The organism is Pseudoalteromonas peptidolytica (assembly GCF_012641745.1).
GTDB classification, from domain to species: domain Bacteria; phylum Pseudomonadota; class Gammaproteobacteria; order Enterobacterales; family Alteromonadaceae; genus Pseudoalteromonas; species Pseudoalteromonas peptidolytica.
Genome location: NZ_WEHZ01000008.1, coordinates 115344 through 163285, shown reverse-complemented (window position 1 = coordinate 163285; position 47942 = coordinate 115344). Strand labels below are relative to the sequence as shown.

Genomic DNA, 47942 nt, shown 5'->3' with positions numbered 1-47942 from the left:
AGTTTCATGCTCATTGAATTCTGATTTTGATACCTTTCGGTATCGAATTGACTGTGCTGAATAAACTATGTTTATTCTGTTGGTCACTCAGTTCAATTGAGACTCTAAATTTGTTTGCGTCATCTAGCGAACTAGACTCTGCTGTTAGAACTCAATCTGTACGAGTGCCCACACAGATGATTGCTTCATATTGTTAAAGAACAGCTCCGGTTACCCGGCACGATGACTTATCATCGCTGCGCCGTTAGCGCTGAGGGTTGTGCATTCTAAGCACTTCCCATTTATTGTCAACACTTAATTTTGATTTTCTTTCGAAGCATTCAAACTCAAGTTTTATTTGACTCCCGACTCGTTGGCTCGTTGCTTTTCAGCGCCGCTCCCCGTGTCGGTGGATGCGCATTATAGGGAGATCCGATTTAAGTGCAACCCTTTTTTTAAAGATAATTGCGAAAAAACGTTTGTTCGAGCAAAAATAAAGCGAAACGTCTATTTTTGATACTTCAGCATGCTATATCGTCCATTTTTTATTCTGCTTTTATTTCTATTTGGGTGTTCTAGCCGTTATAAATTCACACAGATCGCTAGGATATTGAAAATACACCATCTAAAAATTCACTTGAGCTCTAGCACTAAGAATAAGCGTACAAAAGATAAGCAAACAGGCTTATATTTAATCAACCAATTGATATATATAGCTTTTTCACTGTACATAAATGAAAAATTGGTAATCATGCACGGAAATTTGACCACAAAACAGGTATAAACATGCAAAAACTATCTATAGCTTTATTTACTTTGTTATTCTAGCACTACCGTACTTGCCGACGACACTAGTCCTTTTTCTTTTTCAGCAACAGCTGGAGTAAGCTTAGGTGGTGATACTATAGGCACCTTAGTGTACGAAGATAATAGTGATGACACTGTTAAAGCTGGCGATGGCATATTCATTGGTGGTGGCATTCATTATCAAGCGAATAAAGATTTTGATATTAAGCTAAACGCACTTTATCACTTCGATGCAGCTGAAGCGAAAAACGGTGATTTAACTTTTAGCCGGTGGGCGTTTGAAGCCATCCCATATTACAACCTAAATGACAATGTGAAGCTAGGTGCAGGGATCGGTTTTGATACCTCTGTTGAATTGGACAGTAATTTTACTCTTGATGCTAAATTCAATAACACCACGAAGCTCATTTTTTCCGGTTTATATGCTTTCAACTATTCGCAAATTAGTCTCGAGTTGAGATACGAAGTCGCGGAATATGAAGTAAGCTCTGTAGGTAACCTCTCAATTCCAAGTAATATCGCAAATACTCATCAACTCGACGGCAATCGATTTGCAGCACTAGTTCATTGGAACTTTTAATGCTCAATTCACTTGATCAAGCGATATATTTTGGGACAAGAGGATCTTATCAATAATTTAGCACGCCCTATTATCGCTAAGATATCTATGTACATATAGGCGAGGTAGGCACCTTGCTTTTTGGCTGCTTTACATAACCTGAGCTTGCGAAAATAAGCTTCTTGAAAAGAAAAAAGCCGAGCGATGCTCGGCTTTTTTATGTCTTTAATAAGACTAATTACTCTGCAGACTGTGCGTCTTCTTGAACTTCTTCAGTCGCTGGGCGATCTAGTAGTTCAATGTAAGCCATTGGCGCGTTGTCACCAGTACGGAAGCCACACTTAAGAATACGAGTGTAACCACCTGGACGATCCGCGAAACGAGGACCAATCTCAGTGAACAATTTACCAACTACTTCTTTATCACGCGTGCGAGCAAACGCTAAACGACGGTTTGCTACGCTGTCAGTCTTAGCCAGTGTGATTAAAGGTTCAATTACACGGCGCAGCTCTTTTGCTTTAGGCAAAGTAGTTTTGATGATTTCGTGCTTCACCAAAGAACCAGCCATGTTGCTAAACATCGCTTTGCGATGGCTGCTGTTACGGTTTAATTGACGACCACTCTTACGATGGCGCATGACCCTATCCTTCTAACTAAACTAATATAGTAACTTAGATTACTCAGCCAGACTTGCAGGTGGCCAGTTTTCTAGGCGCATACCTAGAGATAGACCACGTGAAGCTAGCACGTCTTTAATTTCAGTTAGAGACTTCTTACCAAGATTTGGTGTTTTCAGAAGCTCAACTTCAGTACGCTGTACTAAGTCACCGATATATTGAATTTGCTCGGCTTTCAGACAGTTTGCAGAACGTACAGTTAGCTCTAAGTCATCAACAGGACGAAGTAGAATCGGATCAAACTCCGGCTTCTCTTCTTTTTCTTCTGGCTCAGAAACATCACGTAAATCTACGAATGCATCTAATTGCTCAGCAAGGATAGTTGACGCACGGCGGATCGCTTCTTCAGGATCTAAAGTGCCGTTCGTTTCCATATCGATGATTAGTTTATCTAAGTCTGTACGCTGCTCAACACGAGCTGACTCAACCGAGTACGCAATACGCTCAACCGGGCTGAATGATGCATCTAGCAACAAACGGCCGATTGGGCGCTCATCGTCATCAGAGGATAAACGACTAGACGCCGGTACATAACCGCGACCACGCTCAACACGGATGCGCATGCTGATTTCGCTATTGTCAGCAGTTAAGTGACAAATAACATGCTCAGGGTTGGCGATAGTCACATCTCCGTCGTGCTGGATATCAGCCGCAGTCACAGGGCCTACACCAGACTTAGTCAGGGTAAGGAAAACTTCATCTTTACCTTCTAGAGATACCGCTAGACCTTTAAGGTTTAACAGAATTTCAATGATGTCTTCTTGTACGCCTTCTTTCGCGCTGTACTCGTGCAATACGCCGTCAATTTCAACTTCTGTCACAGCACAACCAGGCATAGATGAAAGAAGTATACGACGTAGAGCGTTACCTAGTGTGTGGCCGAAACCACGCTCTAGAGGCTCTAAAACTACTTTAGAACGCGTTGAGCTTACAGCGTCGATATCGACTAATCTTGGTTTTAGGAATTCGGTTACAGAACCCTGCATTTTATCCTCTCTTAACTCTTAACTTTACTTCGAGTAAAGTTCGACGATTAGTTGTTCGTTAATGTCCGCAGACAGATCAGAACGCTCTGGTAGGCGCTTGAAAGTACCTTCCATTTTCTTACCGTCAACTTCAATCCAAGTTGGCTTTTCACGTTGCTCAGCCAACTCTAGAGCAGCGATGATACGCGCTTGCTTTTTAGACTTCTCACGAATTACTACTACATCTTCAGGAGTAACTACGAAAGAAGGGATATTAACAACACGACCATTAACCATAATCGCTTTGTGGCTTACTAGCTGACGTGCTTCAGCACGTGTGCTTGCAAAACCCATGCGATATACAACATTGTCTAGACGTTGCTCTAGAAGCTGTAACAAGTTTTCACCTGTGTTACCTTTAAGGCGAGCAGCTTCTTTGTAGTAGTTACGGAATTGCTTTTCTAGTACACCGTAGATACGACGAACTTTTTGCTTTTCACGTAGCTGTAAACCGTAATCAGATAGACGACCTTTACGTGCGCCGTGCTGACCAGGTGCTGTTTCTAGTTTACACTTAGAGTCAATTGCTCTTACGCCGCTTTTAAGGAACAGGTCAGTACCTTCACGACGACTTAGCTTGAGCTTAGGGCCCAAATATCTTGCCATGTTCTTTCTCCTAACCTATTGTTATACGCGACGTTTCTTCGGTGGACGACAACCATTGTGTGGAATTGGCGTCACGTCAGTGATGTTAGTGATACGGAAACCAGCAGCATTCAATGCACGAACAGCAGACTCACGGCCTGGACCTGGACCTTTAATGAATACTTCTAGGTTCTTAAGACCGTACTCTTGTGCAGCAACACCTGCACGCTCCGCAGCAACCTGTGCAGCGAATGGAGTAGACTTACGAGAACCACGGAAACCTGAACCACCCGCAGTCGCCCAAGAAAGAGCATTACCTTGACGGTCAGTGATGGTCACAATAGTGTTGTTGAAAGACGCATGAACGTGAGCCATGCCATCAACAACTTGCTTTTTGACCTTTTTACGACGAATTGGTGCTTTTGCCATAACTTACCCCACCTTATTTCTTGATAGGCTTGCGAGGACCCTTACGAGTACGCGCGTTAGTCTTAGTACGCTGACCACGTAGTGGTAGCGAACGACGGTGACGTAAGCCACGGAAACAACCAAGATCCATAAGACGCTTGATGTTTAGTGTAACTTCACGACGAAGATCACCTTCAACAGTGTACTTGCCAACTTCTTCACGAAGGATGTCAAGAGTTTCGTCATTTAACTCGCCGATTTTAGTAGTTTCAGCGATACCTGTCGCAGCTAAGATCGCCTTAGCGCGAGTTTTACCTACACCATAGATGCTTGTTAAACCGATAACAGCATGCTTATGATCAGGAACGTTAATGCCTGCGATACGGGCCACTAACATATCTCCTATAAATAAACTTGATTATCATCTTGCTGGAAAGCCCGTATAGGATACCCAACCGACATTCAAGTTTTACCAAAGAAACAGGCTAAGTAGAGCTACTCAGCCTGCACGACTTAATTTGCTTAGCCTTGCCTTTGCTTGTGCTTTGGCTCACTGCAGATCACACGTACAACACCTGCACGCTTGATTACTTTGCAGTTACGGCAAATTTTCTTAACGGAAGCACGTACTTTCATTACTCAACTCCGTAAACTGACCTTAACGGCCGTAGCCTTTAAGGTTCGCTTTTTTCAGCACAGAATCATATTGATGAGACATCATATGAGTCTGTACTTGTGCCATAAAGTCCATGATGACAACAACGATAATCAAAATTGATGTACCGCCGAAGTAGAATGGCGTTTGCCATGCCATAGTCATAAACTCGGGCACCAGACAGATAAAGGTTATATACAAAGCACCTGCCAATGTCAGGCGTGTCATCACTTTATCAATGTATTTAGACGTCTGCTCACCTGGACGAATGCCTGGAATAAAAGCGCCAGATTTTTTCAGGTTATCTGCTGTCTCACGCGGGTTAAATACCAACGCAGTGTAGAAGAAGCAGAAGAAGATAATAGCCGCAGCTAATACCATCGCATACAGTGGTTGACCTGGAGTCAATACTGCTGAGATAGCTTGTAGCACATCAGCGACCGGACCTTCACCTTGGCCGAACCAGCTTGCTATTGTACCAGGGAACAAAATGATACTGCTAGCAAAGATTGGTGGAATAACACCCGCCATGTTAACTTTTAGTGGTAAATGCGTGCTTTGAGCAGCGAATACCTGACGACCTTGTTGGCGCTTCGCGTAGTTTACAACGATACGACGTTGTCCACGCTCAAAGAACACAACTAGGTAAGTTACAGCGAATACGATTACCGCAATCAATAACAATGCTAAAATATGCAGATCACCTTGGCGCGCCATTTCTGCTGTCGAACCAATTGCAGACGGCAGGTTAGCTACAATACCAACAAATATTAGAACAGAGATACCGTTACCGATACCACGTTCAGTGATTTGTTCGCCCAACCACATTAGGAACATTGTTCCTGTGACTAAGCTCACTACAGCTGTGAAGTAAAAGCCGAAGCCTGGATTCACAACTAAGCCTTCCATCATATTAGGTAGACCAGTAGCGATACCTATCGATTGGAATGTAGCAAGCACAAGCGTACCATAACGCGTATACTGGCTGATTTTCTTACGCCCTTGCTCACCTTCTTTCTTAAGCTCTATCATCGCAGGATGTATATGCGTTAATAGCTGCATAATAATCGAAGCCGAGATGTACGGCATAATACCTAGCGCCAATACCGATGCACGCTCAAGCGCACCACCGCTGAACATGTTGAACATTTCAACAATGGTGCCCTTTTGTTGCTCGAAGAATTCGGCAAGTACAGCGGCGTCAATCCCAGGGATCGGCACAAAAGAGCCCAGACGGTAAATAATGATAGCACCTAAAACGAATAGTAATCGGCGCTTCAGTTCCGCAAGCCCACTTTGTGCACTTTGCATATCTTGACCTGGTTTAGCCATAGCGTACTTCCTTAGTCTTCTACCTTGCCTCCGGCAGCTTCGATAGCTTCGCGTGCACCTTTAGACACTTTAATGCCTTTAACGGTAACAGCGCGTGAAACTTCGCCAGATTTTACAACTTTTACGAACTGGATGTTCTTTTTAACGATACCAGCTGCCTGTAGCGCGTTTAGATCTACCACATCGCCTTCAACTTTAGCGATTTCGAATAGATTCACTTCTTTAGACACAAGAGACTTGCGTGAAGTGAAACCAAACTTTGGTAGACGACGTTGCATAGGCATTTGACCGCCTTCAAAACCAACGCGTACTTTACCGCCAGAGCGTGACTTTTGACCTTTGTGACCACGACCACCAGTCTTACCAAGACCAGAACCGATACCACGGCCGACACGCTTACCAGCAGTTTTTGAACCTGCAGCAGGTGAAAGTGTATTCAAGTTCATCGAATTACCCCTCAACCTTAACCATGTAAGAAACTTGGTTGATCATACCGCGAACTGCTGGCGTATCTTCTAGCTCAACAGTGTGGTTGATACGACGTAAACCAAGGCCACGTAATGTAGCTTTATGCTTCGGTAAACGACCGATTGAGCTACGTACTTGAGTTACTTTTACTGTGTTTGCCATGGTGTCTTACCCCAAGATTTCGTCAACGCTAAGACCACGCTTCGCAGCAATACCTTCTGGAGAATTCATATTCTCAAGAGCTGCAATAGTTGCGCGAACGATGTTGATCGGGTTAGTTGAACCGTATGCTTTAGATAGTACGTTCTGTACGCCAGTTACTTCTAGTACTGCACGCATCGCACCACCTGCGATAATACCTGTACCTTCAGATGCAGGCTGCATGTAAACTTTAGAACCCGCGTGGCGACCCTTGATTGGGTGCTGTAGCGTGTTACCGTTTAGTTCAACAGTGATCATGTTGCGACGTGCTTTTTCCATTGCTTTTTGAATAGCAGCAGGAACTTCACGTGCTTTACCATAACCAAAACCTACTTTACCAGCGCCATCACCAACAACAGTTAGTGCAGTGAAGCTAAAGATACGACCACCTTTAACCACTTTAGACACACGGTTTACCGCGATTAGCTTTTCAGCCAACTCTGGCTGTGCTTGCTTTGCTTCTACGTTAGCCATTGTCTACTCCTAGAATTGCAGACCGGCTTCGCGCGCAGCATCAGCTAGCGCCTTCACACGGCCGTGATATTTAAAGCCACTGCGATCAAAAGCGATTTTTTCAACGCCTTTGTCAGCTACGCGCTCAGCGATTGCTTTACCAACTGCTTGAGCCGCTTCGATGTTGCCTGTGCCTTTAACTGTTTCAACAATTGCTTTTTCAACAGTAGAAGCAGCAGCCAGTACATTACCCTCAGCATTGATTACTTGAGCGTAAATGTGACGTGGCGTGCGGTGGATAACAAGACGTGTTGTGCCTTGTTCGATAATATTTCTACGAGTGCGCTTAGCACGACGTAGACGAGCTGTTTTCTTATCCATCGTCTTACCTTACTTCTTCTTAGCCTCTTTACGACGCACGTGCTCATCAGCATAACGTACACCTTTACCTTTATAAGGCTCTGGTTCACGGTATGAGCGGATGTTAGCAGCTGTTTGACCAACTAACTGCTTGTCTGCGCCTTTAACAACAATTTCAGTTTGGCTTGGAGCTTCGATAGTGATACCCGCTGGGATCTCGAAGTTCACTGGGTGAGAGAAGCCAAGAGTTAAGTCTAATACTTTACCCTTAACTGCCGCACGGTAACCAACACCTACTAGCTGTAGTTTCTTCTCATAACCATCGTTAACACCAACAATCATGTTGTTGATTAGCGCACGTGCAGTACCAGCTTGAGCCCAAGCATTAGCAACTTCACGTGGAGCTGTAGTGATAACGTTGTCGTTTAGTGAAACTTCAACCGCATCGTTGATTGTGCGAGTTAATTCACCGTTTTTGCCTTTAACTTTGATGTCCTGGCCGTTAACTGTAACTTCAACACCGGCAGGAACAGTAATAGGAGCCTTCGCTATACGAGACATAGTTCCCCTCCGATTAAGCTACAAAGCCAATGATTTCACCACCAACACCAGCGTTACGCGCAGCGCGGTCTGTCATCAGGCCTTTAGAAGTTGATACGATAGCGATACCTAGACCACCCATTACCTTTGGTAATTCGTCACGTTTCTTATAGATACGTAGACCAGGGCGGCTAACACGCTGGATGTTTTCGATTACAGCTTTGCCTTCGAAGTACTTAAGTTCGATAGTCAATTCTGCTTTTACGTCACCAGATACTGCGAAGTCAGTGATATAACCTTCGTCTTTAAGTACCTTAGCTACAGCTACTTTCAGCTTTGAAGTTGGCATTGAAACAGATACCTTCTTCGCAGACTGACCGTTACGGATACGTGTGAACAAATCCGCAATTGGATCTTGCAAGCTCATGTCTTACTCCCGTGATTCTATTACCAGCTAGCCTTTTTAAGGCCAGGAATTTCACCGCGCATCGCTGCTTCGCGAACTTTAATACGGCTTAAGCCGAACTTGCGAAGGTAACCATGAGGGCGGCCCGTGATGTTACAACGATTACGTTGACGTGAAGGGCTAGAATCGCGTGGTAAAGACTGTAGCTTTAACACTGCATCCCAACGCTCATCATCAGATGCGTTAACATCGCTGATGATAGCTTTTAACGCAGCACGCTTTTCAGCATACTGAGCAACTAATTTAGCACGTTTTACGTCACGCGCTTTCATTGAATTCTTTGCCATAACCCTACCCTTACTTTTTGAATGGGAAGTTGAACGCTTCTAACAACGCACGGCCTTCGTCATCTGTTTTCGCAGAAGTAGTGATTGTGATATCCATACCGCGTACACGGTCTACTTTATCATAATCAATTTCTGGGAAGATGATTTGTTCACGTACGCCCATAGAGTAGTTACCGCGACCGTCAAAAGACTTTGCGCTAACACCGCGGAAGTCACGAATACGTGGCATCGCGATAGAGACTAAACGCTCTAGGAAATCCCACATACGCTCGCCGCGTAGGGTTACTTTACAGCCAATTGGGTAACCTTCACGGATCTTAAAGCCAGCAACTGATTTGCGTGCTTTAGTCACTAGAGGCTTCTGACCAGAGATTGATTCTAGATCTGCTACTGCATTTTCTAGAATTTTCTTGTCAGCTAGGGCTTCGCCCACACCCATGTTTAGTGTGATCTTTTCGATCTGAGGGACTTGCATGACAGAGCTGTAACCGAACTTCTCTTGAAGCTCTTTTACCACTTTGTCTTTGTACACTTCATGCAGTTTCGCCATCGTCTACTCCAACTATTAAATAGTTTTACCGGTAGACTTGAAGAAACGGACTTTTTTACCGTCTTCAAATCTAAAACCTACACGATCCGCTTTGCCAGTTTCGGCATTGAAAATCGCTACGTTTGATACGTCGACTGACGCTTCTTTCTCAACAATACCGCCAGCTTGCTGTAGTTGTGGTACAGGCTTCTGGTGCTTCTTGATGATATTAACGCCTTCAACAAATACTCGGCCAGTTTCAGTAACAACTGAAAGCACTTTACCGCGCTTACCTTTGTCTTTACCGGCTAGTACGATTACTTCGTCATCACGACGGATTTTTGCTGCCATGATCGACTCCTTATAGTACTTCTGGTGCTAGTGAAACGATCTTCATGAACTTTTCAGTACGAAGTTCACGAGTCACAGGGCCGAAGATACGAGTACCAATAGGCTGTAAGTTATCATTTAAGATAACAGCCGCATTGCTATCGAAACGGATCAAAGAGCCGTCTGGACGACGTACGCCTTTTTTAGTACGCACAACTACTGCGTTTTTAACATCACCTTTCTTCACTTTGCCGCGAGGAATAGCTTCTTTAACAGAAACTTTAATGATGTCGCCAACCGCTGCGTAGCGACGGTGCGAACCACCAAGGACTTTTATACACTGCACTTTGCGAGCGCCGCTGTTATCAGCAACGTCCAGCTGAGTTTGCATTTGGATCATCTTAATGACCTCCGGTGTAGTTACAACTCGCCGAGATTTTGTTCAAAATCAAGGCATTTAGGTTAAATTCCGCTCAAAAAACTGTGATTATGTCTTTCAAGGGCGGGCAATTGTACCAGCAAAGTCCAATCAAAGATAGTTCAATTTTTAATTAATTTAATGCTTTAACGTGACGTACTGATTGTAATTTCAGTATGTGGTGACGAGTATTCGAGAATTCAACCACTTGCATAATTTTCAAACAAAACTCATACGTGGATTTTCGCCTGATCCACTCTTGCTGAGAATACCTCGCCGTAACTTGAACAGAAACACATAAGCTTTGAATAAGATAGTTCACTGGTTTTAAACAGAATGATTGCGAAGTAGAATGGAGTATGGGTAGCCATACTCTACTGCGCTCTTTTAGCTTTGATGTAGTCACCCACATTACTTACAGTGTCAAGCCAATAGCCGTTTTTCGGATCCTGTAGATAAGGGATGAGCGCTTCTAACATTTCTGAATCGACGGTATACATCCCCCCTTCTCCCACTTCATGCCCAGCTAAAATAATCCAACTATTGTTCGCTCTTAATTGCTCTAAATAGTTTTTAATCGTTGAAAAGCTAAGGCCGTCCATTCTAATCCCAGTCAATTGAGCAAAGTCTGTATAGGTAGGATGATTGGCGCTTTCATCAAGCCAGGTGCGACCACTATCGAAGTGCTTTGCTATTATTGGCACATAGCTTTTTACATTTTCACCACGCCCGACAAAGGTATTACCGCAAGGATAAGCAAAGCTTCGCGGGGTTACGCCTAAGTGCTTTTCTATGTATTCGGTTGTATAAGTAATATCGCGTTCAATATATGCCAGATCAACTTGCTCCAGTCCTTGATTCTTCTCTCTCAGCCACGCAAAGTTCCCAGTGCACAAGTGTTCGTTGGTATGATTACCTATTTCATGACCCTGCTTAACAGCCCCTTGCCACAACGACAGATTTTCCGCTACTTTTGATGGCATGACGTAAAATGTCCCTTTAACCTTATAGCGGTTTAGTAATGGTATCGCGACCGTGACTTGGCTCGTTCTTGCATCATCAAAGGTCAGACTAATGGCATTGCGAGCGCCCTTTGGGTACGTAAAAGTCACATCACTATCTGCAGCTTTACTCAGCGTACTATAAAGTAATGTACATATAGCCATCACCCCCCAACAACAGCGAGTGAGGGAAAGAGTGTATAGATTTGCCATATCTTTATCCTTAAAAGCGTGGTGTTTTATTACTCTATAAAAGTTGCACTCCCTAGCAAAGTGTTAAATTCTCAACTTATTTATTTACTATTTAGGTCACCGCAAGTAGTACTAATTTGGCGATTTTAGCGATACACTACCTTTAATAACCAATAAGAAAGACTGTGCTGTGTTGAAGTTAGAAGAATACTATCAGGACGTGATTTTGCTCGCTGAAGGCGGTATGAGCAAAGTGTACCTTGCTACTGACAAAAAGCTCGGCCGCCGTGTAGCGGTCAAGGTATTGTCGCTCTCTCAGCATACACAAGCAGACGAGTTCAACGAGGCTCGCCTATTAGCGCGTTTTAACCACCCTAATATAGTACAAATATACGACGTTTTTGAGAGCAATGGCCACATGGCTTTAGAAATGGAGTATGTACAAGGCGCGACTTTACAGCATTATACAAAAACACATGTTTTAACTACCGAGCAAAAAGTCGAGCTGCTTAGCCATATTGCCGACGGTCTCGCGTCAGCGCATAGCCAAAATATCCTTCATTTGGACTTAAAACTGGGTAATATTCTGGTCAATGATCAGGGTGTAGCCAAGATCGCCGACTTCGGTATTTCACAATTAGAAGATAGCCAAACTTCTCGCCCCCACACCAGCTACGGCAGCCTCACCGCAATGTCACCAGAGCAACTTCGTAATGAAATGCTAGATAGCCGTAGTGATCTATTCTCGCTCGGACTTATTGCGTATCAATTACTGGCTGGACACCACCCTTATTGTGAACAAGCTGACGATGGTAGTGATAAGTCTATTGCTGAACAGATTAAATTCCAACCTTTAAAAACTAGCGCTAAACGTATTTTAGATATTCCCCCTGCGCTGGCACAGCTGATTGACCGCTTACTGCAATATGAGAAAAGCGCTCGCCCGAGTAGTGCCAATGAAGTGAGCCAACAGCTCAAGCAAATTTTACACACCTTTAGCTACGACAACAGCGAGGCAACATTATCCCTTGAAGAAATAGCACTACGAGATAGAGCTAAAGAGAAAGCCAAAACACGTAAAAAGCGGCTAAGTGTTACAGCACTTTTCACCTTTTTAATGTGCTTAGTCGTTGGTGGATACTGGTATTGGCAAGAAACCAAACCCAAAGTTTATATTGCAGCGCTACCGGTAGAGTTTATTGGACAAAGTGATATACCAAATTCACACAAACAGATAGTAAAACAAACCGTTGAAGACGCCATCTATCAGTTTCTGATTACCAGTAAAAACTATGAGCCAGTTTCAAAGAAAGAAGTAAAACAAACGCTTGCATCTTTAGGTAGAACCGCGAAACCTTCTGATATCTCTCAGTCTTTACAAATAGACAAGTTATTCATTCCGACAGGCGAGTGTAATAATTATAGCTGTACTATCCAACTTGAGTTGCTAGGGAAGTCAGGAAAAGTCGTTGAGTTTTCAGAACGGATTACCGTCATCAACACGCAAATTTCTGCAACGTTTATTTCTGTCTCACAAACGTTATCTAAAGCGCTCAATATCACTGATACTTCAGAGCGATTGATAGACGACAATTTTAATAAGGCATACTCAGCCTTGATAGAGCAATTGCACCAAGAAAACACAGTCGACATCAAATTAATTAGTCAACTTAGGGTGTTTATTCGGACATACCCTAAACACTATTCTCTTTACACTACTTATACCAAAGGTAGCCTCCGATTATACAATCGAACTCTAGATATTAAGATTATCAATGAATTAAAAGAAGTCTTAGATTCAAGCCCTCACGAATATAAAGAAACTTTGGACTACCTAGCAAATAGAACCTCGCTACTTCTGTTACTAAATAAGAAGGATGATATTGAGACACTGTTGAGCAGCTACCAAGGAGACAATAGCAACTCATACGAGTTGCTAAATCTAAAAGGGAGTATTTATCAGAAATTAGGAAAATATGAGCAAGCGAAAGCTTCATTCATCAAAGCATATCAGCTCAAACCTACTTTGATTGTACTGAGAAACTTAGTGAAAATACATGCGATATCAGGAAGCTTTGCCGAAGCGCTTCATTTCGCAGATAAAGCATTATCAATCACTCAAAAAGATCATCAACTCATCAAGATCACAGCTGATATTTCATTAATTACGGGTAACCTGAGTAGAGCAATAGAGCTCTATCAGACACTTGTGAAATCTGATAGTAATAACGCAAACTATTTAACAAACTTGAGCACAGCCTTAAGTTTAATCAAAGAGCAAGACTTATCCTTGGATTATGCAACTCAGGCATATAGGATAAATGAACAAAGAGCTGATATTGTCCTCAACTATGCTGATGCCTTAGCGCTGGCTAACAACGATGCAGATCGAGCCTACATGAAGGTAATAGCGCTTTTAGATACCCCGAGTAAACCAATTGATAAATTAATAAAAGCGCAAGCTCTTGCACATTTAGGGTATAGCATTGAAGCACTCAAATTACTCCAACTCGTAAAGTCAGAAGCACCCGAGTTATATGAACTACCTTTTGTAAGCGCCCTAATCATGACCTTAATTGGGGATGAAAGCTCGGCGATAATTCAAATAGAAGCAAGTTTGGATTCAGGCTGGGCAGTACAGTTTTTTAACTTGAAGTGGTTTGATCCACTGTGTGGTATTGATGAGTTTCATAAATTGCTAGAAAAACACAATTATTCAGAGCGCTGTAGCGCTCTGAATTAGAGTTTTAGTTTGGCTCTGTATCTTCGATAACAATCGTTGGATCTTGTGAGAAATAACGTACGACACCATTTCCAGAATCCTTTTGAGCAACAAGTCTGAACTCAATACGTGAATTGTTATTTTCTACTAGTGTGACAACCTTCGCATCAGGATTAGCTGATAGCGCTTTGATATCACTTTCACTTAGTGTATTCGCAACGTTCAATGCTTCAATTGTAACTTCAACCGTATGCTTCCCCTCTAATTTGCTTGTAAGGTTATAATTGAAATTGTCTTGCGCTTCGGTAAAGAAAGTACCATTTTCCGCAAAGCTCCAGTCATCTTCATCAGTAACAAGCTTATACTTTAGAGTGGCGCTTTTCCCCTTAGCTAATTGAATTTTAACTGGCTTATCATCACCTGAAAATATCCAGTTACCCTCGACTTTTGGGGTCACTACGAATTCATATTGGGGTGTACTCATTATTTTATCCTTCGTTTGTTTGTAGAGCAATTCCCACTTATCTAAGCACATGAATAACATTAATGCTATTACAACCGGTTACAGCAGACAGATTTAAACGCATTTCGACGACAATCATCAACCAAAGTTAAAACCATAATCAGCTGGCTCAATCTGATAAAATGTACTGTAAAAATCTGGCTCCACCAAGTTATAGCCTGCGCTCTCCCTCTCTCCTTTTTGCAATTTAGCGAGTAACGCTAAGCGCTTATCAAGCCACTGTGTTGAATAATTACTATTTTGCTGCAGGTGGGATATCGCTCTAAATTCAAAATACAGTGTTCTACGCATACTTTTAGCGTGCTGTATACCAGAACAATGCAAGGTATTGACATGATGAATCAAAATATCGCCTGCTTTAACTGGCACATCAACTGGTGTTAGCTGTTGCTTCTCAAGCTTTTCCTTCAGCTCAAGGACACTCTCTTTTGCAAGATGGGAGCCAGGTAATACCTGCAACGCCCCTTGCTGAGCCTGCGCATCATCCAAATAAATTCCCATGGTAATGATCCGCTCGTCAGCTCCCGCATTCATGTCTCTATGCCACCCTATCTGATAAGGATCCGCGGGGTCTTTAATTAGTAGAGACTCATAAACTGGCGCCACAGGTTCACCAATTATCTTTTCAGCCAGTCCTATCACACTCGGGTGTGCAAGCAGCTCAGCGTAAGCCGATTGAAATTTAAATAGGTCATTTATACGTGAAACCACCAATCTCCCTTGATGGCGTGACGCTGAGATATGCTCTAGACACTTGTCTTCTTTGGCAAAGTTCTGAGCATCTTGTAACAGGGATGTAGTGATGGCTTGTAATGACTTGAATAACTGTGCTTCAAATGCTGCCTCTACTTTTATAAATCCATACTTATCAAATGTGTGTTGTAGCTGAGTTTCCATTTTAACTTTTAGTTCTTCTTGTTATGGCTATGTCGAATATAACGCAAAGGCTGCTACTGACAACCTTTGCGAGCTGCTTCATTGACTTCACGCAACTTACTCATCTGGGATGTTATCAGTTAGCCGCCGAACAACCCTTTAAGCTTATCCTTTATCTTGTCCTTTACCTTGTCTTTGGCTTTATCTTTAGCCGCTTCTTTTAAATCTAGGCTAGTATCCACTTTGTGGAATGGGCCTTTGACCCGCACCGGAATTTTAAAACCGGTACTATCATCAGTACTCGCTTGCCCTTCAATGGTATCAACAATTCCAGTCACCACACGGTAATCGACCAAAGTTTGTGGTAAATCAACGGTACCCTTACCTGTCACTCGTAGTAAAGGACTTGCCAACGAGAAGTCATCATTTTGACCTACACCTTTGGTAAAGAAAAATGTGCCAGTCATGGCTGAGAAGTCGGTTTTTTGATCTGGGTCGAAATTGGCATTGAGTCCTTGCGATACCGAAGAGAAATCGCCTTTGAGCATCTCTTTGCCCTTACGGATCATCTCAGCAAGGTTTGCACCTTTCACCCCACCATCTTTGAACTCAAAACCTAATTTACCATCAAGAGCATTCACAAATTGCTTTTGACTGACACCTTGCGTGCTTAACGCCCAATTAAGACTTCCTTTACCCAATATTTTGTCAAAGCCGATAACATCGGTCAGTAGTGGCTCAGCGTTAATCGCTGTTAATGTAAAGTCAGTATTGATGGCATAAGGTTTTGTTGCCGCGTTTACCTCAACCTTGCCTTTACCCTGACCTTCATAGGCTTGGAACTTATCTAAGCCGAGTGTCGCTTTACCTGAGTTAAGTGCTAAGCTGATTTGGTTTTCGCCAAGCTTAATTTCTCTCGCACGTAGCCCTGTTGAGGTGATCTTCACATTCGCATTAAGGCTATTAAGCGCTGATAAATCAATTACAGAGTCATCCCACACGATTGGCTGTGCTGGTGCCCCCTCAGGCTCAGGTTTCGTTTGTGGTTTTTCTACAGGCTCTGGCAAATAAGGGTTAAGATCTAACATGCCAAGGTCAACACTCGCGGTAATATCAGGCTTACCAGAGAGGGTGACTTTACTTTGACCTTTTATTACCAATTCGTCCACGGTCGCTTCTAAGGCGTTAAGAGTAAAAACTTGCCCTTGCATCCTCATTGTGGCGTTTAGGCCAAAGTTGTTAAACGCATTTTCTTTGGCTTTTAGGTCAACGCCCTGCCACTCAGCTAGCGCTTTTACCGAGTCGCCAGACAAGGCTAACTGACCGCGAATGGTTTTACCTTGCTCTGCAATTTCACCTTTATAGTCAAGGTTGAACAGCGCTGATTTTACTTGTTGTTCAACATTAAAGGTTGCACCTTCGATCGCCTTTGCTGGATTGTCGAGTGTAGTAACAAGGTTAAAAATTTGACCTTGAAAAGTCAGCTTACCGTCGACTTCTAGTGGTTGGTAAAGTGACGATAGCATCACGCCAATGTCTAAATCAGTTACTTGATATTTAGCGCCTGTCACACCATCAAGATAAGTCACCGAGCCACCATAAATCGCCACTTCGCCAAGGCTAACATCTAAGCCCTCCGGTAACTGCATATTACCTTTAGAGCTGGTTTGTGCCGTTGGCGTGTTTTCTGCACTGGCGGGTAGCAACCGCCAGTTCGCGTTATCTTGTTTGTCAGTTTCGAGAATAATATTTGGATTACTGATCACAAAGCGCTCAAGCTTAGCTTCACCAGACAACGCACTTAACCATGGAATATGCACGACAAGTTGCTCCATGGCGAACATATCTGGGCGACTGCCCGTTGCCATGTTGGCAAATCGCACTTGGTTTAGCTCGATATGTAGAGTCGGGAAAATACCAATGTCAGAGTCGCCATCAATCGACAGCTTTCTACCTGTCACTGACTCTATCTGTGATGTTATCTGGCTGATAACGGCTTGTTTGGGGATTAAAAACGGAGCTGCGATAACAAGAATAATAATAAGCGCTATTATGACACCTACGATTTTAGCTAGCCGATTCATTGCCTTTCCTTCATAAATCTTGATTATTTTTATGATAACCCTTGTTATCGAATATACCATGAATAAAGGCAAATAATTTGTACTGAGCGATTGCAACCTCATCACTAATCGGTATGATCCTCGCCCTTGCCAGTTTTTATCGTCATTCGCTATATTTTACTGGTTAGCTTATTAATCAAACTTGGAGTATCTAACCCACATGAAGAAATTGCTCATATCACCGTCAAACATGGCCTTGGGCGAACAGGAAAGTCAGATTTATCAAAATATCCTTAAACAGGCCACAGAGATCAGCCTCAATCTGATGGCGGTTAAAGTGGAAAATCACCCTGAAGATTTTCTTGGTTGGTGCTATGAACTACTTGATGTGGCAAAAAACCGTATCAACTTTGATCTCTTGGATGACCATCAACTTCCTATCGTTAAAAAGCTACAAGATTTACTTATCTCAGCAATTAGCTTTTTACAGCTAAAAACTTTACGCATAGCACCTTGGCCTATGGTGACTGCATTTATTGCTGACCATAAAGAGATAGCTGCACTAGATGAACAACTAAAATTAATCGAATACCTAAAGCCAATGCGTAGCACACCACTGAAGGACATGATTAAAGAAGATCGCCTTGCCTTTAGTGGTAAACATGCTGCAAGTTTAGACACTAGCGTGTATCAATTTGACGTCGAGTGGTTTGCTTCCACCAAAAGTGCAAAAGGCTTTCACCAATTATTAGACGACCTTCCGGGTGCTTTTGATGACGCATTAGCTGCTATTCCTGCTGAAGGTGACGTAACGCTTGAGCACTATCAATCATTTATGGTGGGGTATTTAAGTGCCTTTTCTGGCAGCGAGGAAAAGCCAACGCTTGCACCAGCCACTCGCCTATTAGCAATGCGTCGCCCAGATGTGTTCACACCAATAACGCCCAGTAAACTTGACGCTTTGTGCCAAGCGCTTGGTATTGCGAAGCTAAACAATCGCGATTTTGAGCGTTATTGGACAGATATAGTCAGCACCATTAAAACGATGCCGTGGTACACCATGGCTGCACCAGCTGATGAATTTGAAGCCCAATTAGCTGAGATTAAAGCCCTATTACCTTGTCTGTTTTATCACGCAGACAAAGACACAGCAACTAACTCCAACTACTTTAAGCTACTGCATAAGCCTAAACGCACCGGAAGCAGTGGTGGCAAAAAGACCGTACGCCGTGGTAAAGAGTCAGCAGAGGTACTGGTCGACCGCGCCCTTGCAGATGAGTCTATTCCAGAGCATATTCGCGCCAAACGTGACTCGATAGTCGCTGAAGTAGAAAAAGGTCGTAGTGTCGATGAAACCATCAGCCTAATGCGTACCATCTTTGGATAACTAACCTAAACTTCAATAACTCTCCCCTCAATACGCTGCTTGCATTATTAATGTGCAAGCAGCGACTTTTTGCACCAGCCCCGTGCAGTATTTATGCAGCCAATACTTTTGTGATCAGAGACCATGAAATAAAATTCCAATATTTTTAATAATATAGAATTAAATCTCCGTTACTTTCAGATATTGGCCTTCCCTTTGCAGTCACTCTTTACAAAAAGTGTAATGACAACAACTGAATAATAACTCTGCGTTCAATGGGGAAAACAGAATGAAAAACAAACCTTTACTTATGCTACTCGGCGGCCTGACTGCGTGCTTTTGTGTTTCAACTCAAGCGGAAGTAACAGCAAATATTGCGGCAAGCTCAAATTATTACTGGCGTGGGATCACTCAAAGCGATGATGGCGCAGCGGTGTCTGGCGGCTTAGATTATAGCAGCGAGTCTGGGTTTTATGCTGGTACTTGGGTTTCTAACATCGACTTTGGCGACGCTGCCAGTTATGAGATGGATCTGTACGCCGGTTACGCTGGTGAAATCAAAGGCATGAGTTTTGATTTCGGTTATATCCACTACGCCTACCCCGATGCCAATGGAGATATTGATTTTGGCGAGATTTACGCCGCACTTGGCTGGCAATACTTTACTTTTAAACTCAGCCACCTAGCCACAGCACAAAGCGACTCAACCACAGAAGAAGACATGCTGTATGCCGAAGTGTCGGCCAGCTTCCCCATTTTTAAAGACAGTGAATTAACTTTACATATTGGTCGCTCCAGCGGAGACACCGTGCTTGAGTGGACAGGTGAAGACGACGCTTATATGGATTACGGTGTGAGTTTATCTACGCAAGGCTTTACCTTTGGATTAGTAAAAACCGACTTAGACAGTAGCGACGATATTAAAGCTTACGTAAGTTATGGATTAGATTTTAATCTGTGATGACCAAAGGCGGGCGGTCTTGTGACAGCCGCACCACCTTATTTTTTACTTGCTGCAACACGTAGGGCCGAAAGGCCCTTTTTTGTGGCTGAATTTACAAGGTTGTCGCGTAAATTAGCTCCAATCCAAACACATGCTGCTTTATGGTATGCTATGCCCAGTAGACGCCGTCCAAATGCGATACCACTGCTCGCGACTCATGCTAAGTGACTGTGAAGTAAACGCGCTGGCAACTCGGGTGATATTTCCTGTTCCAAGCACAGTGGCAGGTTTCGATGGGTGCATGGCTAGCCATGCGTATACCACTTGATCAATTTCAGTGCTACCGATCTCTTCACCCACTTGCTGTAACACCGCACGGAGTCGTTTGGCTTTTTCATCTTCATTGGAAAATATTCTGCCCCCAGCCAGTGGCGACCACAGCATAGGGTTCATGCCTAGTTGCTGGCACTGATCAAGGGTGCCATCGTCAAGCGCTTTCATCTCAAAAGGTGAAAACTCAATTTGGTTGGTCACTAAAGCGAAATCGAGCCTCGATTGCAATAAGGCAAGCTGGCTGGGTGTAAAGTTCGAGACCCCAAAATGAAGTACATCGCCGTTTTGTTTAAGGGTATTAAACGCATCGGCAACTTCATCGGCATCCATTAGATAATCAGGGCGATGGATCAACAGCACATCTAACCTATCCGTGCCAAAGTTTTTTAATGACTGCTGCGCTTGGGCAATGATATGCGCCTTGCTTGAATCATAATGGTTTGCCTTTCCCGCTAATCCCAAGCTCGGAAATGCGGGCTTAATGCCACATTTGGTGATGATCCGAATGTGCTCTCGAATGCTAGGCTCAAGCGCTAAGGCTTTACCAAACTCCGCCTCACACTGATACTCACCGTAAATATCAGCATGATCTGTATCACGTATTCCAAGCTCAATCGCTTGCTTTAAAAAGCGTAAATTTTCTTGCGGCGTAATTTGCCAGTCTAAAAGCCGCCAAAACCCCAATACTAATGGGTCAAGTACGCGGGTGTTTGAGTTCATAACGTAATTCCTACTTTTGCAACCACTTGCATGGCTTTCTCGACAGCACTTTCAGCCGAGTCTGAGCGTGCTAACGCCACACCCATTCTGCGCTTGCCACTCACCTCTGGTTTACCAAACAAACGAATATCCGTTAGTGGCTCTGCAAGCGCTTGTGCAAGATTGTTGAACTGTAATTGTGTTGACTGACCTTCGACAAGGATCACGCTAGATGCCGATGGTCCATGGAAGTGAATGGTGGGGATAGGCAAGCCTAAAATCGCGCGAGCATGCAGTGCAAACTCACTTAAGTCTTGCGAGATAAGCGTAACCATGCCGGTATCATGTGGCCTTGGTGACACTTCGCTGAAGTACACTTCATCACCCTTAATAAAGAGTTCAACGCCAAACAGACCCCGACCACCAAGTGCTTCCGTGACTTTTTCAGCCATGGCTTTACTACGCTCTAGTGCCAACTCAGACATCTGCTGCGGCTGCCAACTTTGCTGGTAATCACCGTCTTGTTGCACATGTCCAATTGGTTCACAAAAGCTCGTGCCATCGATATGGCGTACGGTTAGCAGCGTAATTTCATAGTCAAAATCAATAAAACCTTCCACAATCACTCTGCCCTGACCTGCACGCCCACCCTCTTGTGCGTAGTGCCAAGCGGCTTCCACATCTTCAGCGTTTCTAATCACGCTTTGCCCTTTACCTGACGAGCTCATGATAGGCTTAACTACACATGGCATGCCAATGCGTGCGACAGCGGCATTAAAGTCTGCCAAGGTATCAACAAATTGATAGGGTGAAGTGGCAAGCCCCAGCGTTTCAGCAGCAAGACGGCGGATCCCTTCACGGTTCATGGTCAGCTGAGTCGCTTTGGCGGTTGGCACCACCGTGTAACCCTCAGCCTCTAATTCCACCAGCTTATCCGTCGCAATGGCTTCAATTTCCGGCACGATATAATCAGGTTGCTCTTGTTCAATAATCGCTTTGAGCTTTTCACCATCCAACATAGACAAGGTATAGCTGCGATCTGCTACTTGCATCGCAGGCGCATTGTCGTAGCGGTCTAATACAATCACTTCAGCACCTAAGCGCTTAAATTCGATGACGACTTCCTTCCCTAACTCGCCACCACCGCAGAGTAATACTTTGCAAGCTGTTGCGGAAAAGGGCGTGCCCAGAGGTTTGATTTTCATGATGATTCCTTGGTTGGTTTGATACCTCCATGGTAACGACTTTTTGTCATGCAAAAAAGCCAAGAGGTAGGCATGCAATTAAAACGCCCTCTACATACCTACTTTATCAACAACAAAGTGCTTGCTGTTACTTACTTTACGGTGACGTTACCATGCCAAGCCGGGTATTGTTCAAGTTGTAGTTTCAACTTATCACCTGATGCTAGACTACCCACACCTTTGGGGGTGCCAGTGAGCACAATATCTCCTGGTTGCAACGTAAAGTAACGCGTGATTTCATTCATCAACTCAATGATCGGAAAAATCATTAAGCTAGAGTCGCCATGCTGTTTTAGCTCATCATTCTGCCAAAAGCGATACTCTACGCCCTCAGCAAAGGTGCTTTCATCGCAAGGAATAAATGGCGTGATTGGACAGCTATTATCATAGGCTTTTGCTCGCTCCCAAGGGTGCCCTTGTGCTTTTAATTCACTTTGTAGGTCTCGCAAAGTTAAATCAAGCGCAAGTCCCACTCCAGCAATGTGCTTTAGTGGCTCTGCTGTATTTGCATCAATTTGCGTACCAATCAACAGTGCGAGCTCTGCTTCATAATGATGCTCACCAAGCGCAGCGTTTAAACATAAATCGCTATCAAATGTGACCAAGCTGGTAGCTGGTTTTATAAATAATAATGGGTTATCGGGGATTGGATTATCTAACTCTTTGGCATGTTCAACATAATTTCTGCCAATACAAACTATTTTACCCACAGGTAAATCCCATGGTACTAAATTATCGCGCTTATGCTGGTACATACTAACTCTCTCTGTGTGTTATACCAATTAGTCTTAATACTTGCTCAATTTGAAGGAGTAATTCACGGTACTGCTAGCCAATAAAAAGGCTTCCGAAGAAGCCTTTTCGACAGTATTAATAGCTACAGCGACTTGATATTATCAGCCGCTTTTTTATCAACCAGCTTTACAAACGGGTCAACCCCAGCAAACTTCGGTAAGTCCTTTACTGTTAGCTCAATTGTATTTGCACCGGATACAATCCTATGCTTTTGTAAATACAATAACGCATTACCTCTTTGAATTATATCTAGATCTGCGAAAAACAAAGCGATACCTATTTGTTGGTCAAACGGAATTTTTTCTTCATTAAACACCACATGCCATCGCTGTTTTATCTATGGCACCAAGGTTGCTGCCTAGTTATCTTAGTCGGCTCTTTAATATTCTCCCTGCGTCTTTTGACCAAAATAAATGATTAAGTGCTGACAAAATCACCATAAAATCAGCAGACACTGCTTCAAATCCTTTAGGGCTCATGGTGAGAATACGCAGGGCAGTATTTGCCCGGTAAATAGTGTGTCGCGATCACCTACCAGCGCTATTAGGGCAAAGTAAACCAAACATACCTTTTGGGATCGAGAGTTCTACACCTCGCAAGGCATGAACACCATTGTCATAGGTTTTAGAGAGTCCTGATATTTCAAGCATTTTTATTTCCTTTATGGATTTTTATTATTGCCCTTTTTATAACATTCACCTACGTTAGTAACAGTTAACACAAACATATCAATTGCAAATAAAAGTAAACACTGAAACACTAGGTAACACCCTTATTTTACAAATGCCAAGGAAAACTAACATGCAAGATCATGCCAACCACCCACTGACGGATTTTATCGAATACCCTCATGATGAGATGCTAAGTCGTGCTGAGGCCTTCTTGGAACACAGTAAAAGACGTCATAGTATCCGCGCTTTTAGCGACCGCTCAGTACCTCAAGAAATTATTGAAACCTGTATAAGAGCAGCAGGTACGGCACCAAGCGGTGCAAACCACCAGCCATGGCACTTTGTAGCAATTGGCAGCAAAGAGAAAAAACAACAGATCCGAGCCGCTGCAGAAGAGTTAGAGCGCTCTTTTTATCAAGGCCGTGCTGGTGATGAATGGCTAGATGCGCTAAAGCCGCTAGGGACCGATGCACAAAAACCCTACCTTGAGCATGCACCTTGGTTAATTGCGATTTTTAGCCAGAAAAAAGGCGGGATCCACGCTGAAGATAAAAATACCAATTATTACGTGCACGAGTCAGTAGGTATTGCAACTGGGTTTCTGATCCAAGCGCTTCATAATGCAGGATTGGCAACACTGACACATACGCCAAAACCAATGAGCTTTTTAACAGAGTTATGTGGTAGGGACAAAGATAATGAGCGCCCCTACATGTTACTTATTGCAGGCTATCCAAGTGATGAAGCCACTGTCCCTGAACATGCTACAGTTAAAAAGTCACTTGAAGAAATAGCCACTTTCATCTAAACGATATCCAACTAGCTGTTAATATACGGCTAGTTGATCGCCCTCATTGAGCCCTGTGATCACAATCGTCTTGTTGCTGCGCTCTTCACCTAAACGTATATAACGTTTATATCGCTGGCCATTTTCAACCACCTCTACCATCGCCAACTGACCATGTTTACTGATCATCTTAGTGGGAATTTGAATAGCAGAGCGTTCACCAAGTACTAACTCCACTACGGCATACATACCCGGCACAACGCTACGCATCAGTGGCATATCAAGTTTAATGACAAAACTGCGCGCTTGACTGTCTGCAACTGGAACCATTTCCGACACCCTTGCCATTTGCGTCACCTCTAATGCAGGAATACGTACTTTAATTTCGCTGCCTAGCTGAATGTGTTTAACTTGCGCTTCTCGAATGGACGCTTCGATTTGCAATTGCAGTGGATTAAACAAAGAAACAATAGTACTGCCAGGGCTCACCGTACTACCTGGCTCCTGTAAACGCTCAACCACTTTACCGGAGATAGGTGCAATTATCTGTGTGTACCCTAGCGCGACTTGCGCACTGCGAAGGGCCTCTTGTAATGCTCGGCCCTGTGCTTGCAGCTCATCGACACTGGCTTGCCATTCATCGACTTGATTAATCGCAATCAACCCTTTTTCATTTAGAGATTTGCTTCGTGCTAATTGCTTTTTGGCTTGCACAAGCTTTGCCGAGTTAGCCGCTTGCTGCGCCGCTACACGCTGTAATTCCGCTTTAAGCTCTGCATCATCTAATGTCGCAATTAACTGCCCCGCAACCACCTTATCACCAGCCCTGACACTGAGCGTTTTTAACTCGGCCAATAGGCGGCTCGATACTAGCGTATTTTCTTTTGCAACCACACTGGCTGGCACTTGCTCTATTATTGCAACCGAAGATGCTTGTACCGTATAGCGCTTACCTTGATACTGCGGTTGCTGCACTTTTTCCCCTGGGGCCAGCTTTTCCTGAAAACCACCAGCAAGCCACACCACCATAAGCAGCAAGGCAGCAATAGCAATGACAGGAACAATAATTTGATTACGAGACATGTGATGACTCCTGAGCTGATGAACCCGTGAGGGATTGAGCTGCTGCTGGTACATCTTTGAATACCAAGTAATACACAATTGGCACAACCAACAGCGAAAATAATGTAGAAGCAATAATGCCGAAAATAATTGCAAGTGCTAGCCCACTGAATACGGGGTCTAAAATAATCACTAAGTTACCTAATAAGGTCGTCCCTGCGGTGAGTAACACAGGTCGCATCCTAACTGTGCCAGCTGTAATTAAGGCATCAATGAGTGTCATACCTGCCGAACGAGATTGATTAATAAACTCCACTAAGATAAGAGAGTTTCGAACTACAATACCAGCCAAGGCAATCATGCCAATCATGGCGGTTGCAGTGAATAGCACAGGCTCTGGAGCATCAGCAATCACACGCTCTCCAAACTGATTGAGCAACCAAAAGCCTGGCATGATCCCTATCATGGTAAGCGGAATGGCAGACATAATAATCAATGACAAGCGACTGGATACGGTTTGTATACGTAAAATCATAAATATTGCTGTGAGTGCAAATACAAACGCAATGCCCATATCCCTAAACACATCAATTGTAATCTGCCACTCCCCCTCTCCTTTAAAGGTATAACTAGTGCCTTCAGGCATCGACCAACTGATACCACCGCCACTTTGTAAAAAGTTACGTGATGACCATTGGCTTTGAGGCAGCTGCTGGTTTTCGTCCGCAACGACATCAGCAATAACTTCAGCAGGTGTGCGGCCGTTGAGCTCAGCAAACACATAAATTACTTCTCGAAGATCTTTACGTATTATTACAGGAGCAGTATCTACAGAGGTTAGCTCGCCTAGTTCCGCGATTGCAACCAGTGGCCGTGCGGCTTGCGCTAAGCCGTATTCTTGTGCGCTTTTTGCTAAGTCTTGGCGACCACGAACCTGCATAGCCAATAAGTTTTGCCATTGATTACGTTGGCTGTAGTTAACCCCCAGCTCAATGGGCACCATTGCGGCTTCATGTTCGGTATAGAGAAACCCTGCTTGCATTGTGCCGCTGGCTATGGCCAAAGACTGGTTCACATCCGCTGTGGCTATGCCAGACAGTGCTGCTTTTTGCTTATCTACAACAAAACGTTTAAATACGGTGGGTGTTGCCATAGATGTGTCCACCTCTACCACATGAGGTTCTTGCTTTAGCCTTTTGGCGACTTGTTGAGCAGCCGCCTCATGGGTGGCACGAGACACAAATGGCTGGGCATATACTTCGGCAACGAGCGTGCTCAAAACAGGTGGCCCAGGTGGCACCTCAACAACTTTCACTTGAGTTAACCCCTGATTAAACTGCTGTAGTTTATCCCGCAGCCGCATTACCACAGCATGAGATTGGTGCGCCCGCGCTTCTTTATCTACCAAAAGTACACGCAGTTCAGCAAGGTGGGTACCATATCTGCGATAGTAGCCGCGCACCATGCCATTAAAGTCCATGCTTGATGGTTTACCAACAAACGCTGCAATGTCCGTTACTTCCACTTCAGACCAGACAACTCCCTGAATTTTTTTAGCCATCAAAGCCGTTTGTTCAAGGCTGGTGCCTTCGGGCATATCAATTAACACTTGAATTTCACTTTTATTGTCAAATGGCAGCAGCTTGAGCGGCACAACTCGAAATATCGGTAAGCTGATACTCGCAATAAACAGCCCAAGTACAATCCAAAGTACCCATTTGGCTCTAGTGGGGTGCTTTAGCAATGGCAACATTACTTTGCCATATAAAGAGGCTTGCGGGGCAACCGTTTGTGGTATTGATTTGGCTTGTAGTAACTTCTTAGATAACCACGGGGTCACTAAAAAGGCCACCAAAGTTGACGCCATTACGCTTATCGGCACATTAAATGCCATCGGTGCCATATAAGGTCCCATCATGCCAGTAATAAATGCAAGTGGAATAAATGCCATAATAATGGTGAAAGTAGACATCACTAGTGGCGATTTGATTTCTACCATGGCAGCAACAATATGCTTATCTTTATCTTGTCCAGCCCCACGGTGAATAAACCGATTTATATTATCAATCCCAGTGATTGGGTCGTCGACTAACAAGCCCAAAGAAAGAATTAACGCAAACAACGTGACACGGTTAATGGTATAGCCAAACGCCAAGTCTAGCCCGAGAGTGATGCCATAGCAGATAGGCACCGCTAACCCCACAACAATCGCTGAACGCCAGCCAAGGAAGATGCCAACAAATACCACCACAGTAAACACTGAAAAGGCCAAGCTTGAAGTTAGGTTATTCACCTTATCATTGGCTGTTTTGCCATAATTACGCAGTACTCTGACGCTCACTTCAGCAGGTAACAGCTGCTTCTGTAACTGATTGATAAGTTCCAGGCTTTGCTCAGCAACAGTCACAGCATTACTGCCTTTTTGTTTTGCAACACCAATAGTAACAAGTGGTGCGTTCATACCAAGGGTACTGCTTGCAAGCCACTGATAGCTTTCAGGCTCATTTGGCCCGTCGCGCACCGCTGCCACATCTTTTAAGACAATCCCACGGCCATTAATCACGTTAACGGTAAGATTTTCAAGCGCAGATTTGCCGCGGATCACATCGCCAGATTCAAAGGTATAGGTGTGCTTTCCTGCACTTACTTGCCCAACCCGCTCAACTTGGTTACTTGCCTGGATTGCTCTTAGTACATCCATTGGCGTAGTATGATGTGCAGCCAATGCCGCCAAGTCTAACTCGACACGTAATGCCCTTGTGCGCCCAGTAATTACAGTGACTTCACTGGTATCTGCAATAGTCTGCAACTGGATGGATAGCTCTTGTGCAAAACGCGTCAGTTCATAATCACTATACAGAGTAGGGTTAGTACTATACAAACCCAACATGAGAATTGGCACATCATCCACTTCAATCGGACGGATCTGCCACTGCTTAACAATGCCGGGCATGGTGTGCTGATTGGCATTTAATTTTGTGTAGGTATTTAAAATTGCCCGCTCTCTGTCCTCTCCAACATGAAACCTTAATGTGACAACCGCGACTCCAGTTTGCGTTGTGGAGTATACGTGCTCTACACCGGGAATTTGTAATAGTAGTTTTTCTAGCGGTGTCGTCACCAAACGTGCGACTTCCGGAGCTGCAGTATTAGGGACTTCGACATGAATATCTAGCATCGGTACAACAATTTGTGGCTCTTCTTCTCTTGGTGTCATTTGCAATGCAAATAGGCCAAGGAAAATAGAACACAAAAAAATAAGTGTAGGCAGGTATCCTTGTAGGCTTTGCTTAATCGCGCTATCTAGCTTTTGCATAACCCGTGCTCCGAATCATCAGTTGGCACAAAAAAGCTGATACAGGCTTTCTAGCATTACCGCCACTTTAGGATCAGATACCTGATAATAGATGGTGGCACCGTCACGGCGAGTTGATACGATTTCAGCTTTTCGCAAACTGGCTAAGTGCTGAGATAAAGCAGACTGCGTAAGCGGCACCATCTCATTAAGCTGACTAACACTTAACTCGTGTTTTTGCAGTGAACACAAAATCATCAAGCGGTTTTTATTTGCCATTAATTTGAGTAACGACTCCGCCTGTTCGGCATTTTGTGCCATTTGCTGAAGATCCATGCTGACTCCCTAATAATAAATTTGCACAAAGTATAGACACAAACATTAGCAATGTCTAATATTAGAATAAGCTAATATATTGTAATTTCATTATGACCTTACATCCTCTACTTCGATTAGTTGCTGGGGTGGTATTTGCAATTTGCTGACTGCTTACACATTTTGTCAGTCTCGATTGGATCTGGTCGAGTGCATTTATATGTGCCAATTTGGTGCAGTCTGCATTTACAAACTGGTGTCCAATGATCACCATTTTGAAGAAACTTGGCATTCAGGAAAGGTAAGCCATAATGAGACAATTAAACTTATAAGGAGTGACGTATGCTGATATCTGCCCAAGATGTCTTAAAAACGGTAAAACCAAATCAGCGCTGTATCGATGTAGTGCAAGCAAAATCAGAAATTGCCCAAAATAATGGCTTGGTCATTGATGTGCGAGAGCCTGCCGAGCATAGCCAAAAGTCAGCTAACGGGGCAATCAACATTCCTCGCGGTTTATTGGAGTTTAAACTTCCAGAACTGGAAAAAGACACAGACCGACCAATTTATTTGCACTGTGCTGCCGGTGGCCGTGCTATTTTTGCCGCAGAGCAACTGACCCGTATCGGTTACACCAACGTCAGCGTAATTACCTGCAAAGCTGACGTAGTGTGTGACACGCTTTAAACACTTAGTGGGCATACTTGTATATGCCCACTGCTTTCCTACGCGCGGTTTGGAATAATTTTGATTTCCACTCGGCGATTTTGTGCTTTTCCATGCTCAGTTTGATTACTTGCAACAGGTTGAGACTCTCCCATCCCCTCTGCATATAATCGTGCTGGTAATACTTGTTGTGATAAAAGGTATTGCTTCACGCTATTAGCACGTTGCTCAGACAAGGTTTGGTTGAAACTTGCTGATCCCGTGGAATCTGTGTGACCAACAATCGTAAGGAATGTCTTGTCGTACTGTTGCATAACACGTGCAATACCTTGCAATGTGTTATAAAAACCAGGGCTTATCGCTGATTTACCACTGGCAAAAGTAATATTCGACGGTAAAACTAAACGCATTTGTTCACCTTCTCGAACGACTTCTACGCCAGTCCCTGCAAGCTCTTGGTTAAAAGCCGCTTCCTGCTTGTCCATGTAATTACCAATAGCTGCACCGGCAATTGCACCAACCGCAGCCCCAATTGCTAAGCGCTTGTCTTTATGGTTACCGGTTGCTTTTCCTAGCACCGCCCCAGTCGCCGCACCAATCGCTGCGCCTTTGCCGGTATTATTCATTTCACACCCTGACAGTGCAGCGACAACCACCGCACCCACTAACACATTTCTTGCATTCATCCTAACACCTGAGTTCATTTCGACCTGATTGTGCATATTGTTGCAATAAGTGATTAACGCTCGCTGAAGTACGATTTATTTTACTGTTACGGTGTTACTGTCGAGACATGCTGAGAAATTGGTGGCAATTTATATTTTGTCACAACCGGATCGAGTTTCTTTTCCACTGCTAAGCGCTGCATAGCTTGACGAATTCGCTGTGCTAGCACTGTGCTATGAAACTGCGTACTCATTGCCATATGACCGTAAATAGCCTGACTATGGCGATAAGATACCTTTTTTAACTTTTCAATGGGTTGGCCTAATACTTCCATCGCAACTTCAGCGGTATCTTCAACTGCAATCACCAAATCAACTCGGCCTTTTAACAGTAAATCAAATGCCACTCGCTCACTAAATACAGGGACTTTATTGAGCTGTCTATCCGCGTCAAAGCGAGGATAAAATACGCCACCGCGCATGACCGCGATACGATTGGTATAGAGATCTGAATATTGTTCAACTTCAATATTACTGTCTCTTCTGGCATAGAAGACAAAAGAAGAGGTCAGCGCCATATAAGCGGGATCGACAAAATCTATTACTTTGTCTCGCTGTGGTGTTTTGATAAGCCCCCCCATCACATCCACCTCTCCTTGCGCTAGCAAACGCATACATCGTGAAAATGGGCAAGGAACTGTATTTATCTGATAATCAATATTGGACTGTACACGAATAATTTCTAGAATGTCTAAGATTAAACCGTGTACTTTGCCATTTTCCGCAATAATGCTGTATGGCGGGGCGTGATCAACAGCAACATTTATTTGCTGGCTATAAACAGAAAAACTTGCCAGTAAAGCAAACAAATACCGCAATAAACTCATTTGCATAATCATTGTCCAATTGTAGCTGTTACACCAGTTGGCTAGCTGGTACTAAACACACCAAAGTCATAAAATTGTCATATAAAACTGTAAGGATACAAGGTTAACAATATCACAAGGTATACTATGTTTTTGAAAATATTTTATCAGTTTTTTTTACTAGGCTGCACAAGTTTTGGAGGTCCTGCTGCCCATTTAGGATTTTTTAAAAAACACTTTGTCGATAACTTGAAATGGCTCAGTAATGAACGCTATGCCAGCATGATCAGTCTATCTCAGGTTCTCCCAGGACCTGGCTCTAGCCAAGTGGGGTTTGCCATTGGCCTTGAGCGAGCAGGGATAATAGGTGGAATAGCCGCTTTTTTAGGTTTTACGCTCCCCTCCTTCTTGCTAATGCTGCTACTGGCATTAACAGCAGGTCAGCTTTCAGGTTCTGCACTTGCGATTATTGACGGCCTTAAGCTGTTTGCAGTAGTGATTGTCGCCGATGCGGTACTCAGTATGGCTAAAAGCTTCTGTAAAACCATGGCACTTAAAATTGTTACGTTTACTGCAACATTGATATTGCTATTTTTGCCAAGTTTAAACGCTCAAGTAGGGCTACTCGCAGTGCTCGCCGTTGTCGGTTATTTTTACGCTTTTAGTAATGTACCGAGTCAACAAAGTAGCCAACACACTTTCCCTAACTGGCCCGTGCTTGCAGTATTCATCGGTTTATTCTTACTGACCTTTGCGGCACTACCAACTCAGATCTTCGCCGAGTTTTATCAGGCAGGTGCATTGGTATTTGGCGGTGGACATGTTGTTTTACCATTACTACAAAGCAGTGTTGAGAACATCCAGCAAGAAACCTTTTTAACCGCCTATGCAGCTGCACAAGCAATCCCAGGACCAATGTTTACCATAGCAAGCTTTCTTGGTGCAATTGCCGAGCAGACAAACCCAGTTTTGGGCGCAGCAATAGCGACACTGGCCATTTTCTTGCCAGGTCTGCTATTAATGTGGGCGTTTCATCAGCAGTGGCAGTCACTCATCGCACTACCCCGCTTTGCTAGTATTAGCGCGGCATTAAACGCAGGAGTTGTTGGTATTTTAGCGGCGGCATTATATCAACCAATTTGGCAGTCTGCGGTACATAGCGTGCTGGATTTAGTGGCTGTGGTGGCGGGTTTTATCGCCTTGAAGTGGTTAAAGCCGGCGATCTGGCAATTACTCATCGCCTTTATCGTATTTGGGCTGATCTCAGGCAGTTTGTAATACTAATTAATTCAGGACTCTCTATTTTGAGGAAAGTAAATCTTGTCGGTATGATTTACTTCCTCCCATTATGCAGACATTAACACAAGCTGGGGTCGCTTATGCCTTAATCGCTCCTCAAATTAGCTACCTCTCACCAGCTCTCACCTTGACGCGATGCGAACCAAAATAGTCACTGACACTTTGATATGGACGAAGACCGAACGCAGGCATTACACTGAGCATATAGTCAAAAATATCCGCCTGTAAGTGCTCATAAACCACCCAGCGCTTATCACGGCTGAAGCAGTAAAACTCGAGAGGCAAGCCATGTTGAGTCGGCGCAAGCTCTCGTACCATACATAAACACTCTTGGTTTATCGCTTCATGTTGCTTTAAATAAGCTTCACTATAGCGCCTAAACAGCCCGAGGTTAGTAATATCACTGGGTATGTCTTCGAGTGATTCAATTAAAGGGTATTGTGTGGTTATCGCTGCTCGCTGCGCTTCGCTTAACAACTCGATACTAGTAAAGTCAATATGAATTGCGCGTTTAATACGACGTCCCGCAGACTCCTGCATTGCTCGCCAGTTTTTAAATGAATCAGAGATAAGCATATAGGTTGGTATTGTGGTCACAGTGTTATCCCAATTACGTACTCTGACTGTATTTAAACCGAGATCTATTACCTCCCCATCCGCGCCAAAAGCATCTACTTGGATCCAATCACCAGTAGTCACAAGCCGATTAGCGGCGATTTGAATGCTGGCGACCAACCCTAAGATAGTATCTTTAAATACTAAAATAATTACAGCAGCGATCGCACCAAAACCTGACAGAATATAAGTCGGCGATTTATCGACAAGAATGCTCACCACCAAGATAGAGCAGACAATAAAAATCAGTAACTTAAGAACTTGTATAATGCCCTGAATTGGCACTTCCTTCGCAAATGGAAACAAGTTATAAACACCGTTGGCTAAGTTCACTAAACTGCTAAATAGAAAGCCCGACGCGACAACCAACAGTACGTAAACCAAGCTCTCCATAACCACAAACACCCAAGCAGGTGCAACAAACAAACGCTCATGATAAGCAGAAAAAACCAAAAGGCATAAAACAAAGGCAAAACGCCCGCTAAACTTACTGAGTTGTGGTGCAAGGTGACCTATTTTTCGCGGTGAAATATGACGGGCAAGGTTCTCTACATTGGGCAGTACGAGGCGTCTCACAACCCAATATAAAAATAGTAAGCCAACTACCGCGATACCATTTGTGAACAAGGCACTGATCACAGTGCCTTGTGGTAATGCTTCTAACCATGGCTGGACAACATCATGGAGGTGGTCAAACTTCATAGTTGCTTTATCTCCTCACTGAGTGTGTCTTCAGGTGCTGATCGGCGTAGCCAATGCGCTTCTAATTGGCTGTCTTTGCGCTGCCATACTGTATTCATAAAAGCTTGAAACTGTACTCGGTAGGCCTTATCACTTTGATAGTTACCAAGGGGAATATCCGCCATTGCAATATAATCTATTTTTATATCTATCGTATTAACACGTCCAAGCATAAATGATCGGCAAATATGTTCACCGTCTAATTCATAGACCAACGTCGCATTAAGCATCCCGTCAAGCTGATCAGAGAGCACCTCTAAAGCAAAAGCAACACCACCTGCTTTTGGCTTGAGCAAGTGCTTGAAAGGGCTTTGTTGCCGCTGATGTTTCGCTTTTGTGTGGCGAGTACCTTCAACAAAATTGATCACCGTTGTTGGATGGTCACGAAAGTTACGACAGCTCGATTTGGTGCGCTCTACGTCCATGCCTTTTAGTTTGGGGTTTTTAGCGATCTGCGCTTTACTTGCCCGCTTCATAAAAGGCATACCCATTGCCCACGCGCCAGTACCAATAAAAGGAATATATTTTAGCTCATCCTTTAAAAAGAACTTAGGTGCGGGCAATACTTCCATGGCACTAAGCACAACAATGTCCAACCAGCTGAGATGATTAGAAATTAACAAATACCAACCTTGCGCGTGCAACTCTTTTGGCAAACGTACTTGGATTTTATCGCTAGCAATACGCAGCCCAATGTGATTCCCTTTGCACCACATACCGTAAAAAAAGTGCAGAGCTGTTGAAATAAACTTTAAGGGTATCAGTAGCTTTACGATACCGAGCAACAACACAAGTAAACCGCACACAAAGGTGTTAACCAACAGCCAAGCGCTGGCTGAAAGTCCAAGAAACCACTTAGGTAGTATTTGTTTTAACATCACAACTTCCTTCTACTACTATTTTTCAGCAAGCTCCACCAGTTGTGCATCTTTAGCTTGCCACAGCGCGTTTAATTCAGATTGAAATCGCACTCTAAATTCAGGGTCATTGGTATAATCACCAATTAAGTTTGCGCTTACTGGCATTACTTCTACCTGAACGTTTACTGACTTCACTTTACCACCAATAAAATCAGCGAAGGTTGGCACCCCGTCAGGGTAGTGAATGGTAATATTCACTACTTTGCTGATCTGCTCTCCCATCGCTTGCATTACGAATGCAATGCCACCGGCTTTAGGTTTTAGCAAATAGGTAAATGGGCTTTTTTGCTTAGAATGCTTTTGCTCAGTGTAACGCGTACCCTCAACAAAGTTTACAATACTCACTGGCATTGTTTTAAACTTTTCACATGCTTTTCGCGTTGTTTCTATATCTTTACCCCGCAGTTTAGGGTTTTTCTTCAATTGAGATTTACTCGTTCTCGTCATGAATGGAAAATCTAAAGCCCACCAAGCAAGTCCCAACACGGGAACATATAATAATTCCTTTTTCAAAAAGAAATTTAAAAACGGAATTTTGCCATGTAACACTCGCTGTAATACTAATATATCCACCCAGCTTTGGTGATTCGCAATGACCAAGTACCAATCGTTACGTTTCAACTCACTCAACCCGCTCACATTTAATGTATATGGCGCGATAAGATTTTGACTCATTGAGTTACAAGCAACCCAGTTGCTCGCACAAGCTTTGGCAATATAACTCATCACTTTTTGCAAAGGTGAAATCGGAATCAGTTTTAACAGCCCACAGATAAAGATGGGGATAAACCAAAATATGGTGTTTAACGCATACAGTAACAAACTGAGCAATTTTCGAATAAACGACATTCATTCCCTCATTGTGTTTTACAGCTTGTGCGTATCATACCTTGAAAATTACGCACAATTAAGCCGACCAGTGGGTCGGCTATTTTTTTATTCTTTATTATAGTTTGAGCTATTAATCCTCAAAATATGTGTACCCTTCAAGACCTGCGTTTAATTCTTGCAGATACTGAGTTTTAACGGATTCAGGAAGGGATAACGCCGCAATCTGTTGTGCATAATTGTTTGATAGTACGGTTTTGTCATAGTGTACAAAACGTAGTACATCTTCGACACTATCACCCTTAATCGCATTAGTTAGTGTGTAGCCATCTTCACTAAGCTCAACATGTACAGAGTCAGTATCACCGAACAGATTATGTAAATCACCCAAAATTTCTTGATAAGCACCGACTAAAAACATCGCCACATGGTATTGCTCACCCGGAACATACTCAGGAATAGGTAAGCTTGACTCAATACCAGCCCCTTCAACATAGCTGTTTATCTGGCCATCAGAGTCGCAGGTAATATCCTGAATCACAGCCCTTTGTGTCAATGGCTGAGTTAACTTATCGATTGGCATAACTGGAAATAGTTGATCAATCCCCCACACATCAGGCAAAGACTGGAACAAAGAGAAATTCACAAATAGTTTATCCGCTAACTTTTCATTCAAGTCATCTAGCACCTCTCGGTGCGCACGCGCATTTTCACTTAAACACTCACGCACTTTATGCAGCGTGGTGAAGTATAATTGCTCAAGTTGCGCCCACTCTTGCATGCTGATCAACCCATGTACATATTGATCATGGGCGTCACTGAATAAGTGCATAGCATCATGATAGGTCTCTAGTGCCATCCTAGGAGTAAGTTGTGACAACGAGTGCCATAACTCTTGCAATACCAAAGGGCTTGTGTCTTTTGGCTCCACAGGCTCCATCTGATTTGGCGCCTTCTCAACATCAATTACGTCGGTGATAAGTACAGCATGGTGCGCTGTTAATGCGCGACCAGACTCAGTGATAATATCAGGGTGTGGAAGGTTGTTAAGTTCAGCAATATCATGAAAAGCATGTACTACATTTTTTGCATATTCTGCCACGGTATAATTCATCGAACATGAGCTACGAGAGCCAGAACCTTCATAGTCAACGCCAAGACCACCACCGACATCAACAATACGCAATGGTACACCTAGCTGAACTAATTCTGCGTAATGGCGAGCACATTCTTTTAGTGCACGCTGAATATCGCGGATATTCGCTATCTGAGAGCCAATGTGAAAGTGTACTAGCTGCATCAAGTGCAGACGATTATGAGACTTTAATCGCTCTACCGCTTGTAGTACTTGACTTGCTGTTAGGCCAAACTTACCTTTTTCACCGCCTGTGTTTTGCCATTTTCCTTTGCCCACTGAGTTTAAACGGATCCGGATCCCAATGGCTGGCTCTACGCCTAAATCATCGATTTCTTGCAACAGCGTATCTAGCTCGGAGAGCTTCTCTACAACAATGTTAACTTGATGCCCCATAGCTTGGCCAATACAAGCTAAGCGCAAAAACTCACTGTCTTTATAGCCATTGCATACAATCGTAATTGGTTGCTGCGCGATACCTAAAATCGCCATTAATTCTGGCTTTGAGCCAGCTTCTAAGCCAACTAAACCACTTGGATGCGCCAGCAATTTGCTCACAACTGAGCGCTGCTGATTCACTTTTATTGGGTAAACACAAGTATACTGGCCCTGATAGTCACGCTGCGCGCGAGCAGCAGTAAAGGCCTGCGTTAAGGTATCAACGCGGTGTTTTAGAATATCAGTAAAGCGCACTAGCACAGGCAAAGTAAGCCCTTGCGCCTTAAATTGTTCCGTTAATTCACACAGAAGAACAGGTGACTTAGTGCGGTCACCGTCAGGAAACGCCACTAGTTGACCCTGTTCATTAATATCAAAATAGCCGTCACTCCAGTGCGTGACGTTATAGATAGAACGTGCTGTTTGCAGACCCCAAGTCATTACTGCTCTCAATTAACTCTTCATAAAGCTTCATTCTAATACGCAAGACTGGTCAATGCGACCTAAAGTTGTGTTTTCACTACCTTACAAATTTTAAAAATAACCACAGTGAGATCAACACCAATATGAGGCAAAGTACAAAATGTTGGCTAAAATTGATTGAGCAAAGGCGCAACCACTGGCAGAATTGCGCTAATTTTTATCAAGTGTGAACACAATCATGGCAAACTTAGAAGCAAACCGTTGGTTTACTGAAATTAGCGACCGCGATGGCAGCGCATTTTCACTTAGAGTCAACAAAAAATTAGACGAAATTCAGTCTCCTTTTCAAAAGGTAGAAATGTTTGAGACCACGGATTTTGGTAACCTGATGATCATTGACGGTTGCACTATGGTGAGCACGCGTGAAAACTTTTTCTATCACGAGATGATGAGTCACCCGGCATTATTTTCACACCCTGCACCAAAAAATGTGGTGATCATTGGCGGCGGCGACTGTGGCACATTGCGTGAAGTATTAAAGCACCCTGGCGTTGAAACCGTAACTCAAATTGATATTGACGAAGTTGTGACGCAAATGTCACTTAAATACTTCCCAGAGCTTTGCGAGTCTAACAATGACCCTCGCGCAACAGTGATGTTTGATGACGGCATCAAATACATGCGAGAAGCACCAGCTGAGTCCATTGACGTAATCATTGTTGATGGTACTGACCCTGTTGGTCCTGGTGAAGGCTTATTCAACCACGCATTCTACAAAAGCTGTTTAGCAGCGCTTCGCACAGGCGGTATTATGATCCAGCAAAGCGAATCACCGCTAATGCACATGCCACTGCTATTAGAAATGCGCGATGCAATGCTAGAGGTCGGCTTTGTTGATCTGCAAACTCTGCCTTTCCCACAGCCAATCTACCCAAGCGGCCTGTGGTCAGCAACGATGGCACGTAAAGATGAAAAGTTTGCCGGATTCCGCGAGCAAGACGTTGACAACGCAACATTTGATACTGAGTACTACAACACAGGTATTCACAAGGGCGCATTAGCAACACCTAACTTTATGAAGCGTGCATTCGAAAAGTAAGCCAACCTTGCTTACTACTATTAATATTTATAAGGGCATTAATTGCCCTTTATTTTTTCCAAAAACAGCTGCTTTTGTTCAGGTGTAGCTTGCTGCCACCAATAATCCAACATGCCAACTACATCTGGATGAGCTGATTTAGGTGCTGCTGGCGCGGCAGGCTGTGTGGGATTACTAGGTGTCGAGTAACGTGGCGCAGTCACTTCTGCTGATTGGCTTGCTATCGCACTCACTACTCTAGGCCTTTTTTGAGTAACCACCAAGGTTGTGGCTAACGATTCATTAGGCGCTTGCAACATAATCGATGGCTGGGCGGCAAACGCTTTTGCTGCGACCACATTGTCAGGACGATTAAATTTCACATCATATTGCCCATCTGTATCGATACTGATTGTTGCCCAGAATGGCTTAGATTCAACGGTTTCGTGGTCGTCATAGCCCACCTCATACAGGTCGGTATAACGCATTTTCACTGCATATTCACCACTTGCTAAATCTAGCTCTCTGACTTTCGAAAAAAAAGAGTGCTCGATGGTTTTATCATTCACCTGCAATGGAATAATTTCTTCGGGAAAGCTGAGTAATGCAGCGTGGGAGAATGATGATAAGAACAGTCCCGCTGTTACAAGTGTAGATTTTAAACGCATCTATTCACTCCTTCGTTTATGGGTTTAATACCAGTTATCTTAATTGAGGTTACTGCATAGTCAGATATATCTCCAGCCTTTTTCTATGTACTCAATATACTATTGAGTATCTACAATAGTTGGTTATGCTAGGCATATCATTCACTAATTAAGGAAGAACGATGAGTTCAGAAACAATTTTCACCAAAATTATTAACCGAGAAATACCTGCTGACATCGTATATGAAGATGAAAAGGCATTGGCATTTAGAGATATTAACCCGCAAGCCCCATTTCATGTTTTGGTTATCCCAAAAACAGCTATCGCAACCATTAACGATGTAACGGAAGAAAACTCACACCTCATCGGACACTTATACGTGGTAGCTGCAAAGCTAGCGCAAGAGCATGGCTTTGCCGAAGACGGTTATCGAGTCGTAATGAACTGTAATGAACATGGTGGACAAACGGTGTATCACCTTCATCTGCATGTTTTAGCAGGAAAAGAAATGGGTTGGCCTCCTTACCAAGATACGAAGAAAGGATTAGCCTAAATTATTCCATGTTAATTTATGTAAATAAGTAAGTTATTAATCAACATTATTAAAAACTTACTTATTTCAACAAATTACATTCTGATACATATTCTGCACATATTTTTGATCCATTATTTAACTTTCGTATATAGCGGATTTATCTATCTTGTACTAAAAATTCTAATACAAAAGGTCTGAATCCCATGTTAGCATTGATAAATTGGAAAAAATTAGAGTGTGTCCAAAATGAGCAGTACTGCTTTTTTGTTATTAGATAAAGAGCCTGTTAACACCATTGGTATCAATGTGTTACAGCCATTGTTAAAAACCCAGGGACTGGATGTAACAACAGGAACTGATATCTCAGAAGTGCCTGAAGGCACAAGATTACTTTTCATTGAAACCGCAGTGAATGATTCTTGGGGAAAACTAAAAGAACAACTTGTCAATCTCAAGGTAAAATGTGACATCGTGCTGTTTAATTTAGATGAAAACCCTGAATTAGCGAACCGCGCGCTACTCAGTGGTATTCGAGGTGTATTTTACACCACTGATAATGCCGATGTGCTAATGAAAGGGATCCGACTTTTACTCGAAGATCAACTTTGGTATCGCCGCGACGTAATGTGTAATGTTTTAAATCGCATGCTGCAATTTAATAAGGATGCTCTACATAAGCTTACAGAAGGCGATATAGAGCCAATCAAACTTACGAAGCGAGAGAAAGCGATTATTGCGTTAATGAGTAAAGGCGCGAAAAACAAAGAAATTGCTGAAGAGTTAAACATCAGTCCTCATACTGTAAAAACACACTTATATAGTGCATTTCGTAAAACTAAATGCCGTAACCGCATTGAGTTATTATCTTGGGCTCAACAAAACATCCCGGACGAAATACGTTAACGATAGATTTCGTCAAATCCAGTACAATATATTTGATTAATTAACCTGAGGTTTGGATAAGGAATGTTCCAACTCATTGTTGCTAAAGCACAACTTAGTTTTTCCTTGTCTAGCCAGCAAGTTTTAGGGAAAACACCGCTCCCGCGTCCAGCTCTCGCTAAGATACCTACATCCTGTAGGCAGGCGAATTTACGCAGTTAGCGCTAAAACGGGCTGCTAGAAAGACATTAATTATCCGCGGCTCAGGTTAAGTCAATGGCTATCGCGCAATAGCGCCCCCATGAAGCACTGCCTTTCTGATCTCAGTGCTTCATTACTTTACTGCCTCAATGAATACCTCTATGCTAAGTTTTTATCATTATCAAAAGCAATTTTAGGTACATGCTCGACCCAAAAACACTCTACCTCACAAGTATCGTGATGACGGCCATGATGGCGCTTCTCACTTTTTTGACATGGCGAGCAAATAAAAGCACACCAGGTACGCTACTATATATCTTCTACCCATTGGTATTACTTGCAGCAATTTCTTCTTTTGCATTACACGGATACTTTGAAAACTGGCAAACAATTCCGATTGCCAACACCCTCCTTTTCGCAGCATCCATTATCCACTGTATGGCTATCAAGCAGTTTTTGGAAGTACAAGGTCATGCGTTCAAAGTGTTTCTGGGGTTTACCGCAGTGCTCTTTCTTTTATTGCTTTATAACAGCCTTATCGACCCAAACTTGCGAAATCGGATCCTGATATCCGATTTACAACATCTAGTAGAAGCAGTCTTACTGCTCTATTTTTTTACTCGCTTTGCGCGCACAAAATATCCGAATGGGAGCATAGTCTATATCACTATATTGATTATCATCTTGTTCATCTTTACTGGTAGATCGCTGCTGATGGGAGAGGTGACTCACTTTTCTTTGTTTAAAGAAAACTGGTTCAGTATTACCATTTTCTTCAACGGGGTACTTGCTCCCATTTTTTATGCCACGGGAATGGCATTGCTGTGTAATGAGCAAAGAGAGAAAAACCTCAATAAGTTGGCACTCAAAGCGCAGCAAGATCTTGAACTTAGAGGCATGTTCTTATCAACTATTAGTCATGAAATTAGAACGCCGCTCAATGGTATATTGGGCAGCGCACAACTCGTGCTTGGCAGAACAAAAGACAATCGCAATAAAGCCTATTGCGAAGCCATCGTAAATTCAGCGGAATCTTTAAACCTACTTATTGATAAGGTACTGGACTATGCCAGCTTAGAGCAAAGCGATGAAGCACTCTACGAGGAGGATGTGGAACTTAGAAGCTGGTTACAAAACCTTTGCTTGTTACTCAGCCCTTTAGCAGAGCAAAAAAAGCTGCATTTTGAATTAGTATATGAGCTACCTGATCAAGTTTGTTATTACTTCGATCAGCAAAAATTACGGCAAATCCTCATCAACCTTGTTGGTAACGCCATCAAATTTACCGACAAAGGAGAAGTGAAACTCAAAGTTGAGATCCTAAAAGACCAACAGATTGAACACAAGGTTCGCTTTAGTATCATAGATTCAGGGCCTGGTATTGAAAAGGAAGACATTAGTAAACTCACCGAGCCTTATGTCCAAAGCAGTGCTGGTAAAATAAAAGGAGGCACCGGTCTTGGCCTTGCCATTACAAGCCGGTTACTAAACCGCCTTGGCTCACAATTGAGTATTCAAAGTGAACTCAACAAGGGCAGTCAATTTAGTTTCGATTTACTTCTAAATATTGGGGAGCTTAGTTTGGTTGAGCAACGTCCTCAGCACGAAAACTGCATTACCGGTCTAACTATTTTATTGGTCGAAGATTTAGAACTTAATCAAAAAATTGCAATCGAGTTTATGGCTGAGGATGAACACAAAGTGAAGCTTGCCACTGATGGCCGCAGCGCTATTGATATGCTAGTGCAGTACCATTTTGATGTCGTGTTACTGGATATGAATTTACCTGATCTCTCAGGTCAAGATGTCTTAAAACAACTCAAAAGCTGTGAGCACAAAAATAAGCGCACTCCATTTTTAGCGTTTACAGCCAGTTTAAGTCCGGATGAGGTCAAAGAGTATCTCGCACTTGGGATCCGAGACATTGTGGGTAAGCCAATTAAACAAGAAAAACTTCGTCAGGCTATCAGTGAATCTCAATCCCCCAAAAAAGCAGCAATCAGTGTTGAACTTCCAGACGTACTGTACGATGAAACTGCCGTGAATGCGTTACAGTCAGGCTTTAGTGAAGATGAAGTATCCTCTATTTATAATGAGTTTGTCCTCTCTGCTCGCAATAAGCTTATTCATATTCAACAATTGTTAGAACATGATGAAGAACAGTGCATCAGACTACTTCATCGTCAAGCAAGTACCGCTTTGCAACTAGGCTTTAATCGCTATGGCGCGAACTTAAAAAAAGCTGAGCGCCGACTACTAGACGGTAAGTCTTGCCATGACGAACTCACCGACGCTATGACGCTATGGCAAGAAAGTCTGGCCGCGTATCTGCATTTTGTGCGTAAAGAAACGATGGGGTAACACCATTAACCGCATGTTATTCGACATCCCCCATAAACTTGTTCATGCTAAATGCCAATCGATATAAACCACTATGTACTAAGACAAGTCAGTGGCTGACTTGTCTTAAACAAAAACGATAAAATAAAGGGAACATCTATGTCTTTTTTTAAGTCGCCAATAGCCGCAGCGATTAGTGCTGCTGTTATCGGGTTTAGCCAGCCAACTATCGCTGATGATAAAGTTGCCGCGACACCTACCGAAGAAAAATCAACAAAAGGCTGGGACGTACTTAACCCTCCTGGTGATAAACAAACGATTACCATTGATACCAATGAAACAACATGGAGTAATCTGGATGTGAGTCCAGATGGTAAACATATTGTTTTTGATATGCTTGGCGATCTGTATATCATGCCCATAAGCGGTGGAAAGGCCACTGCGCTCACCGCAGATATTGGCTGGAACATCCAACCAAAATTCTCACCTGATGGCAAAAAGATAGCGTTTATCTCCGACCGTGCCGGTGGCGACAATTTATGGGTAATGGATGTTGATGGTCAAAATCTACGTCAAGTATCTACAGAAGTGAACAATATTGTTCACAACCCAGCATGGTCGCCAGATGGCCAGTACATTGCGGTAAAACAAGGTCAAGTAACAGGCCGAACTATCCCCGGTGGTTCAATCCGCATGTATCATATTAGCGGTGGTAAAGGCGTATTAGTACGCGAGCGCTTGCATGGCGCTAAATCACAGAAGAACGTTGCTGAGCCAACCTTTTCTAACGATGGTAAAAAAATCTATTACTCGGTAGATGCAACATCGGGAGTGCGTTGGGAATACAATAAAAATGCACTTAAACCTGTTTTTGAGATCCGCAGCTGGGACTTAGCGACAGGTGAAGAAGAAACCGTGATTAGCGGTGCCGGTGGTGCGATTCGCCCAACCGTCAGCCCTGATGGTAATTCAATCGCTTTTGTAAAACGAGAAGACAATGGCGATGAAATGGTCAGCGCACTTTATACAAAGAATTTGCATTCAGGTATTGAAACGCGTATTTACTCAGGGCTCGATCGTGACTTGCAAGAAGCCAATGGCGCACACGGTAATACCCCTTCATTTGCCTACACACCTGATGGCAAGTCTCTGGTATTTTGGGCTAAAGGTGTATTCCACCGTGTAGATATTGACTCAAAAGAAGCACAAGTGATCCCAACCAGAGTCATTGCTGAAAAACAAATGACTCCAGCACTTCGCTTTGCTGTCGATGTTGCACCAGATACTTTCAAAGTTAAGCTTGCTCGCTGGTCACAACTCTCTCCAGATGGTGAGACCGTCCTTTTTCAAGCGCTTGGTTATCTTTATCTGAAAGATATTGAGTCAGGTGAGATTAAGCGTCTAACCAAACAAACCGATCACTTTGAGTTCTACCCAAGTTATTCACGCGATGGTAAATCAATCGTATACACAACTTGGAATGATAAAGCGCTTGGTGACGTAAGAGTCGTTTCTGCAACCGGTGGTAAAGGTAAAGTGATCACTCAAGAGCCAGGACACTATATCTCAGCAAGCTTCTCTGCGAATGGCAAACAAGTACTATTTAAAAAAGTCACTGGGGGCTACTTACTCAATGGTGATTGGTCAATGCACCCAGGGATCTACCTAGTTGACACATCTGGCGGTGAAGCTAAGCTCGTTACCAAGCATGGTGACAACCCTCACTTTGGTGCTGATCCTGAGCGTATTTATTTTTCGATGATGAGTGATGAAACTCATAGAGAATTAAAAAGTGTTAATTTAAATGGCCAAGAAATGCGCAGCCACTTTAAAGGAGATTATGTCTTTGACTTTAAAGTGTCACCCGACGGTAACTACGTTGCATTTATCGAGCACTTCAATACATTCGTTGCGCCATTCACTAGTACAGGTAAAACCTTATCAATTAATAAAGGTGAAAAGGCTTTCCCAGTAAAGCAAGTATCAAAGTATTCCGGCGATTTCTTAAACTGGAAAGCTGATAGCAGCGCACTAACTTGGGCATTCGGCCCGACACTTTACCATCGTAAGCTTACTGACACATTTGCATTTATTGATGGTGCTTCAAATCAGCTAGATGAGCTCACCGCAGAGGGGATTGATTTAAGTTTTACGCATCCAGCAGATAAGCCTGAGGGTATACTTGCGCTAGTAGGTGGTAAAGTAGTTACCATGCGTAATGCCGAAAAAGAGCAAGAGGTCATCGAAGATGGGGTGGTTTTAATCAAAGAAAACCGCATTGTGGCCGTTGGTAAACGCAGCGAGGTAGAGCTCCCTAGCACAGCAAAGGTTATGGATATCAGTGGTAAAACGGTTATCCCTGGCTTAATTGATGCGCACGCGCACGGCAGTTATGGAAGTCGTAATTTACAGCCTCAACAGAACTGGAACCAATACTCCAACTTAAGTTTTGGCGTAACAACTATCCATGACCCCTCAAATGACTCGTCAGAAGTATTCTCTATGGCCGAGTTGCAACGAGCAGGTTTAACCGTGGCACCTCGAACCTATTCCGTTGGTCGTATTTTGTATGCTGGACATGCACCAGGCTACAAAACACCAATTAGCAATTTAGAAGATGCACAGTTTCATGTTAAACGCTTAAAAGATGCCGGTGCTATCTCTGTTAAAAGCTATAACCACCCTCGCCGCGAAACTCGCCAACAAGTGTTAGAAGCTGCAAAAAACATGGAAATCATGGTAGTACCTGAGGGCGGCTCCAAGTTCCAGCACAATATGAACATGATTGTGGATGGTCATACTGGTGTCGAGCACGCGTTACCGGTTCCTAATATTTACTCTGATATTGAACAAATGTGGGGGCAAACAAACGTTGGCTTTACACCAACATTTGTTGTTGCCTATGGCGGTATCTCAGGTGAGGAATATTGGTATGAGCATACCAATGTTTGGGAAAACGAACGCCTAATGAGTTTTGTGCCTGAATATATTGTCAAACCAAGAGCTATCCGTTCAGGAAAGGCACCGGAGCGCCATTACAATCATATCAATGTTGCCAAAACAGCCAAGCAACTCCGCGACAAAGGGGTGACTGTACACATAGGTGCTCACGGTCAAAGAGAGGGCTTAGCTGCACACTGGGAACTATGGTCTATGGCACAAGGGGGCTTCACACCGTGGCAGGCACTGAGAAGTGGTACCATTGACGGCGCAAGATACCTTGGTATGGATCATGACCTTGGCACCATTGAGCAAGGTAAATTGGCAGACTTAGCGATTATTGATGGTGACGTACTGTCAAACATTCGTGACTCAGAAAAAGTCGCCTATACCGTAATCAATGGCCGTATCTATGATGCTGCTACCATGAACGAAGTCGGTAACTATGACAAGCAGCGCCAGCCTTTCTTCTTTGAAAGTGGCTCACAAACACAGATGCACCCCGCCACTGCCGAATATATGGAAGAAAAAGCGCATACTTATCACTGGAAACACTAACGCCCTATTTGGTTAGCGGTTTGAATAAAAAATGAGCCTACTTATTGTTTAGCGCTCTGGTTATTTGATACCTAGAATAGCCCGGTGATTTACTCACTGGGCTTTTTTATATTTTGCCTAGATCTTAACCAATACTGTTCTATGCTGTTATAGATACCTCTATCACAACAGGGAATTAGGTTATGTCTGGATTTTCACAATTCTTTCGCTCGCTTAATCTAACCAAGAAACTCATCTTTGCTTTCTTAGTTGTTGCGCTGGTGCCACTAATCGTGATTATTTCTATTGCCCTGAACTCGGCATCGAATGCGATGACAGCACAGATATACTCGCAACTTGGTGCGGTTAGTGAAATAAAGAAAAGCGCAGTCTTACGCTACTTTGATACTGTTGAGAATAAACTCGATGCGTTTACTGCAAATCCTTTGATCCCCATTATGGCGCAGGAATTTGTAACCAGCTTTACAGCTCAGGAGAGCGGTCAAAATAGCATGAAATTGAGCCGTTTCTATGACGATGTATTTGTTCCTAAATTTAACCAAAGCAACTCCTCTGATATTGCTACCACAAACTTGATAGACAACTTCTCAAGCACCGGGCTCGCATTGCAAACTAGATATTTAGCAGATAACCCCTATCCGATTGGTGAAAAGCATAAATTTATCGAAACGGGCCACTTGGACGACTACGACTTATCCCACCGTAGCTATCATCCCTACTTACTGAACGTTGCTGAGATCAATGAGTTTTATGACATTTTCATTATTGACCCTAATAGTGGCAACATTGTTTATTCTGTATTTAAGGAAGTGGACTTTGCGACCTCTCTTGAAACTGGACCTTACTCAAACAGCAACTTAGCTACTCTATACCAAGAGTTGAAACAAGTAACAGACCCGAGCGTCAGCGCTTTTGCTGATTACAGCCAGTATTTACCTTCCTATAACGCCCCAGCTAGCTTTATCGGTAAACCTATAGTAATGGATGGTCAAATCGTTGCGATTATAGCGATTCAACTATCCATTGATGCAATTAACGCCATCATGACTGAGCGTGAAGGTCTAGGTGACAGTGGCGAAACTTACTTAGTAGGCCCTGAAGGGCTGATGCGCTCCGACTCTTTTTTAGATTCAGAGCATCATTCAGTGGTCAATTCTTTTCGCTATCCAGAGCGAGGAAAAGTCGACACCGTTGCCGT

49 protein-coding genes and 1 pseudogene (1 of these 50 only partly in view) are annotated in these 47942 nt (G+C 43.4%); 14 read left to right on the top strand and 36 right to left on the bottom strand.

Going from position 1 to position 47942, the window contains the following annotated elements:
- The first annotated feature begins 895 nt into the window (after positions 1-895).
- Complete coding sequence (locus F9Y84_RS07595) at positions 896-1366, top strand: hypothetical protein (protein WP_147388908.1); 471 nt, start codon at positions 896-898, stop codon at positions 1364-1366.
- 217 nt (positions 1367-1583) lie between these two features.
- Here the strand turns inward: F9Y84_RS07595 and rplQ are convergent, their stop codons facing one another.
- The 18 genes from rplQ to F9Y84_RS07505 form a co-directional block, all read right to left on the bottom strand.
- Positions 1584-1982 (bottom strand): 50S ribosomal protein L17, encoded by a 399-nt coding sequence (gene rplQ / locus F9Y84_RS07590; protein ID WP_039493510.1) that lies wholly within the window; start codon positions 1980-1982, stop codon positions 1584-1586.
- 39 nt (positions 1983-2021) lie between these two features.
- Entirely contained in the window at positions 2022-3008 is a 987-nt protein-coding gene (locus tag F9Y84_RS07585) for a DNA-directed RNA polymerase subunit alpha (protein ID WP_010378288.1), read from the bottom strand.
- Between the two features lie 24 nt (positions 3009-3032).
- Positions 3033-3653, bottom strand: coding sequence for a 30S ribosomal protein S4 (rpsD, locus tag F9Y84_RS07580; protein ID WP_017218390.1), 621 nt, complete (start codon positions 3651-3653; stop codon positions 3033-3035).
- Between the two features lie 21 nt (positions 3654-3674).
- Positions 3675-4061, bottom strand: coding sequence for a 30S ribosomal protein S11 (gene rpsK / locus F9Y84_RS07575; protein WP_099643703.1), 387 nt, complete (start codon positions 4059-4061; stop codon positions 3675-3677).
- A 13-nt stretch (positions 4062-4074) separates the two neighbouring features.
- Positions 4075-4431: a 30S ribosomal protein S13 gene (gene rpsM, locus F9Y84_RS07570; protein ID WP_010378282.1), complete on the bottom strand. Its 357-nt coding sequence runs from the start codon at positions 4429-4431 to the stop codon at positions 4075-4077.
- A gap of 131 nt (positions 4432-4562) precedes the next feature.
- Entirely contained in the window at positions 4563-4676 is a 114-nt protein-coding gene (rpmJ, locus tag F9Y84_RS07565) for a 50S ribosomal protein L36 (RefSeq protein WP_002959476.1), read from the bottom strand.
- A gap of 22 nt (positions 4677-4698) precedes the next feature.
- A complete protein-coding gene (gene secY / locus F9Y84_RS07560) occupies positions 4699-6027 on the bottom strand; it encodes a preprotein translocase subunit SecY (protein ID WP_010606805.1) in 1329 nt (442 codons plus the stop codon).
- An 11-nt stretch (positions 6028-6038) separates the two neighbouring features.
- Entirely contained in the window at positions 6039-6473 is a 435-nt protein-coding gene (gene rplO / locus F9Y84_RS07555) for a 50S ribosomal protein L15 (protein ID WP_099643704.1), read from the bottom strand.
- Between the two features lie 4 nt (positions 6474-6477).
- Positions 6478-6657, bottom strand: coding sequence for a 50S ribosomal protein L30 (rpmD, locus tag F9Y84_RS07550; RefSeq protein ID WP_010378276.1), 180 nt, complete (start codon positions 6655-6657; stop codon positions 6478-6480).
- 6 nt (positions 6658-6663) lie between these two features.
- Positions 6664-7170 carry a 30S ribosomal protein S5 gene (gene rpsE / locus F9Y84_RS07545; protein WP_125250659.1) on the bottom strand — a complete coding sequence of 169 codons (507 nt, stop codon included), beginning with the start codon at positions 7168-7170 and terminating at the stop codon, positions 6664-6666.
- Positions 7171-7179: 9 nt separating this feature from the next.
- The gene (gene rplR / locus F9Y84_RS07540; RefSeq protein ID WP_010378271.1) at positions 7180-7530 is read right to left on the bottom strand and encodes a 50S ribosomal protein L18; all 351 of its coding nucleotides are present in this window, start codon (positions 7528-7530) and stop codon (positions 7180-7182) included.
- 9 nt (positions 7531-7539) lie between these two features.
- Positions 7540-8070 carry a 50S ribosomal protein L6 gene (gene rplF, locus F9Y84_RS07535; RefSeq protein WP_125250660.1) on the bottom strand — a complete coding sequence of 177 codons (531 nt, stop codon included), beginning with the start codon at positions 8068-8070 and terminating at the stop codon, positions 7540-7542.
- A 13-nt stretch (positions 8071-8083) separates the two neighbouring features.
- Positions 8084-8476 (bottom strand): 30S ribosomal protein S8, encoded by a 393-nt coding sequence (gene rpsH / locus F9Y84_RS07530; RefSeq protein ID WP_125250661.1) that lies wholly within the window; start codon positions 8474-8476, stop codon positions 8084-8086.
- A gap of 20 nt (positions 8477-8496) precedes the next feature.
- Complete coding sequence (gene rpsN, locus F9Y84_RS07525; RefSeq protein WP_095728862.1) at positions 8497-8802, bottom strand: 30S ribosomal protein S14; 306 nt, start codon at positions 8800-8802, stop codon at positions 8497-8499.
- A gap of 10 nt (positions 8803-8812) precedes the next feature.
- Positions 8813-9352 (bottom strand): 50S ribosomal protein L5, encoded by a 540-nt coding sequence (rplE, locus tag F9Y84_RS07520; RefSeq protein ID WP_010378262.1) that lies wholly within the window; start codon positions 9350-9352, stop codon positions 8813-8815.
- A gap of 15 nt (positions 9353-9367) precedes the next feature.
- The gene (gene rplX / locus F9Y84_RS07515) at positions 9368-9682 is read right to left on the bottom strand and encodes a 50S ribosomal protein L24 (protein ID WP_023401269.1); all 315 of its coding nucleotides are present in this window, start codon (positions 9680-9682) and stop codon (positions 9368-9370) included.
- 10 nt (positions 9683-9692) lie between these two features.
- Positions 9693-10061: a 50S ribosomal protein L14 gene (gene rplN / locus F9Y84_RS07510; protein WP_010378257.1), complete on the bottom strand. Its 369-nt coding sequence runs from the start codon at positions 10059-10061 to the stop codon at positions 9693-9695.
- Between the two features lie 392 nt (positions 10062-10453).
- Complete coding sequence (locus F9Y84_RS07505) at positions 10454-11245, bottom strand: polysaccharide deacetylase family protein (protein WP_373865575.1); 792 nt, start codon at positions 11243-11245, stop codon at positions 10454-10456.
- Positions 11246-11462: 217 nt separating this feature from the next.
- Between F9Y84_RS07505 and F9Y84_RS07500 the strand changes: the two genes are divergently transcribed.
- Positions 11463-14015 (top strand): serine/threonine-protein kinase, encoded by a 2553-nt coding sequence (locus F9Y84_RS07500; RefSeq protein ID WP_147388910.1) that lies wholly within the window; start codon positions 11463-11465, stop codon positions 14013-14015.
- A gap of 4 nt (positions 14016-14019) precedes the next feature.
- Here F9Y84_RS07500 and F9Y84_RS07495 read toward each other — a convergent pair whose 3' ends face one another.
- The 3 genes from F9Y84_RS07495 to F9Y84_RS07485 form a co-directional block, all read right to left on the bottom strand.
- Positions 14020-14478: a hypothetical protein gene (locus F9Y84_RS07495; RefSeq protein WP_147388911.1), complete on the bottom strand. Its 459-nt coding sequence runs from the start codon at positions 14476-14478 to the stop codon at positions 14020-14022.
- A gap of 117 nt (positions 14479-14595) precedes the next feature.
- The gene (locus tag F9Y84_RS07490; protein ID WP_147388912.1) at positions 14596-15414 is read right to left on the bottom strand and encodes a phytanoyl-CoA dioxygenase family protein; all 819 of its coding nucleotides are present in this window, start codon (positions 15412-15414) and stop codon (positions 14596-14598) included.
- A 119-nt stretch (positions 15415-15533) separates the two neighbouring features.
- Entirely contained in the window at positions 15534-17477 is a 1944-nt protein-coding gene (locus F9Y84_RS07485; RefSeq protein WP_147388913.1) for an AsmA family protein, read from the bottom strand.
- A gap of 199 nt (positions 17478-17676) precedes the next feature.
- Here F9Y84_RS07485 and F9Y84_RS07480 point away from each other — a divergent pair, with 199 nt between their 5' ends.
- On the top strand, positions 17677-18843 hold the full coding sequence (locus tag F9Y84_RS07480) for a hypothetical protein (protein ID WP_167508210.1): 1167 nt from the start codon (positions 17677-17679) through the stop codon (positions 18841-18843).
- A gap of 268 nt (positions 18844-19111) precedes the next feature.
- Positions 19112-19783, top strand: coding sequence for a TorF family putative porin (locus F9Y84_RS07475; RefSeq protein ID WP_147388914.1), 672 nt, complete (start codon positions 19112-19114; stop codon positions 19781-19783).
- 141 nt (positions 19784-19924) lie between these two features.
- Here F9Y84_RS07475 and F9Y84_RS07470 read toward each other — a convergent pair whose 3' ends face one another.
- From F9Y84_RS07470 to F9Y84_RS07450, 5 genes and pseudogenes are all read right to left on the bottom strand, one after another.
- The gene (locus tag F9Y84_RS07470) at positions 19925-20818 is read right to left on the bottom strand and encodes an aldo/keto reductase (RefSeq protein WP_147388915.1); all 894 of its coding nucleotides are present in this window, start codon (positions 20816-20818) and stop codon (positions 19925-19927) included.
- Positions 20815-22002 carry a formate-dependent phosphoribosylglycinamide formyltransferase gene (gene purT / locus F9Y84_RS07465; protein ID WP_147388916.1) on the bottom strand — a complete coding sequence of 396 codons (1188 nt, stop codon included), beginning with the start codon at positions 22000-22002 and terminating at the stop codon, positions 20815-20817. Before purT ends, F9Y84_RS07470 begins: the two co-directional genes overlap by 4 nt.
- Positions 22003-22133: 131 nt before the next feature.
- Entirely contained in the window at positions 22134-22796 is a 663-nt protein-coding gene (locus F9Y84_RS07460; protein ID WP_147388917.1) for a fumarylacetoacetate hydrolase family protein, read from the bottom strand.
- A gap of 122 nt (positions 22797-22918) precedes the next feature.
- Entirely contained in the window at positions 22919-23152 is a 234-nt protein-coding gene (locus F9Y84_RS07455; protein WP_225740654.1) for a hypothetical protein, read from the bottom strand.
- A gap of 214 nt (positions 23153-23366) precedes the next feature.
- A pseudogene (locus F9Y84_RS07450) lies at positions 23367-23486 on the bottom strand (ABC transporter ATP-binding protein); the annotation flags it as partial.
- Positions 23487-23637: 151 nt separating this feature from the next.
- Here F9Y84_RS07450 and F9Y84_RS07445 point away from each other — a divergent pair.
- On the top strand, positions 23638-24315 hold the full coding sequence (locus F9Y84_RS07445) for a nitroreductase family protein (RefSeq protein ID WP_147388918.1): 678 nt from the start codon (positions 23638-23640) through the stop codon (positions 24313-24315).
- Positions 24316-24333: 18 nt separating this feature from the next.
- Here F9Y84_RS07445 and F9Y84_RS07440 read toward each other — a convergent pair whose 3' ends face one another.
- The 3 genes from F9Y84_RS07440 to F9Y84_RS07430 are packed head-to-tail and all read right to left on the bottom strand — an operon-like array spanning position 24334 to position 28987.
- Entirely contained in the window at positions 24334-25377 is a 1044-nt protein-coding gene (locus tag F9Y84_RS07440; RefSeq protein ID WP_128731833.1) for an efflux RND transporter periplasmic adaptor subunit, read from the bottom strand.
- Complete coding sequence (locus F9Y84_RS07435; RefSeq protein ID WP_147388919.1) at positions 25367-28672, bottom strand: efflux RND transporter permease subunit; 3306 nt, start codon at positions 28670-28672, stop codon at positions 25367-25369. The genes F9Y84_RS07440 and F9Y84_RS07435 overlap by 11 nt, the downstream gene beginning before the upstream one ends.
- Positions 28673-28690: 18 nt before the next feature.
- Positions 28691-28987, bottom strand: a complete 297-nt coding sequence (locus F9Y84_RS07430; protein WP_147388920.1) for an ArsR/SmtB family transcription factor — start codon at positions 28985-28987, stop codon at positions 28691-28693.
- 149 nt (positions 28988-29136) lie between these two features.
- Between F9Y84_RS07430 and F9Y84_RS22395 the strand changes: the two genes are divergently transcribed.
- Together F9Y84_RS22395 and F9Y84_RS07420 are read left to right on the top strand one after the other, a co-directional pair.
- Positions 29137-29271 (top strand): YgaP family membrane protein, encoded by a 135-nt coding sequence (locus F9Y84_RS22395; RefSeq protein WP_225740660.1) that lies wholly within the window; start codon positions 29137-29139, stop codon positions 29269-29271.
- 37 nt (positions 29272-29308) lie between these two features.
- The gene (locus F9Y84_RS07420; protein ID WP_147388921.1) at positions 29309-29653 is read left to right on the top strand and encodes a rhodanese-like domain-containing protein; all 345 of its coding nucleotides are present in this window, start codon (positions 29309-29311) and stop codon (positions 29651-29653) included.
- Positions 29654-29691: 38 nt separating this feature from the next.
- On the opposite strand, the gene F9Y84_RS07415 is transcribed toward F9Y84_RS07420, so the two are convergent.
- A complete protein-coding gene (locus tag F9Y84_RS07415; RefSeq protein ID WP_147388922.1) occupies positions 29692-30318 on the bottom strand; it encodes a YiaD family glycine zipper/OmpA-like lipoprotein in 627 nt (208 codons plus the stop codon).
- A gap of 86 nt (positions 30319-30404) precedes the next feature.
- A complete protein-coding gene (locus F9Y84_RS07410) occupies positions 30405-31184 on the bottom strand; it encodes a substrate-binding periplasmic protein (RefSeq protein WP_225740653.1) in 780 nt (259 codons plus the stop codon).
- 126 nt (positions 31185-31310) lie between these two features.
- Here F9Y84_RS07410 and chrA point away from each other — a divergent pair, with 126 nt between their 5' ends.
- Positions 31311-32441, top strand: a complete 1131-nt coding sequence (gene chrA / locus F9Y84_RS07405) for a chromate efflux transporter (RefSeq protein ID WP_147388924.1) — start codon at positions 31311-31313, stop codon at positions 32439-32441.
- A gap of 126 nt (positions 32442-32567) precedes the next feature.
- On the opposite strand, the gene F9Y84_RS07400 is transcribed toward chrA, so the two are convergent.
- From F9Y84_RS07400 to speA, 4 genes are all read right to left on the bottom strand, one after another.
- Positions 32568-33779 carry a mechanosensitive ion channel family protein gene (locus F9Y84_RS07400; RefSeq protein ID WP_147388925.1) on the bottom strand — a complete coding sequence of 404 codons (1212 nt, stop codon included), beginning with the start codon at positions 33777-33779 and terminating at the stop codon, positions 32568-32570.
- Positions 33776-34696 carry a 1-acylglycerol-3-phosphate O-acyltransferase, YihG family gene (locus tag F9Y84_RS07395; protein WP_147388926.1) on the bottom strand — a complete coding sequence of 307 codons (921 nt, stop codon included), beginning with the start codon at positions 34694-34696 and terminating at the stop codon, positions 33776-33778. The genes F9Y84_RS07400 and F9Y84_RS07395 overlap by 4 nt, the downstream gene beginning before the upstream one ends.
- A gap of 18 nt (positions 34697-34714) precedes the next feature.
- Positions 34715-35587 carry a 1-acylglycerol-3-phosphate O-acyltransferase, YihG family gene (locus F9Y84_RS07390; protein WP_147388927.1) on the bottom strand — a complete coding sequence of 291 codons (873 nt, stop codon included), beginning with the start codon at positions 35585-35587 and terminating at the stop codon, positions 34715-34717.
- Between the two features lie 112 nt (positions 35588-35699).
- The gene (speA, locus tag F9Y84_RS07385; RefSeq protein ID WP_147388928.1) at positions 35700-37580 is read right to left on the bottom strand and encodes a biosynthetic arginine decarboxylase; all 1881 of its coding nucleotides are present in this window, start codon (positions 37578-37580) and stop codon (positions 35700-35702) included.
- Positions 37581-37800: 220 nt separating this feature from the next.
- Between speA and speE the strand changes: the two genes are divergently transcribed.
- Positions 37801-38661, top strand: coding sequence for a polyamine aminopropyltransferase (gene speE, locus F9Y84_RS07380; RefSeq protein WP_125250687.1), 861 nt, complete (start codon positions 37801-37803; stop codon positions 38659-38661).
- A 38-nt stretch (positions 38662-38699) separates the two neighbouring features.
- Here the strand turns inward: speE and F9Y84_RS07375 are convergent, their stop codons facing one another.
- Entirely contained in the window at positions 38700-39308 is a 609-nt protein-coding gene (locus tag F9Y84_RS07375) for a DUF2057 family protein (RefSeq protein WP_147388929.1), read from the bottom strand.
- 161 nt (positions 39309-39469) lie between these two features.
- Here F9Y84_RS07375 and F9Y84_RS07370 point away from each other — a divergent pair, with 161 nt between their 5' ends.
- The 5 genes from F9Y84_RS07370 to F9Y84_RS07350 form a co-directional block, all read left to right on the top strand.
- Positions 39470-39841, top strand: a complete 372-nt coding sequence (locus F9Y84_RS07370) for a histidine triad nucleotide-binding protein (protein ID WP_128731240.1) — start codon at positions 39470-39472, stop codon at positions 39839-39841.
- A gap of 228 nt (positions 39842-40069) precedes the next feature.
- Positions 40070-40726 (top strand): helix-turn-helix transcriptional regulator, encoded by a 657-nt coding sequence (locus F9Y84_RS07365; RefSeq protein WP_125250690.1) that lies wholly within the window; start codon positions 40070-40072, stop codon positions 40724-40726.
- 381 nt (positions 40727-41107) lie between these two features.
- Positions 41108-43267 (top strand): ATP-binding protein, encoded by a 2160-nt coding sequence (locus tag F9Y84_RS07360; RefSeq protein WP_128731241.1) that lies wholly within the window; start codon positions 41108-41110, stop codon positions 43265-43267.
- A 138-nt stretch (positions 43268-43405) separates the two neighbouring features.
- Positions 43406-46744, top strand: coding sequence for an amidohydrolase family protein (locus F9Y84_RS07355; RefSeq protein ID WP_147388930.1), 3339 nt, complete (start codon positions 43406-43408; stop codon positions 46742-46744).
- A 182-nt stretch (positions 46745-46926) separates the two neighbouring features.
- Positions 46927-47942: the 5' end (the start) of a methyl-accepting chemotaxis protein gene (locus F9Y84_RS07350; RefSeq protein ID WP_147388931.1), read on the top strand. The gene runs 2287 nt beyond the window's last position; the window shows 1016 of its 3303 coding nt (coding positions 1-1016); it begins with the start codon at positions 46927-46929; the stop codon falls past the right edge of the window.

Excerpts from the sequence above, each read along its gene's own strand:
- rplQ (WP_039493510.1), bottom strand. The coding sequence starts at position 1,982 with ATGCGCCATCGTAAGAGTGGTCGTCAATTAAACCGTAACAGCAGCCAT.
- F9Y84_RS07585 (WP_010378288.1), bottom strand. The coding sequence starts at position 3,008 with ATGCAGGGTTCTGTAACCGAATTCCTAAAACCAAGATTAGTCGATATC.
- rpsD (WP_017218390.1), bottom strand. The coding sequence starts at position 3,653 with ATGGCAAGATATTTGGGCCCTAAGCTCAAGCTAAGTCGTCGTGAAGGT.
- rpsK (WP_099643703.1), bottom strand. The coding sequence starts at position 4,061 with ATGGCAAAAGCACCAATTCGTCGTAAAAAGGTCAAAAAGCAAGTTGTT.
- rpmJ (WP_002959476.1), bottom strand. The coding sequence starts at position 4,676 with ATGAAAGTACGTGCTTCCGTTAAGAAAATTTGCCGTAACTGCAAAGTA.
- secY (WP_010606805.1), bottom strand. The coding sequence starts at position 6,027 with ATGGCTAAACCAGGTCAAGATATGCAAAGTGCACAAAGTGGGCTTGCG.
- rplO (WP_099643704.1), bottom strand. The coding sequence starts at position 6,473 with ATGAACTTGAATACACTTTCACCTGCTGCAGGTTCAAAAACTGCTGGT.
- rpmD (WP_010378276.1), bottom strand. The coding sequence starts at position 6,657 with ATGGCAAACACAGTAAAAGTAACTCAAGTACGTAGCTCAATCGGTCGT.
- rpsE (WP_125250659.1), bottom strand. The coding sequence starts at position 7,170 with ATGGCTAACGTAGAAGCAAAGCAAGCACAGCCAGAGTTGGCTGAAAAG.
- rplR (WP_010378271.1), bottom strand. The coding sequence starts at position 7,530 with ATGGATAAGAAAACAGCTCGTCTACGTCGTGCTAAGCGCACTCGTAGA.
- rplF (WP_125250660.1), bottom strand. The coding sequence starts at position 8,070 with ATGTCTCGTATAGCGAAGGCTCCTATTACTGTTCCTGCCGGTGTTGAA.
- rpsH (WP_125250661.1), bottom strand. The coding sequence starts at position 8,476 with ATGAGCTTGCAAGATCCAATTGCGGATTTGTTCACACGTATCCGTAAC.
- rpsN (WP_095728862.1), bottom strand. The coding sequence starts at position 8,802 with ATGGCAAAGAATTCAATGAAAGCGCGTGACGTAAAACGTGCTAAATTA.
- rplE (WP_010378262.1), bottom strand. The coding sequence starts at position 9,352 with ATGGCGAAACTGCATGAAGTGTACAAAGACAAAGTGGTAAAAGAGCTT.
- rplX (WP_023401269.1), bottom strand. The coding sequence starts at position 9,682 with ATGGCAGCAAAAATCCGTCGTGATGACGAAGTAATCGTACTAGCCGGT.
- rplN (WP_010378257.1), bottom strand. The coding sequence starts at position 10,061 with ATGATCCAAATGCAAACTCAGCTGGACGTTGCTGATAACAGCGGCGCT.
- F9Y84_RS07505 (WP_373865575.1), bottom strand. The coding sequence starts at position 11,245 with ATGGCTATATGTACATTACTTTATAGTACGCTGAGTAAAGCTGCAGAT.
- F9Y84_RS07495 (WP_147388911.1), bottom strand. The coding sequence starts at position 14,478 with ATGAGTACACCCCAATATGAATTCGTAGTGACCCCAAAAGTCGAGGGT.
- F9Y84_RS07490 (WP_147388912.1), bottom strand. The coding sequence starts at position 15,414 with ATGGAAACTCAGCTACAACACACATTTGATAAGTATGGATTTATAAAA.
- F9Y84_RS07485 (WP_147388913.1), bottom strand. The coding sequence starts at position 17,477 with ATGAATCGGCTAGCTAAAATCGTAGGTGTCATAATAGCGCTTATTATT.
- F9Y84_RS07480 (WP_167508210.1), top strand. The coding sequence starts at position 17,677 with ATGAAGAAATTGCTCATATCACCGTCAAACATGGCCTTGGGCGAACAG.
- F9Y84_RS07475 (WP_147388914.1), top strand. The coding sequence starts at position 19,112 with ATGAAAAACAAACCTTTACTTATGCTACTCGGCGGCCTGACTGCGTGC.
- F9Y84_RS07470 (WP_147388915.1), bottom strand. The coding sequence starts at position 20,818 with ATGAACTCAAACACCCGCGTACTTGACCCATTAGTATTGGGGTTTTGG.
- purT (WP_147388916.1), bottom strand. The coding sequence starts at position 22,002 with ATGAAAATCAAACCTCTGGGCACGCCCTTTTCCGCAACAGCTTGCAAA.
- F9Y84_RS07460 (WP_147388917.1), bottom strand. The coding sequence starts at position 22,796 with ATGTACCAGCATAAGCGCGATAATTTAGTACCATGGGATTTACCTGTG.
- F9Y84_RS07445 (WP_147388918.1), top strand. The coding sequence starts at position 23,638 with ATGCAAGATCATGCCAACCACCCACTGACGGATTTTATCGAATACCCT.
- F9Y84_RS07440 (WP_128731833.1), bottom strand. The coding sequence starts at position 25,377 with ATGTCTCGTAATCAAATTATTGTTCCTGTCATTGCTATTGCTGCCTTG.
- F9Y84_RS07435 (WP_147388919.1), bottom strand. The coding sequence starts at position 28,672 with ATGCAAAAGCTAGATAGCGCGATTAAGCAAAGCCTACAAGGATACCTG.
- F9Y84_RS07430 (WP_147388920.1), bottom strand. The coding sequence starts at position 28,987 with ATGGATCTTCAGCAAATGGCACAAAATGCCGAACAGGCGGAGTCGTTA.
- F9Y84_RS07420 (WP_147388921.1), top strand. The coding sequence starts at position 29,309 with ATGCTGATATCTGCCCAAGATGTCTTAAAAACGGTAAAACCAAATCAG.
- F9Y84_RS07415 (WP_147388922.1), bottom strand. The coding sequence starts at position 30,318 with ATGAATGCAAGAAATGTGTTAGTGGGTGCGGTGGTTGTCGCTGCACTG.
- F9Y84_RS07410 (WP_225740653.1), bottom strand. The coding sequence starts at position 31,184 with ATGAGTTTATTGCGGTATTTGTTTGCTTTACTGGCAAGTTTTTCTGTT.
- chrA (WP_147388924.1), top strand. The coding sequence starts at position 31,311 with ATGTTTTTGAAAATATTTTATCAGTTTTTTTTACTAGGCTGCACAAGT.
- F9Y84_RS07400 (WP_147388925.1), bottom strand. The coding sequence starts at position 33,779 with ATGAAGTTTGACCACCTCCATGATGTTGTCCAGCCATGGTTAGAAGCA.
- F9Y84_RS07395 (WP_147388926.1), bottom strand. The coding sequence starts at position 34,696 with ATGTTAAAACAAATACTACCTAAGTGGTTTCTTGGACTTTCAGCCAGC.
- F9Y84_RS07390 (WP_147388927.1), bottom strand. The coding sequence starts at position 35,587 with ATGTCGTTTATTCGAAAATTGCTCAGTTTGTTACTGTATGCGTTAAAC.
- speA (WP_147388928.1), bottom strand. The coding sequence starts at position 37,580 with ATGACTTGGGGTCTGCAAACAGCACGTTCTATCTATAACGTCACGCAC.
- speE (WP_125250687.1), top strand. The coding sequence starts at position 37,801 with ATGGCAAACTTAGAAGCAAACCGTTGGTTTACTGAAATTAGCGACCGC.
- F9Y84_RS07375 (WP_147388929.1), bottom strand. The coding sequence starts at position 39,308 with ATGCGTTTAAAATCTACACTTGTAACAGCGGGACTGTTCTTATCATCA.
- F9Y84_RS07370 (WP_128731240.1), top strand. The coding sequence starts at position 39,470 with ATGAGTTCAGAAACAATTTTCACCAAAATTATTAACCGAGAAATACCT.
- F9Y84_RS07365 (WP_125250690.1), top strand. The coding sequence starts at position 40,070 with ATGAGCAGTACTGCTTTTTTGTTATTAGATAAAGAGCCTGTTAACACC.
- F9Y84_RS07360 (WP_128731241.1), top strand. The coding sequence starts at position 41,108 with ATGCTCGACCCAAAAACACTCTACCTCACAAGTATCGTGATGACGGCC.
- F9Y84_RS07355 (WP_147388930.1), top strand. The coding sequence starts at position 43,406 with ATGTCTTTTTTTAAGTCGCCAATAGCCGCAGCGATTAGTGCTGCTGTT.